Here is a 57,671-nt window from a genome sequence, read left to right on the forward strand (position 1 = left end):
GACAGAGGACTTAAAAAATATCTTCTTAGGAAATATTACAAATTGGCGTGAAGTTGGCGGAAATGATCTGCCCATCGTTTTGTTGAATCGGGCGACTGGAAGCGGCACGAGAAGTACGTTTGAAAAATGGATCATGGATGGCGAAACAGCGATTCCTTCCCAAGAGCAAGATTCTAGTGGGATGGTCCGTTCGATCGTTTCAGATACACCAGGCGCCATCAGTTATGTTGCATTTTCTTATGTGACAGATGAAGTCAACGTCCTTTCGATCGATGGGGTTCAACCAACGATTGAAAATGTAACGACCAATGATTGGAAAGTTTGGGCTTACGAGCATATGTATACAAAAGGAGAACCAACGGGATTGACCGCTGAATTTCTCGAATATATGCTTTCTGATGAAGTACAAGAGCATATCGTCGGGGATCTGGGTTATATTCCAATATCCATCATGCAGGTGGAAAGAGATTGGGAAGGCAACATCGTCGAGTAATCTTTACACAAAATTTACACAAGCTTTAACAGAAATTGATGTTGAACCGATAAACTAATGGTTATGAGTTTAGTTTGATTTTTGAGGAGGAACCCTCGTGGAAAATGTAAAAGAAGTGTTAACAAAAAAATCCAAGCGCGCAAGAATGGAACAAAGAGGAAAGCTGGTTAGCTTTCTATGTATTGCGTTGATTGTATTGGTTGTGATCTCCATTTTTTATTTCGTTGCTAGCCGTGGATTAGCGACATTCTTTGTAGACAAAGTCAATGTTTTCGACTTTTTGTTTGGTACGCAATGGAATCCAAGTGCTGTTGGTCCTGATGGCCAACCATTAGTAGGTGCTTTACCGATGATCCTTGGTTCGTTCTTCGTAACCTTCCTATCAGCGATCGTCGCAACACCATTTGCGATCGGTGCAGCAGTCTTTATGGTGGAGATCTCCCCTCGTAACGGAGAGAAGATTTTGCAGCCTGTCATCGAACTATTAGTCGGTATTCCTTCTGTAGTTTATGGTTTTATCGGTTTGTCTGTCATTGTACCAGCAGTCCGTTCTGTTTTTGGCGGTACAGGGTTTGGGATCTTGGCGGGGACCTTTGTCCTATTTATCATGATTTTGCCGACAGTGACTACGATGACTGTCGATGCGTTACGGGCAGTCCCTCGGCACTACCGTGAGGCATCCTTAGCTTTAGGTGCAACACGCTGGCAAACGATCTATAAAGTTGTTTTACGAGCAGCTGTCCCTGGGATTTTAACGGCAGTTGTTTTCGGAATGGCTCGCGCATTTGGGGAAGCATTGGCGATCCAAATGGTTATCGGTAATGCGGCATTGATGCCGACGAGCTTAGTGACACCTGCATCAACATTGACATCGATCTTAACCATGGGTATTGGGAATACGATCATGGGAACAGTCCAAAACAACGTTCTATGGTCATTAGCATTGATTCTCTTATTGATGTCCTTACTATTTAACATTGTCATTCGCTTTATTGGGAAGAAAGGAGCATTGAAATAATGAATGCAAAACGTTCAGATAAAATTGCTACCGGCGTCTTGTATGCTGTTGCTGGAGTCATTGTTTTGATTTTGACTTCCTTACTATTGTACATTTTGGTACGTGGTATTCCCCATATCAATTGGGAGTTTCTGACTTCTTCTTCAAAAGCGTATCAAGAAGGTGGCGGGATCGGCATCCAATTGTTCAATTCCCTATACTTGCTTTTAGTGACAATGATCATTAGTTTTCCGATTTCTTTAGGAGCGGGGATCTACTTATCAGAATATGCGAAGAAAAACTGGTTGACGGATATCATTCGGACATCGATCGAAATCTTGAGTTCACTGCCTTCTGTGGTTGTCGGTCTTTTTGGTTTCTTGGTCTTTGTTATCCAGTTTGGTTATGGCTTTTCGATCATTTCAGGTGCCTTGGCATTGACTTTCTTCAATTTGCCACTATTGACTAGAAATGTGGAAGAATCTCTACAAGCGATTCATTATACGCAGCGTGAAGCGGGCTTGTCTTTAGGCTTATCCCGTTGGGAAACTGTCACACGCATCATTGTTCCAGAAGCAACACCAGGGATTTTGACTGGGGTCATTCTAAGTTCTGGTCGGATTTTTGGTGAAGCGGCAGCGCTGATCTACACTGCAGGACAAAGTGCACCGGCCCTTGATTTTACAAACTGGAATCCATTGAGTGTTTCCAGCCCGATCGGTCTTTTCCGACAAGCGGAGACGCTGGCAGTCCATATTTGGAAAATCAATACAGAAGGTACGATGCCTGATGGCGCTCAAGTTTCAGCCGGGGCTTCCGCGGTATTGATCATTGCCGTCTTGCTATTTAACTTTGGCGCCCGTGCAGCTGGCAAACGGTTGTACAAGAAAATGACGTCAGCATAAGGAGAATGACAGTATGAACGATTACAATTGGGACGATCGAAATATCATTACCTTCGATAAACCAGAAGATGTGGCGCTTTATACCACTGACTTGCATGTATGGTATGGATCAAATGAAGCCATCAAAGGCATTGATCTACAATTTGAAAAAAATAAAATCACCGCATTGATCGGACCTTCCGGTTGCGGTAAATCAACGTATCTGCGTTCTTTGAATCGAATGAATGATGGGATCGCAAACACGAGAGTTACAGGAAACATCATGTATAAAGGAGTCGACGTCAATACAAAAGAAGTCGATGTCTTCGAAATGCGCAAGCGTATCGGCATGGTTTTCCAACGACCAAACCCTTTCAGTAAATCGATCTATGACAACATCGCCTTTGCTTTGCGACGTCATGGAGAAAGAAACAAAAAGAAATTGGATGAAGCAGTCGAAACCAGCTTGAAACAAGCCGCACTTTGGGATCAAGTAAAGGACAGCTTAGACAAAAGTGCTTTGGCATTGTCCGGTGGACAGCAGCAACGTCTGTGTATCGCTCGAGCAATTGCGATGAAACCAGATATCTTACTTTTAGATGAACCAGCTAGTGCCCTTGATCCAATCTCAACAGGGACAGTGGAAGAAACTCTTATCAACTTGAAAAACGACTATTCAATCATCATCGTGACCCATAATATGCAGCAAGCTGCTCGGATCAGCGATTATACTGCCTTTTTCTACTTAGGAAATGCGATCGAGTACGATGAGACCCGTAAGATATTTACTCGTCCAAAAATTAAAGCAACAGAAGATTACGTATCCGGTCATTTTGGCTGAGCCGATTCGATCAGTAAACGGAGGCAAAACAATGGCAGAAGAAATTATTACATCGAAAGATCTGCATTTATACTACGGAAAAAAAGAAGCATTAAAAGGAATCGACCTTTCCATCAAAAAAGGCGAGATCACTGCAATGATCGGACCTTCAGGTTGTGGGAAATCGACCTACTTGCGTTCTCTTAATCGAATGAATGATTTGATCCCTGGTGTGACAATTACAGGAAGTGTTGTCTATAAAGGGAAAGACATTTATAGTCCAAAGCAAGACATCGTTGATTTGCGCAAAGAAATCGGGATGGTTTTTCAACAACCGAATCCTTTTCCCTTTTCAATTTACGAAAATGTGATTTATGGGTTAAAATTAAAAGGAGTCACGGACAAGGCGATTCTTGATAAGACGGTAGAAGAAAGCCTGAAAGCAGCTTCTGTCTGGGAAGATGTCAAAGACAAACTTCACCAAAGTGCGCTTTCTTTATCAGGTGGACAACAGCAGCGGGTTTGTATCGCTCGGGTATTGGCTGTCGATCCAGAAATCATTTTGCTGGATGAACCAACCAGTGCGTTAGACCCCATTTCATCAGGGAAAATCGAGAATACCCTTCTAGCACTGAAAGAACGCTACACCATGATCATCGTGACTCACAACATGTCACAAGCTTCAAGAATCTCAGATAAAACCGCGTTCTTTTTGGACGGCAACTTGATCGAGTTCAATGACACGAAAAAAGTGTTCCTAAGTCCAAGCAAAAAAGAAACAGAAGATTATATCTCAGGAAGATTTGGTTAGGAGGAAAAGGGATGTTGCGTACACAATTTGAAGAAGAATTATTAAATTTACACAATCAATTTTATGAAATGGGGATGCTAGTCAGCAGTGCCATTCATAAATCTGTGCGAGCATATGTCAGACATGACAAAGAAATTGCGCAGGAAGTAATTGAAAATGATTTGGCGATCAACAATATGGAAGTTCGTTTAGAAAAAAAGAGCTTTGAGATGATTGCTTTGCAACAACCAGTAACGACCGATCTACGAATGATCATTACTGTAATGAAAGCCAGCTCTGACTTGGAGCGGATGGGGGACCATGCGGTATCCATTGCGAAGTCAACGATTCGGGTCAAAGGCGAAACGCGGATCGCCGAAATCGAAAAAGAAATCTCAGATATGTCGGATTACGTCAAAAAAATGGTTGATAATGTCTTAGTGGCGTATGTAAAAACCGATCAAGATGATGCCCGCATGATCGCTCAAATGGACGATCGGGTCAATGAATATTACAAAGACATTTATTACAAAACGATCGAGAGTATGAAAGAAAATCCAGAAACAGTTGTCAGTGGGACCGATTATTTATCCGTTGCTCAATACTTGGAACGAATCGGTGACTACGTAACGAATATTTGTGAATGGATCGTGTATCTTGCTACTGGGAAAATCAGTGAATTGAATACAAACCGTACGGAAATGATTTAAGAAACCAGCTTGGGTTCTTGATCATGTATCTCTTTTAAAAGAGATGGGACGGACCGTCGAAAGCAGTTGTCCTTTAAGGAGTAACTTCTCTCGGCGGTCTTTTTGATTTGGAAGAATCGCTTCAATCGATGACGTGAACAGGATAGGCAGAATAGAAAATGGCTCCTCCATAAAGATGGCCAATGGAAATCGATTCTATCGTCCCTGAAATTTACTAGTTGAGCCGTCTATTCTTTTCGTCGCCGACCTGCAGTGAAAGGAGCAATCGCTCATTTACTCTAGCAGACCTATTCCTCAAGAGTTCTACTAGCTGAAACTTTTGTTTCTATTGGTTTTTCGTGGTACTGTTAATAATAGGAAGATCGTTTTGAGCCTAGTGTAATGAAGAAAAAGTGTCGGTTTTGCTTGCCAATCTGCAGATTGAGAAAAACTTGGTACTTAAGACCTATGACGCTTTTGCAAAAACAAGGCATAATAGGTTCGTAAGCTAAACTTGCAATCACACATTTGCTGAAGGAGGCAATTTCCATGAACGAAAGAGAACGTATATTGGATCTAGTAAAAAAAGGTGTGCTTTCTACAGAAGAAGCCTTGGATTTACTAGAAGGTATGGCAAAAGCCAAAGACGAAAAACAAATTAACAAAGCTGCTGCTGAGGTAACCGCGGATAAGAATGCGACAAGCCCATTTGATGATACTGAAAACGACGATGAGATGTTCACGTTTGACAGCGAAGAAAAACTTCGTCAAAACGAAGCGCAAGACAAAGAAAATCTTGAAAAGATTCTCGATGGTTTAGCAACGGAAGCCAACCAAGCATCTGCTGAGTTGGACGAAATCAATGCTGAAATTCTTGGCGTCAAAGAAGAATTAAAAGAAGCACAAGAAACACTGATGCAATTGAACACCAAAGAAGAGTTGGATCAATTGTCAGAAGATGAATTGGCTACGCGTCATGAAACAGAAGCGACCATTACTGCCTTGGAAGAAACCTTAGATGGTTTATCTGAGGAAAAAGCAGAATTGGAAGCAAAATTAAAAAATATTCGCAAAGACCAATGGTCTCAAACAAAAGAAAAAATTTCTCAAAAATTAGATATTCCAGAGGATTGGAAAGAGCAAGCGACTGACACCTTTAACCAAGTAAGTGAAAAAATGGTCGATGCCAGCACACACTTCGGACACTTCTTGAAGAAAACAGTTCGGGCAGTGACAGAGTCAGTCAATGACAACATGGAATGGAAAGACATCAACTTGAAAGTTCCTGGTGTTGCAGCGACAAAATTTGAGCACACATTCAGCTATGATGAAACGGCAGCGACATTGATCGATGTGAAATTGGCAAACGGCAATGTTTCCTTCCAATTATGGGATGAACCAGGTGTCAAAGTAGATGCCAAAATCAAACTATATGGTAAAATGGATGCGGCGGAGCCTTTCGAGGCTTTTGAAGCAAGAAGCCAAATCAATGTCGATGATGAACGCATCTCTTTCCAAATTCCCAACAAACGCATTCGTGCCGATCTCGTTTTCTACTTGCCAAAACGTACCTATGATCATGTGGCAGTGAAATTGCTGAACGGCAATGTTACATTCAATGAATTGGATGCGAAAGATGTCTATACAAAATCAACAAACGGCAATATCGATTTCCGCAAAGTAAACGCATCGATGTTAGAGATTGAAGGCGTGAATGGAACGATCACTGTTCAAGAGGGTGAGATTTTAGATGCCATTATCGAAACGGTGAACGGCGACGTTACGTTGACAGCAACGCCACAAAATACCGGTATTTCTTTAGTTAACGGCAACATCCGTGTGACCTACAAAGAAGAAACGGTCCAAAAATTAAACGCCAGCTCTGTAAATGGGAATGTCAAAGTAGCATTACCGACAGGAATCGGTTTTGAAGGGATCGCAAAAACAAGTTTAGGTAGCATCAACAATCGTTTAAGCGAGATGGAAGTTGTGCGTGAGAAAAAAGAACGCCTAAACCAACTATTGCAATTCCGTCGGGTTGCCGATAAAGTCGCTCAAATCGATCTATCCACAACAACAGGAAATGTCTTTATCAAAGATACAGACAAATAAGAATCGCTGGGTTTACACTCATTAAAGAAAAGAAGGAAGGTGTAGATAAATGAACAAAAAATTAACAAAATCAGCCAATAACGTTGTCATTACAGGTACTCTAGGGGGTCTGGCAGAATACTTGCGAATCGATCCAACCATCGTTCGCGTGATCTATGTCTTTCTATCTTTAGTGACTGCTGCGTTTCCTGGAATCACTTTATATATCATCATGGCGGTCTTGATTCCTTCTGGTCGCAAGAGTACCTCAGGATATGGCCACGACAATCACTACTACAAACAAAACAAATACAATGAAGCAAATCGTCCCCGTAAAGAAGCGGAAAAGGTGGAGGATGAGGACTGGAGTGACTTCTAGTGTCTTATTTTCAACGGCTTATCATGAATACATTGACGTTTGTCACATTGGCGGTTCTATTACCAAATATGATCCATGTTCAAAGCATTATGACTGCAGTGATCGCCAGTTTCGTACTGTCGATCCTGAATGCTTTGATTAAACCAATTCTGATCGTCATTTCATTTCCATTGACTTTACTGACGCTTGGTTTCTTCACTTTTGTGATCAATGCGCTCATGCTGAATTTGACTTCATATTTTGTTGGGTCAGCCAACTTCGGCTTCTCCTCGTTTGGGGCAGCGCTATTAGTGGCACTGATCATGTCAGTGATCAATATGATCGTGACTGAACACCATATCGAAAAATATTCACGTTAAAAAGACGTTTCACGTTTTCTCCCACTAGCTATGAAGCTAGTGGAGAAACGGAAACGTCTTTTTTTAGTTTAACTGTTCTTCTTTGATAGCAGCAAGGTACGTATCTACTGCCTGTAACGTCTCATCAAGCGCCCCTTTTTCAAAAGGTGAACGTAAATGAGCAAGAGACAGGATCTCAAGGAATGTTTTCGTGCCGCCGACTTCGCAGATGGCCAAATAATCTTGCCAAGCGGTTTCGTCTTTTGCCACGATGAATCGATACCAAAATTGGAACGCACACACTTGCGCCAATGTATAATCGATATAATAGAAAGGTGATTCAAAAATATGCCCTTGTCTAAACCAATACAAGCCACGATCAAGGTCAGGATATTCTGAATAATCCCGTTCTGGGCAATACTGGCGCTCTAATTCCCGCCAACGGGCTTTGCGCTGTGCTGGTGACCACTCAGGATGCTCATAAACGTCTTGTTGGAAGTGATCCACTAAAACGCCATAAGGCAAAAATTGCAGGCTGCTAGCAAGATGCGCAAATTTGTATTTTTCTGTTTCTTCTTCAAAAAAAGCATCCATCCATGGCCAGGCGATAAACTCCATCGACATTGAATGGATCTCGCAAGACTCATAATTGGGAAAGAGAATTTCCGGTTCTTTGATCCAACGAGAGCGAAAGGCTTGAAACGCGTGGCCAGCTTCGTGGGTCAAAACATCGACATCGCCAGAAGTGCCGTTAAAGTTGGCAAAGATAAATGGCGATTGATAGTCTTGGATAAACGTACAATAGCCGCCAGATTGTTTGCCTTTTTTGCTTAGTAGATCAAGTAGGTCATGCTCGACCATAAAATCAAAAAATTCGCCAGTTTCAGGGGATAGTTCCTGATACATCACACGGGCTTTTTCTACTAGTTCTTCAGGAGTTCCTTTAGGCTCTGCGTTACCACTAGGATAAACAAGCGGCAGGTCGGTAAAGGTTGCCTGAGTCAATTGATTACGCTGCGCCTGTCTTTGGTACAGTTTTTGGGTAATTGGGACGACTTTTTCTAAAATTTCCCGACGATAGGTCTCGATCATTGAACGATCATAGTCCCAACGATTCATTTGGGTATCCGCAAAGGCAACGTAATTTTCAAAGCCGAGCTTGTGGGCGATCTCGGTACGAACCTTGACCATCTCGTCATAAATTTGATCAAAACGGTCTTCATTTTCCGTGAAGAAAGCCGTTTGTTTTTCAAACGCTTCTTTTCGAACACCGCGATCTTTGTTTTCGGTAAATGGTCGCAGTTGTGCGAGGGTATAGGTTTCTCCTTGGAAGTCGATTTGGGCAGAAGCGACCAATTTGCTGTAATCAGAAGCCAATTGGTTTTCTTTTTGAAATAATTCGATCAAGGCCTCATCAAAAAGCTTCACACGGCTTTCGGCAAATAAAAAAAGTGTTTCTGGATATTCGGCTTTTAATTCATCTAAGACAGGTGAAGCCAGGAGTGCTTGATAGAATTGAAAATCCAGAGCTTCAAAATGAGGCTGGTATTCATTCCAAAAAGTGTCTTCTGCTTCATAAAAGGCATCGTTGGTATCGATCGAATAGCGGATCGAAGCCAAGTTCATTGCGGTATCGATCGTTCCTCTTAGTTCGTTCAAAGCATCAAGGGCTTGCTTCGCCTCCGAGAAGGTATCGGCTGACTGAAGGTTTGCTAATGCTTTTTTGAATGTTTCTTGATAAACTGGAAAATCAGGGCGTTGATACTTGTATGCTGAAAATTTCATTAAAAATCCCTCCTTAGTAAAATAATAACACAAACGAAAAAGAATGAGGACTTCTATTGGCGAAGGTAGTAACTTTACTGATAGAATGATAAAATAGAACCAGAGTGTCGTTTACAAGAAACAGCGGCAAGAATCATTGAGAAAAGAGGGAAAACCTATGGCAGAAACCGTCAAAGTCAGCGAGCTGGCGGAGGCTTTAAATTTAGAGATAGTTGAAGGAACTGAAAACAGTTTAGAAAGAGAAATCATTACCGGCGATATTTCCCGACCTGGTTTGGAATTGACGGGTTATTTTAATTACTATTCCCATGATCGTCTGCAATTATTCGGCAGCAAAGAGATCACCTTTGCGGAACGGATGATGCCAGAAGAACGCTTGATGGTGATGCGCAAAATGTGTGCCGAGGATACCCCAGGGTTTATCGTTTCTCGCGGCTTGGAAGTACCAGCAGAAATGATTCAAGCCTGCAAAGAACATGAGATCACAATTTTGCGTTCGCCCATCTCAACCTCACGTCTGCAAGGAGAGCTTTCTAGTTTTCTCGATGGACGCTTAGCCACAAGAACCAGTGTCCATGGGGTATTAGTGGATGTCTATGGGCTAGGTGTTTTGATTCAAGGCGATAGCGGAATTGGGAAAAGCGAAACAGCCTTAGAGTTAATCAAACGTGGGCATCGGTTGATCGCTGACGATCGGGTGGATGTGTATAAGCAAGATGAATTGACTTTGGTAGGGGAACCGCCGAAAATCTTGCAGCACTTGATCGAGATCCGCGGAATCGGAATCATCGATGTCATGAATCTTTTTGGTGCCAGTGCCGTACGAGGGTATATGCAGGTTCAAGTAGCGGTGTATTTAGAAGCTTGGGCGAAAGACAAAAAGTATGATCGACTAGGAACCGATGATACGACGGTTGAAATTGGTGGCGTCGATGTACCACAAATCAAGATCCCGGTAAAAACTGGTCGAAATGTTGCAATCATTATCGAAGTCGCTGCCATGAATTTCCGAGCGAAAACGATGGGCTACGATGCAACGAAGACCTTTGAAAATCGATTGACGCAATTGATCGAAGAAAATTCTGGAAACTAGAGAGGATAAGATAGATGTTAGGTTTAGTAAATCGAGTCGCATTTGAACTATTTGGTTTGCCGATTTATTGGTATGCGATCATTATCGTATCAGGCGTGATCATTGCTATGTGGTTAAGCACGAGAGAGGCGGTTCGTGTCGGGCTCAAGCCAGATGATGTGACTGATTTTATGTTGATTGGATTGCCAGTAGCGATCATTGGTGCGCGGCTTTATTATATTCTGTTTGACTTGCAATACTACATTGATGACCCAAGTCAAATTTTCAATATTCGCTCTGGTGGGATCGCGATCTACGGCGCACTGATCGCCGGGGGGATCTGGCTATACTTTTTCTGCCAACGAAATTTTATTTCTCCCTGGACCTTCTTAGACATCGCCGCACCAAGTGTCTTATTGGCACAAGGCATCGGGCGTTGGGGCAACTTTATGAACCATGAAGCATTTGGCGCTGAAGTCAGCCGCTCCTTCTTAGAAAGTTTGTATATACCGAAATTCATTATCGATAATATGTATATCGATGAAGCGTATCGGCAGCCGACCTTTCTTTATGAATCGGTTTGGAACGTGATTGGATTTATCGTTTTGATCTTCTTGCGTAAGAAAACTGGGTTATTAAAAGAAGGCGAAGTCTTCTTGAGCTACTTGATTTGGTATGGATTCGGGCGCTTCTTTATTGAAGGAATGCGTACCGATAGTTTATACTTATTTGGTGGAATCCGTGTGTCACAGGCACTTTCCGCTTTATTGTTCTTCGGAGCGATCGCTTTAATGATCTGGCGCAGGAAAAAACAAGCGTTAAAGGATTACAACCGCAGCTTTGGTAAGAACCAAGCGATTATCTAAACAGTTATTTTATCGAAATTATGGTAAAATGATGAAGTGCATGAATTTGCGAAAAGGATAGAGGAGGTTTCCATAGTGAAACAGAAAATCGCCGTCTTAGGTCCCGGATCATGGGGGACTGCTTTGGCACAAGTCTTGTCTGAAAATGGACATGAAGTGACTATTTGGGGGAACAATCCCGCCCAAATCGATGAAATCAATACGTATCATACGAATCGGCATTATTTGCCAGATCTGAAGCTTCCTGAAAATATTCTAGGCTGTAAAGATTTAGAAGAGGCGATCCAAGGGGCAGATGCCGTCTTGTTTGTCGTACCAACTAAAGCGATTCGTGCCGTGGCACAAGAATTCACTAAGAAAACAACTGGCAAGCCAGTCATTATCCATGCCTCAAAAGGGTTAGAACAAGGCAGTCATAAACGAATCTCAGAAGTACTTGCCGAAGAGATCCCAGCTGATAAACGGCAAGAAATCGTTGTCTTGTCAGGACCATCTCATGCGGAAGAAGTCGCTGTCCATGATATCACCACGATCACGGCAGCTTCAGAAAATGAAGCGGCTGCTAAGTATGTACAAGAGCTATTTATGAATGATTACTTTAGAATCTACACGAATAACGATGTGATCGGTGTCGAAACTGGCGCCGCTTTGAAAAACATCATCGCCATTGGTGCCGGTGCTATCGCAGGACTTGGCTTTGGGGATGATGCGAAGGCAGCGATCATGACCCGTGGGTTAGCAGAAATCAGTCGTCTTGGTGTGGCAATGGGTGCCAATCCTTTAACCTTTATCGGATTGAGTGGGGTTGGCGATTTGATCGTCACTTGTACCAGTGTCCATTCACGGAATTGGCGTGCAGGAAACCTATTAGGAAAAGGCCATAGCTTAGATGAAGTATTAGACAATATGGGGATGATCGTTGAAGGAGTTTCAACCACAAAAGCTGCCCGCGAATTAGCAGAAGCTTTGTCGGTGGAAATGCCAATCACAGAAACGATTTATTCGGTCTTGTATGAAGGCAAAGACATCAAGCAAGCAGCGAAAGATATTATGCTGCGAGACGGCAAAGAAGAAAACGAATTTTCGGTAGATCAATCATTATGATTAAAGGAGCGAGTCACATGAATGTCAAAAAAGCAGTTATCCCAGCAGCCGGTCTGGGTACCCGATTTTTACCAGCTACAAAGGCAATGGCAAAGGAAATGTTGCCGATCGTTGACAAACCAACGATTCAGTTTATCGTGGAAGAAGCTTTACAATCGGGGATCGAAGATATTTTGATCGTAACAGGGAAAGCAAAGCGTCCAATTGAAGACCATTTCGATGCCAATTTAGAATTAGAGATGAATCTAAAAGAAAAAGGCAAGACGGAGCTTTTGAAATTAGTGGAAGAAACAACTGACGTAAATCTTCACTTCATTCGCCAATCTCATCCGAAAGGATTAGGCCATGCCGTATTACAGGCTCGGGCATTTGTCGGAAACGAACCGTTTGTAGTTATGCTAGGTGATGACTTGATGGAAGATCAAGTACCATTGACGAAACAGTTGATCGATAATTATGAAAAAACGCATGCATCAACGATCGCTGTCATGGATGTTCCTCATGAAGATACATCAAAATACGGGATCATTGATCCTGGTATGGAAGTTGAAAAAGGCTTGTTCAATGTCAAAAACTTTGTTGAAAAACCAGCGCCAGAAAATGCGCCAAGTGATTTAGCAATTATTGGTCGCTACTTGCTGACCCCTGAAATTTTTGATATTTTAGCCAATCAAGAACCAGGTGCTGGTGGCGAGATCCAATTGACGGATGCCATCGACACATTAAATAAAACCCAACGCGTATTTGCTCATCAATTTAATGGCAAGCGTTACGATGTTGGAGATAAATTCGGTTTCTTAAAAACAAGTATCGAGTATGGTCTAGTGCATCCTGAAGTCAAAGACAGCTTGAAAGAGTATTTGATCGAGTTAGGAAAAGAACTAGCTCCGGTTCAAAAAGAAGTCAAAGAAGCACCGAAAGCGTCAAAAAAATAACAAAAACTCCTAAACAAGGCGATTTCTGATGAAATTGCTTTGTTTTTTTATTATTTCCTGTTGAAAGCGGATAATTTTCTTAAAAATGCAGTCTTTTATTTGTAGAAAGTGCAGTGAAATGCTATTCTTAATATAAGTAAATGGGGAAAGGAGCCATTCTATGTCAGGAGGAGAACTAGCTGCATTGATTGCTGCGATCGCATTTGTCGTATTGGTCATTTTCGTCGTTCGTTTGTTGATGCAAGTCAGCAAGACAATGACCAAAGTAGACAAAACGGTCGAAGAGGCAAACACAACCATCCGTGTCATTACCAAAGACGTTGATATTCTTTCAAAAGAGGTTGAAGGTCTTTTGGTAAAAACGAATGAGCTTTTACAAGATGTGAACGGAAAAGTCGCAACCATCGATCCTTTGTTCACAGCAGTTGCAGATCTAAGTACCAGTGTTTCAGAACTAAATGTTTCTGGAAAAAATTTAATTACGCGCGTGGGTAGTCTTGGCCGGACCACTGCCAAAGCAACGGTAGCTGGAAAAGTCGGTCAAACAGCCATGAAATTTTTCAAAGACAAAAATAACCAAAAATAAAAGGAGGACTTTCAATGAGTAAAAAAGGCGGATTTTTATTAGGAGCAATCATCGGAGGAACAGCGGCAGCAGCAGCAGCACTTTTGTTGGCGCCAGAATCTGGTAAAACATTAAGAAATAAATTAGCAAAACAAGCAGACGATTTATTAGATAAAGCATCTGATTATGGTGATTTAGCCAAAGAAAGAAGTACGGATCTTGTCGATATCGCTAAAGACAAAGCGGCAAAACTAAGCGAGCAAGCATCTGACTTCACCGGTTCTTTAACAGCGAAAGTCGATGACTTAAAAGAAACAGCAGCTGGTTCATCAGAAGAAACCGTTGAAGAGTTAAAGAAACAAGCAGGTGATCTATCAGAACGCTTCAAAAAATCAGCGAACGAGGTCAAAGAATCAGCGAAAGATACCAAAGTAGACGCTGATGACACGGTGCAAGATATCATCATTGATGCAAAATCTTCTGCAGCGGATATGAAACAAACCGTCAAAGAAGGGGCACAAGAAGCAAAACCTGTCGTTGAAGAAGCCAAAAAAGACGGTCAAGCAGCCGCAGCTGATTTGAAAAAAGAAGCTGGAAAAGCAGCAGATGATGCCAAAAAAACAGCGAAAGCAGAAACAAAAGATGCCAAAGCTGACTTAGAAGATGCGAAAGAAGAATTAAAAGACACATTAGAAAAAAACAACCCAGAAGCATAAATAAGGATAAAACTTGATTGCTTTAAAAGATAAAAACGTTCGCCAGTTAAATCGGCGAACGTTTTTTGTGATTTTGGTAGTTATTCGTTTGATGCTTGGGTGATTTCCCAATCGCAAAGTTGATAGAGCCAATCCTGCAGGTGACTGAATGGAAAGCCAATTTCCTCAGCGAGACCAACATTGATCGAATAAGCAGGTGTACCATTGTAAGGGCCTTGATCGCCTGTTTCTGAAAAGAGCGGGGAAAGACCAGTTTTTTTCGTTACGTATTGCAGCACTTCTTCTAAGGAAACTGTACCTTTTGACGCACCATTGATGGGTCCTGTGAACGAGCTAGTACCTAGAAACGCTAAAAATTTACCAGCTTCTTGGGCATCCACAAAGCCCATTTGATGCGTTAGATTATCGACAGCCATTGGCTTTTGCTTTATCAGATGGTCAATGTAAAAGGTAAAACGTTTTGTATAATCATCTGCACCGATCACATAAGGAAAGCGGACAAAAACGGACGGGATTTGACTGTATTTTTGGGTCAGGATCTCTTCCACGGTTCGCTTGCCTTGTGCATAATCGACCTCCTCAGAGCCAACCAGTCTGAAGGGTTCTTTAGCAGGGTCAAAATCCGCTTCAATCAAATCGAAGTGTAATTCATGGTACGCAGACATTGAGCTAGTAACGATGTAGCGCTTCGGTGTGACATGACGCAGTAGAATCTCAATGTCGTTGGAAGTATAAGCAATATTGTCGTAAATGACCTCATAGGTTTCTTTTGTTAATGCCGTTTTGATACTTTCTTCGTCGGTGCGATCGAAGATGATTCTGTTGACTTGATCGCCAAAGGAATCTTTCGTGTTCCCTCGGGTAGCGATCGTCACGTCCAATCCTTGATCAATTAGTGATTGGACCAAATATTTACCGAAAAAACGCGTGCCGCCTAAAACCAACACTTTTTTACTCATAAGAACACTCCTTTTCATGTAATGCTAACATGTTGCGCCGTTTCATTAGGAAAATCAAGATAAGATCAATAATTCTTTTGCTGTCTTGGTAAAAGGTACACAGCCATCTGCAGTGACATACACACAGTCTTCAATGCGGACACCGACCTGATCTGGTAAATAAATGCCCGGTTCGATAGAGAAGCACATCCCTTCTTCGATCACTAAATCATTGCCAGTGATCAAAGAGGGGAACTCATGAACCGTGGTCCCGATGCCGTGACCTAGACGATGGTTGAAGTAGTCGCCGTAGCCATAGCCAGTAATCACATCACGAGCAATCTTGTCTAATTCTCCAGCGGTAATCCCAGGTTTGACCGCTGCTTGCGCTGCTAGTTCAGCTTCAAGAACGATGTCATAAATTTTTCTTTGTAATGCAGTCGGTTCTTTATAGGCAACCGTTCTGGTTGCATCACTGCAATATCCTTTCCAAACGACCCCTAGGTCAAACAAGACGAGTTCATTGGCAGTCACTTTGCGGTCACCAGGTACGCCATGAGGACTTGCTGCATTGGCACCAGCTAACACCGTCGTATCGAAGGACATATGGGAAACCCCACGCTTTTTCAACTCGTACTCAATTTCCGCAACGATTGCCATTTCGCTGACGCCTTCTTTGATGGCAGCAAATCCAATCTCAAAAGCAACGTCTGCCCAGTTGCCAGCTTCTAGCAAGGTGTCAATTTCAGCAGCCGTTTTGGTTAACTGCATTTTTTGAATGACCGGAGTCACATCTAAAGAAAAATCGGTCTGTGGCAAAAACCGTTTCAATGCTTCATAGCGCTCGACGGAAAGGTCATTTTTTTCTAGTGCCAAGGAAGAAACTTGGTAACGAGAGGTCAATTCCTGACAGATTTTCGCCCAAGGGTCTTCGCTATCGAGATAACCGATAATGTCAAAGGGCCAGCCACTATTTTTTGCTTCTTCTACTTCCAGAGCTGGTGTGAAAAGAAAGGGATCTTTTCCAGGTGCGACAAACAAAGCAAGGACCCGTTCATGAGGTTCACTTTTAAAACCTGAAAAATAAGCGATCGTTGCTGGATTAGAAATATAGGCAACATCTGCGCCATTGGTTTTCAACCAGCCATTTAACTCATTGATTTTTTTATCATTCATTTGAAAAAACCTTCTTTCAAGTATTCTTTTTCTATTTTATCATGCTTTAGAAGAGAATAGGGGCGGGGAAAGTAGGAAATTGCTAAGTTTTCATGAAAACAAAATTAAAACGGTTGCAAATACGGAAAAAATTTGCTATCCTAACAAAGAAATGTAAATAAGATTTTCTGAAAATAGAATAAGGGAGATATATCATGGAAAAACAAACAATTACGATTTATGATGTTGCACGGGAAGCGAATGTATCGATGGCAACTGTTTCACGGGTAGTCAACGGAAATCCAAATGTAAAACCAGCAACTCGTAAGAAAGTGCTGGAAGTGATCGACCGCTTGGATTATCGTCCAAACGCAGTTGCTCGAGGGTTAGCAAGTAAAAAGACCACGACTGTTGGTGTCATCATTCCTGATGTCAGCAATATGTTCTTCTCATCACTTGCTCGTGGGATCGATGATGTAGCGACCATGTATAAATACAATATCATCTTAGCCAACTCTGATGGCGATACAATGAAAGAAGTCAACGTTTTGAACAACTTGTTAGCAAAACAAGTGGACGGCGTTATCTTCATGGGTCATCGCATCACGGATGAAATTCGCGGAGAATTCTCTCGCTCAAAAACACCAGTCGTTTTAGCTGGTTCGATCGATCCTGATGAACAAGTAGGAAGTGTCAATATCGATTACACAGCAGCTGCCAAAGATGCTGTTTCATTATTGGCGAAAAACAATCAAAAAATCGCTTTTGTCAGCGGTGCTTTGATCGATCCAATCAATGGCCAAAACCGCTTGAAAGGCTATAAAGAAGCCTTGAAAGAAAACAACCTTGAATATTCTGAAGGGTTGATCTTTGAATCACCATACAGCTTTAAAGAAGGCTTAGCCTTAGTTGATCGCATCATCAACAGTGGTGCAACAGCAGCTTATGTCACAGACGATGAGTTAGCCATCGGTGTCTTAGATGGTTTGTTAGACAAAGGTGTTAAAGTTCCTGAAGATTTCGAGATCATCACCAGCAACAATTCATTATTGGCTGAAGCAGCTCGTCCACGCTTATCAAGTGTGACGCAACCATTGTATGATATGGGTGCCGTTGCGATGCGTCTATTGACAAAAATGATGAACAAAGAAGATGTAGAACAAAAAACGATCGTCTTGCCTTACGGTATTTCAGAAAAAAGCTCTACGAAATAAGCAGCGATTTGATCAAACGATCAGTGGAACAACGCCTTGTTGTTCCACTTTTTGCTTCAACGATCGTTCGTGTGAGGAGAAAATCTATGGATTTTCTCCTCACACTTTTTTTGCATAAAAAAACTGATCAGCACAAGGCTGATCAGTCATCATTATTGTTGGTATTTTGTTGATTATTGTCTTGCTGTTCCTCATCGTCATCCTCATCATTTGCCGTAGGTGTAACATTGTTGGATGCGTTATTCGATGATGTATTCGACGAACGGTTTGTTGAACGGCTAGAAGATGCTTTTCTCCAATAGTCAGCGTAGTTTGCATCTGAACCACCGAGTCCAAATTTGAAATCGACCGTATCTGGTCCGCCAGTGGCCCAATACGAAGTAACGGTACTGCTTGGATTAGTATAGGTTCGATTATCGACTCGCACGGTTCCTCCTGGTTGGGTACCAGTAAACTTGGAAACTTGAGCTTTTTTGACATCACTAGAAAGTTCAAACTTCTGATTCACACCAAAGACTTCTTGGTTTGTTTGATAAATACGATTGATCAAGTAAGCCATATAGTTGGCTGTCCGAGTTCCTGCAGCGCTATCGGTCCCTTTATTGTCATCTCGACCTGACCAGCTGCTGATGGTGATCGATGGGGTGGAGACGACTAGCCAAGAGTCCGACCAGTTGTTGGTGGAACCAGTTTTTCCGACCCAATCAGCATTTCCGAGGTTCCAATCCAATCCGCTGATAACCGATTTAAAGGAACTGGTTTTTTGCTCATCGATGACACTACGCATCATGTCGGTCATGATGGAAGCCGTCGCTTCTGAAAAGACTTGGACAGGTTTGGCTTCATGCTGGTAAAGCACTTCGCCTTCATTGTCTTTGATTGATTCGATGATATAGCCTTGCTGATAAACACCATTATTGGCAAATGTTTGGAAGCCATTCGTTTGATTCAAGACTGTGACATCTGTAACCCCTAATGGCGCTGATTCATACGCCCAGCTATTATCTTCGGGATAGCCCATTTTGCTTAAATAATTTGTGTAGGCATAAAAATGATCGCCTTCTTTTTCCCAAAGATCTTGGAAAATATTTGTCGCTGCGATATTACTGGAAACCTCCAATGATTCACGAATCGACATAAAAGTATTGGTTCCACGGTTTGTGGCATTGACGATCGGCTCACCGGCGTTTTCTCCTGTCCGCCATTTTGCGGCATAGTCAGAAACCATCGATTCAGAGCCCATTAAGCCACTTTCGATCGCCGGTCCGTAAACCAGCATGGGTTTGATACTTGAACCTGCTTGGCGTTTGGCATCAAAGGCATGGTTGAATTGATTGTCAGCATAGTTACGACCGCCAATAAAGCCTAGTACTTTCCCAGTGGCGTTGTCCATCATGACATTGCCGACTTCGATGGTGGAGTCACCCCAGTTGTCTAGCATATAGCCGTATTTGTCGACGGCATCTTGCATCGCATTATAAATATCTTTATCGATCGTTGATGTGACGGTATAGCCGCCATTAACAAGTTTTTGCTGCGCCAATTCGAAGTATTTTTGATAGGTTTCCTCTTTGGCGTATTCTTCGTCACTGACATCATCTTCATCTGCCAGCTGTTTGGCAATAATGTCTTTTGCTTCATTTAACACAGTGTAATAAAGGAAGCTTTGATCCGTTTGTTCAATGGCTTCTTGTTTTTTGAAGTCTTGCTTCAAGTCATAATTAAGCGCCTCTTCGTATTCTTCTTTCGTGATATCGTGGTTACGATACATACTGAAGAGCACGAAGTCTTTTCGTTCTAAGCCAGCGGTCAAGTTTTCCTTGATCTCACCCGTATTTGTATAAGGGCTGTAGACGATCGGGCTTTGTGGCAGACCCGCAATAAAGGCTGCTTGCGGTAAAGACAGGTCAGCTGCGTTGACGCCAAAAATTCCTTGCGCCGCTTCTTGCACACCTGCGATATTTTGCCCTTTATTATTTCGACCAAAAGGGGAGATGTTTAAATACATGGTGACGATCTCATCTTTATCGAAAAATTTCTCCACTTCCATGGCTAATAAAATCTCATTGGCTTTGCGTTTAAAGGTCGTTTCACTGGAAAGGATTTGTTGTTTTACCAGCTGCTGGGTCAAAGTGGAACCCCCGCTGCCGCCAAAGCCTGTCGCTTCTGATAATAATGCCCGCACGACTGCTTTTGGTACTACCCCATTATGAATATTAAAATATTCATCCTCTGTTGCGATGATCGCTTTTTTCAAATAATCTGAAATTTGATCGGAATTAACCGACGTTCGCATTAGATCCGAGCGAATCGTTGCGATTTTGCTGCCATCAGCGTATGCGAGTTGAGAAGTCTCTGTGATGTCGGTCAATTCTTTTTGTAACTCATCTTTAGAAGGAGCTGCGGTATCTTCCACAAGAAAAGCAAAGTAGCCGGCACCGATCCCTAAGGCTAAAGAACCGCCTAGAACCAGCAAAGAAATAGCAACTAAGAACAAGGCATGTAAAACCCTAAGACTGATGTTGAAATAGAACCAGCCTCTATTTTTGTTTTCTGTATTCTTTTGATTTTTCGTTTTCTGGGACAAAAAGAGTCACCTCAATAAATTAGAATAGATTCCGTGTAATTATAGCAAAAAACAAGGCGCTTGGGTAGCACCCTATCTGTTATCGAAAGAAGTGTGCGAGAAAATGCCAGTTGGTGTTTGTATTGAACCAGCGATAATAAAGGAAAATGAACGGATTTGCCTAAAAGTTTCTTTTTTGGTAAAGGACTTTGAGAGAAAGACTTTTCATTGACCTCTTTTTCAGTTAAGATGAACAATGAAGCAATTATTAGGAGGAGAAAGAATGAGTACAGACTTTTTTGAAGAGCTAAAGCAACGCGGATTAGTTCATCAGACCACAGACGAAGCAGCCTTGACCAAACAATTAAATGAAGAGTCTGTGAAACTATATATCGGCTTTGATCCTACCGCAGATAGCCTGCATATTGGTCATTTATTGCCTATTTTGATGTTGCGCCGTTTCCAACAAAACGGACATGTGCCGATCGCATTAGTAGGCGGTGGTACAGGAATGATCGGTGACCCATCCTTTAAAGATCAAGAACGTCAATTAAACACACTAGATACCGTTTTAGAATGGTCACAAAGTATCAAGAGCCAATTATCTCGCTTCATTGATTTTGATGACCAAGAAAATCCTGCCATCATTGCCAATAACTATGAGTGGCTAGGGGAATTGAAACTGATTGATTTCTTGCGCGACACTGGGAAAAACTTTACCATCAATTACATGATGAGCAAAGAAAGTGTCAAACGTCGGATCGAAACTGGGATCTCCTACACGGAATTTGCATACCAGCTATTACAAGCCTATGACTTTTTGAATCTTTACGACAACCACGGTTGCTTGTTGCAATTAGGCGGTAGCGATCAATGGGGGAATATCACCTCTGGGATCGAATTATTACGTCGTGAGCGTGAAGTCCAAGGGTTCGGTTTGACTATGCCATTGATCACAAAAGCAGATGGAACGAAATTTGGGAAAACAGAAGGCAATGCGGTTTGGCTAGATGCCAAGAAAACGACGCCTTACGAGTTCTACCAATTCTGGATCAATACGGATGATCGTGATGCAGTCAAATTCTTGAAATATTTCACCTTCTTATCATTAGAAGAAATCGCTGCGATCGAAGCAGAGTTTAACGCTGCACCAGAATCTCGAGCAGCACAAAAAGCTTTGGCAAAAGAAGTCACTACTTTGGTTCATGGGGCAGAGGCTTATGAACAAGCCTTACGCATCTCAGCAAGTTTATTCAGTGGCAATATCAAAGAATTGAACGCTGAAGAGATCGAACAAGGCTTCAAAGGGGTGCCAAGCCATCAGGTATCAGCAGATGATTCTTTGAACATCGTTGAAGTGTTGACGACTGCTAAAATCGAACCATCAAAACGTCAAGCAAGAGAAGACGTTCAAAATGGTGCCATCTACATCAATGGGGAACGCGTCCAAGACCTAACGTACGAGCTCCAAGCAAGTGATCGGATCGGTGGAAAATACGTCGTGATTCGTCGTGGCAAGAAAAAATATTTCTTATTAACATTTTAATCGCAAAAAGCGAACCGCCTTGTTGGTTCGCTTTTTTCAAATTTTTGTAGAGGAAGGGTTTTTGTTGGAATGGGAAATATAGTGTTGAATGCCGCCGGTTTATTTGCCATGATCTTCTTAGGGTATTTTCTTAAGCGGCTAAATGTCCTTTCAAAAGCGGATGGCTCGATCTTATCCAAAATTATTTTGAATGTGACGTTACCGGCAGCAATCATTTTGAATTTAGCTTCAATGCAAGTACAAGTCAGTGCGCTTAGTTTGATTGTGATCGCGTTGATCATTACGATCGTCCAGATCCTCTTCGCATTTTTCTTGACCAAAAAAGAATCGAACACGCTGCAGCAGTTTGCGATGTACTGCGGTTCAGGCTTTAATATCGGCAATTTTGCGATTCCTTTTGCCCAAAGCTTTTATCCTTTAGGGATTCCGCTGATTTCGCTGTTTGATATGGGGAACAGTATCATGTTGGCAGGGGGAACGACGATTTTCATCGAATTCTTGATTGGAAAGCGGACGACGTTTGAACCAGGGAAAATCTTTTTGAATCTCCTGCGTTCGCCAACGTTTACTATTTATCTAGTGATGCTGATTATCCGCAGTGCGGATTGGAGGATTCCCGAAGCGGCATTGGCGCTTGTCCAACCAATCGGGATCGCAAATACGTTTTTGTCCATGTTTATGATTGGCTTATTTTTGGATTTCCGCTTACCGAAGCACACCACCCAAACAGTGATCAAAATTTTAAGCTTGCGGTACGGACTGGCATTCGTGCTGTTCGCAGCTTTCTATGTTTTACCAATCCCAGTTTTATTAAAGCCAGTTCTTTGTTTGTTAGTGTTTGCTCCAATTCCTTTATTCGGTGTCATTAATTCCGTGATTGCTGGAATGGAGGAAGAAGCGGTGGGGTTCGTTTCTTCCATTAGCTTTTTGATAAGTATGCCGCTAATGACGGGTGTTCTGATGTTATTTGGACTCGCTTGATAAAAAAATACGGCAATGAGCAAAATAATCGCTTTACAAGGCGCTTTTATCGATAATAGAGAAGACTAGATTTAGGAGGAAAAGAAAAATGTTGATTGGTTCACACGTTTCAATGAGCGGCAAAAAAATGCTTTTAGGAGCAGCAGAAGAGGCAGCTAGCTATCAAGCTACTACGTTTATGATCTATACCGGAGCTCCGCAAAACACGCGGCGCAAACCGATCGAAGAAATGCAGATCGCAGCTGGACAAGATTTTATGACGGAAAAAGGAATTTCGAATATCGTCGTCCATGCCCCTTACATCATTAATTTAGGCAATACCATCAAACCAGAAAACTTTGGCTTTGCTGTTTCGTTCTTACAAGAAGAAATCCAACGAGCCCAAGCTTTAGGTGCAACTCAAATCACATTGCACCCTGGTGCCCATGTCGGTGCAGGACCAGAAGCTGGGATCAAGCAGATCATTAAAGGCTTGAATGAGGTCCTTGAAAAAAATCAAACTGCCCAGATCGCATTAGAAACAATGGCAGGTAAAGGCACCGAGATTGGTCGCAGCTTTGAAGAATTGGCAGCAATTATCGATGGTGTCACCTTAAATGAAAAATTATCCGTTACACTAGATACTTGTCACACGAACGATGCTGGCTACAATGTCAAAGAAGACTTTGACGGCGTGTTAAACGAGTTTGACAAAATCATCGGGTTGGATCGCTTGAAGGTCATCCATGTCAATGATTCAAAAAATCCACAGGGCAGCCACAAAGACCGACATGCGAATATTGGTTTTGGCACGATCGGCTTTGAAGCCTTGAATAAGATCGTTCATCATGAGCAATTATCAGCGTTACCGAAAATTTTGGAAACACCCTATGTTGGCGAAGACAAAAAGAATAAAAAAGCCCCTTATGGCTATGAAATCGCGATGCTGCGGGAAAAGACCTTTGATCCTGAGCTATTGACGAAAATCATGGCGGGTGCTTAAACGGTTCATTTAACCATGAGCAGCTTATTATTGGAGGAAGAAAAATGGACTTTCAGTTGCTGATCGATGCCGCGAAGCAAAAACTGGGATTCAGACAGCTCTCTCAATTTGCAGAAGCAGGGAGTGTTGCGGCAGCTCTGGCTACTGCAGATGGACAGATTTATACAGGGATCTGTATCGATACCAGCTGTTCTATGGGTTTTTGCGCCGAACAGGCTGCGGCTGCGCAAATGATCACTGATGGTCAGCAGCGGGTGTTACAGATGGTTGCAATCAATTCGGTAGGTGAGCCGATCCCACCTTGTGGTCGTTGCCGTGAATTCATCAGCCAGCTGGATCCTGCCAACCATAACACGCAGGTCATGATCGCAGCAGGAAAAATCATGACGCTAGAAGAGCTGTTGCCTTTTGATTGGAAAGCATCAAAATAAAAAGAGTCCCCTTAGACCGCTGTGTTCTAAGGGGCTTCTTTATTTTATCGATCCATGGACGAGCTACGTTTTTGGATAAAAAAACTCCTCAACAAGCAATAGCGCTTTGTTAAGGAGTTGATCAATAGCAATGATTAGAATTTTTTCGCAGCAGCTGCTACGCGTTCTAAACCTTCAGCAATGATTTCTGCTGTTTTAGAAGGATCTGCATTGTGGCCTTCAATGATTACTTCTTCTGTGATGTTCATGCCGAACATACCACCGAAAACTTTTTCCATAAAGGTTACAGCGTTTTCCATTGCGCTCATTTCGCCTGAGTAAACACCACCACGGGCATTCAATAGAACGATTTCTTTGTCTTTCAATAATTGGTTCATTGAACCATCTTCGTTATAAGAGAAAGTAAAGCCAGCTTGGAAGATGTAGTCGATGAATGTGTGCAAGGCAGCAGGAATCGTTAAGTTCCACATTGGGAAAGCGAAAACGATGGTATCCGCTGCTGCGAATTTGTTCATCACGTCTTGACGGACAGTCATCAATTCTTGTTCTTCTTGGTTTAATTCTTGTTCTTGTGAAAGTTTGCCAAATGCTTCAAATAACGTTTGACCGATATAAGGCATTGGTTGTGCGTACACATCAAAGGTTACAACGTCCACATTGTTGGTATCAAGATTTTCAACGAACGTATCAAACATTTTTGCAGATACTCCATCAGGACGGTTATTGGCTTTAACAACTAAAATATTTTTCATTTTTTTCCACCTTTACTTTAAGTAAGTTTTAATCACAAAACGTAGTATACTATAAAATAATTTTGCTTACAATAAATAAGTACACTTTTTTTAAAAAAGCTGGAATTTTGCAGTTTTTTTCATGCAGTTTTGGTAAACTTTAGAGAAAACAGGAGGGTTCCTATGAAAATATTCGTGGTCGAAGATGACAAATCGTTAGTCAAAATGATGGAAAATCAATTATCCCGCTATGCGTATCAAACCTTTGTTCCAGAAAATTTCGCTGCGGTTTTAGATGAATTCTTGATGATCCAACCTGATTTGGTTTTGTTGGATGTCAATCTACCTTATTATGATGGGTTTTATTGGTGCCAAAAAATCAGGGAACGTTCGTTGGTTCCAATTCTCTTCATCTCCGCCCGTGACGGCAATATGGATCAAGTGATGGCTCTAGAATATGGTGCTGATGATTATCTAGTCAAACCTTTTTCTTATGACTTGCTGCTGGCAAAAGTAAAAAGCCACATTCGCAGAGTTTACGGGGATTATTCACAGTCTGATCGGGCGAGAAGTTTGAAAGCCGGCGAATTGATCTACTATCCCGAAGCATTGAAGATGGTCTATCGTGAAGCCAGTGAATGGCTGACTGTTCGAGAAGGAGAATTATTGACCCTGTTAATGTCAGCACACCCAGAGATGGTCAAACGGGAACGGATCTTAAATCTATTATGGGATGATGAGCGCTTCGTTGATGACAATACGCTTTCTGTCAATGTCGGCCGTTTGCGAAAAAAACTGGCGGCAATGGGCATCAATGATCCGATCCAAACGATTCGCGGAAAGGGTTACGCTTTATCAGTGATAGGTACGGAAGAATGAAAGCATATGCAAGTGTTCATTTACCTAAACTACTCGTTACGTTCCTAGCCATTTCATTGTTCGTTTTAGTGATTTGGTTGGATGGCTATCGAAATTACCTCGTAATTGGTTATGGTCTGCTTCTATTCGGGCTGTTCATTGTTCTTGTTTATTTGGTAGATTACCTTTCCAATACTGCGTTTTATCAGTATATCAAGCATGGAAGAGCGACACACCGAAGCAATGGCTACCTTTCCAAGCAATGGCGCAAGCAGTTCGATGCCCATGAACAGCAAGAGCAAGAGCGGCTGACAGAATTAGATCAGCACCATCAAAATCATATTCGTTTCATGAATATCTGGGTTCATCAAATGAAAACACCTGTCTCAGTTTTGGCGTTAATGGCTGAAAGTGAAGAAGTCGATAGCTATGATCTTTTGGCTGAAACAGATCGCTTAAAAAGTGGCTTGGCGACTGCGCTGAATTTTGTGCGCTTGGAAGATTTCACGGAGGACTTCGTTATCGAATCAGCCTCATTGTTGGAATTGTTAAAACACAGTATCGGTGACCAGAAGCGAAATTTTATTCGCAGTGAAGTCTATCCGAAGCTGATGAGTGAAGCAGATATCACGGTGACAACAGACAAAAAATGGCTAGGTATTTTGCTCTTTCAACTCATCAGCAACGCCATCAAGTACTCAAAGCCAGACAGTAAAGTCTATTTTGAGATCGATCCTTTTTCTAGAAGCTTAACGATCGCAGATGAAGGCTGCGGGATTGCAGCAGCGGATCTCCCGCGGGTTTTCCGCCCCTTTTATACAGGTCAGAATGGGCGGCAAACAGGAGAGGCAACTGGGATCGGTCTTTATTTAGTTGAAACGATCAGTACGCAATTAGATATCGATGTGTCGCTTGCCTCTCTGGAGAATCAAGGCACGACGGTTACCCTAACATTTCGGAGGTGAAGGCTTTCTTACAATTTTGTAAGCTTTCTATCATGAAATCGATAACTGATTGCGGTGCCGCCTGCTAAACTGGTAGCAAAGGAGTGAAGATGATGGCTTTACTAGAATTGAAAAATGTATCGAAAACCTATACAGGGGAAGTGTCTGTTGAGGTTTTACAACAAATCGATCTCAAAGTGCCAGAAGGAGAATTTATCAGCATTATGGGTCCATCTGGCAGTGGCAAGACCACCATGCTGAATTTGGTGGCAACATTGGATAAACCGACTTCAGGTTCGGTGATCCTCAAGGGAGAGCAGCCACTAGAATTATCTAAGCAAAAACTCGCAGAGTTTCGTCGTCGACAATTAGGCTTTGTTTTTCAAAACTACAATTTGCTTTCGCCATTGAGCGTGCTTGAGAATGTGATTTTACCACTGACATTGGATCGGGTGGCAGTTCCTGAGATGAAAGAACGTTCGGAGCAGCTATTACGTGAACTTGGGATCTATGAGAAAAAAGACAAACGCATCTATCAGCTTTCCGGTGGAGAGCAGCAGCGAGTTGCGATTGCTAGAGCTTTGATCCATCAACCAGAATTGCTTTTAGCAGACGAACCGACGGGTAATCTTGATTCCAAGGCAGCACGAGATGTCATGGAAATACTAAGTCAGATGAACAAACAGCGAAAAGTCACCACTATGATGGTCACCCATGATCCGTATTCCGCCAGCTTTTCTGATCGGGTCGTTTTCATCAAAGACGGAAAGCTGTATAACGAAGTCTATCGTGGTGCTGATCAACAGCAATTTTATCAAAAAATTCTTGAAGTCCTAGCACATTTAGGAGGTCGCCGTCATGAATTTCAGACAGTTGATCATTCGTAATCTGCGGGGAAATTTTCGAACCTATGCAGCATACTTCGTCAGCAGCGCTTTTGCAGCGATGGTGTTTTATATCTTTAGTCTTTTGCTCTTTCATCCGCAATTGGAAGAAAACTTATCTAATAGCGATACACTTTCAAGCTTAGCTAAGGTTGGTCTATCCGTCGCACTCGTGGTGATCGCCTTACTGTCGCTGTTGTTTTTATGGTATACATTTGTGGTCTTTTTGAAACGACGCAAACGTGATCTGGCGATCTACTTGATTTTGGGGATCGAAGAAAAAGATCTGCGAAAGATTTTGTTTGTCGAAAATGCCCTTTTAGGAACCGGCGCCACAGTGACCGGTATTGGGTTGGGGATTTTAGTGACGAAATTGTTGCTGCTGATTTCGCAAAATGTCATGTACTTAACAGAAGGACTGAAATTTATGGTTCCTCTGGAAGCTTTAGGATTGACCTTTGGGATCTATGTCTTCATTTTTCTTTTGATCTCCTTTTTCAGTACTCGCGCCTTGCAAGGAGAACAGATCATCTCATTGATCAAGGAAAATGAAAAACCACGTCCTGAGCCAAAAAGTCATTGGGCATTGGCATTTTCAGGAATTGTGCTGTTACTAGTTGGCTATGGATCGGTCTTTTATTTTAGCTACCAAACCTACTCAATGCTACCACTTATGCTAGGAGTCTTGTTGACTGTTGCAGGCACGATCTTGTCATTCCATCAGTTCAGCGTATTTCTATTGAAACGATTAAAGAAACGCCCAACCTTCTTACGGGGGACTCGGATGCTGACTATCAGCGAATGGATCTTTCGCATGCGAGACAATGCGGCGATGTATAGTCTGATCGCTATTAGTACCTCCGTGGCATTCGTTGGGATTTCCGTGATGCTGGCAATCGGCAGTTCTTCTTTTTCTTCGATCCAAGGAATCAGTGTAGCCTATGTGTTTCCGTGGTACGATTCGGAAATAGGCAGTGAAAATAAGATCATCGAAGAACTAAAAACAGAATTGGAAAATCAAGGCTATCACCCGCGCGTGGAAAACGTTTCAGTACTTTGGGTGAGTGTAGATTTAGATGATTCGGAAATGATAGATGACCCTTACTTCACAACCAACAGTTATCCAGTCATGCGAGAAAGTGACTATCAAAAATTAATGACTCAAATTGGAGAAGAAGCTGATACAGTTGCGGATGAAGAAGTCATGATACTCAGCAGTAATTATTCTCGTCGAAAAGTTTTGCAGGCACTTCCAAAGAGTGAGCGGGAAAAAAATTATTCGATTTCGCTAAATGCGGAGATCGGTACAAAAAAAGAGGTTACCTTTGTATATAGTCCATCGATGCTTTCGCTTGATTATTATGGATTAGGCGTAGTGACAGATGCATCTTATGATGAATGGATTGCTGAATTAAATGAATGGAGAGACGGATATGAATCTGGATTTACATGGTTAGATTACGCTGAATGGGCAGAAACACCTGAATTAGTCTATGAATTTAATAGAAAATTAGATAAAGAAAATGCCTTGATCGATCAGCAATATGAAGAAATTAGTCAGGAGCTGGAGGCCAAAGGTGAGTATACAGATGAAGAGTGGACCGAAGCAACAAAAGACATACCCGTCCGCACATTTTATACCTCAAAATACCAAGTTTTCCAAGAAAATCGTCAAGGAAATGGCATCATTTTAATGATCACGGTATTACTAGGTTCGGTTTTCTTTATTTTCTCCGCTTCGATTATCTATTTCCGTTTATTTGCAGATTTAGATAAAGATGGTGCGTATCATCGTTCCTTGCATATTTTAGGTGTGTCGCCCAAGGAGCGTCACAACGTTCTGAGACGCCAGCTGCAAGTGATGTACTTCTTGCCAACAGTCGTGGCAATGATCCATTTTGCGGTGGCAATGACCGCTTTGCGTATTTTAGTAGAATTGCCTGTTTGGCAATACTATGGTGTGATCGTTAGTCTCTTTTTGATTTTCCAAATCGTTTTTTACTTTGTTTGTCAGTACCGGTACTTCCAGCAAATTGATCGAATCGCTGATCCGACAGAGTGATTTATTTTTTAGCCAAATCCCTTTCAATCCACACGGATTGGGATTTGGTTTTTTTGTTTGCTGCATTGTTATTTTCTTTCACCAATGAAGCGTTTTAATTGTGTAAATCACCGAAAAGCAGATAAAATTAGTTAACACTGATTCTATTAGGCAGTCGCGGATACCCTGCAAGAATGTGGCAACTGGAAGTCTATTTTTCTCACCGTGAAACGAAAAGACAACTGTTAATGAAAATATTCATGTCGAGTACAGTAATTGCTGTGACCGATGGGGTTAGCTAAGCGATCACTTAAGGGAGGAAACCAATGATCAAACGTTTAGGAAAAGCATTTGCTGTCTTGCTGCTGTTGATTCCTGTTTTTGCTGGTATGCGGGTTGTTTATGGGGAAACCGATGTGGGTGCCAAGCTGATCACAAATGTATCGATCGTTAATAGCCACAACGAGGTCATCACAAGTATTGAAAAGGATGATTCCTTCAAAATAGATATGACCTGGAGTTTGGAGGACTTAGGTGATTTAAAAGCAGGTGACAAAGCGACCGTCACTTTGCCAGCTGAGATTGAAGGCGTCAATAATACGTATGCTTTATACGATGAAAATAACAACTTAGTGGTCAATGTTACCCAAGTTGGCAATCAGCTGACCTTTGTTTTCACGGAATTTGTCGAACAAAATACCAATGTACATGGGGACTTTTATTTTTGGACAAAGTTCAGTGATGACGTGATAGAAAATCAGATCAACAACATCAACTTTGAAACGGCAAATGGGACGCAATCGGTGCCTATTTTTATTCAAGCAGTGGATGATTCAGGGGAGGGTGCCTTACTCACCAAACAAGGACTGTATTTAGGTACGCAACAACCCAAACGGATCATTGATTGGCGAGTGTATATCAACTCGTTTGACACGGACCAAGTGACGATCAAAGATGGAACGTTTATTGACTTTTTAGGTCCTCATCAGACACTAGTCAGTACGAGTGCTCGAGTGGTCTATGGACCCAGCGTTTCCAACCCAACGTATGTCGAGCAAGTACCGATCGTTTTAAATAGTGACGGCTCCTTTGAAATTCCTTTGCGGGATACAGAGGAACGGATCTACATTACCTACAAAACAGAAACGGATGGTTCATTGGAACAATATACCAATCGGGGCATCCTTGATGCTTTGGTCAATGATGTGCCAAGAACAAGCAGTATTACTGGCTATACGCCACGCTATGGTGGCGGTGGTGGCGGAACCGGTGAACCAGGAGAGTCCAGCAGCACGGAACCAAGTAGTGAAAGCAGTACGAGTAGTAGTACGGAACCAAGTAGTGAGAGCAGTACGAGTAGTAGTACGGAACCAAGTAGCGAAAGCAGCACTAGTAGTACTACGGAACCAAGTAGTGCAAGCAGCACTAGTAGCAGCACGGTACCAAGTAGTGAAAGTAGCACCAGCAGTAGTACGGAACCAAGTAGCGAAAGCAGCACAAGTAGCAGCACGGAACCAAGTAGTGAAAGCAGCACAAGTAGTAGCACGGAACCAAGTAGCGAAAGCAGTACAAGTAGTAGCACGGAACCAAGTAGTGAAAGTAGCACCAGCAGTAGCACTGAACCAAGTAGCGAAAGCAGTATGATTAGTAGTTCAGAATCAAATAATGGGAGTAGTTCTAGTAATAATGGAGCGATTACACATCAAAGTTCAACCCCTGGGAACATGCAGGTATCCCAATCAAATAATTTGCATAATCAATCAGAAAAACAGCAGTTCCCTCAAACGAATGAATCGTCTAATCATTTATGGATTGCAATAGGAATGGTTTTAGCAGGATGCGCATTGAAGTTAAGTTGGAGTAAATTTATCAGGTAGATAGAAACTGAAATTTTGGAGGCAGTTTTTTTACTTGGAAGAATAATTAATAAAGACTTATTTAAAGGGAAGATGCCATTTTATAGCCACTTTCCTTTTTTTTTCGGCGCATGTTTTCTCTGAGAATTTATTATAATTTCCTTATCAAGTTATCTTGAAATATTCATTTAGGAAGTGAGGAAATGAGAAAACTGGTTGGAATTGTGTTGATTTTGCTGTTAGCGGGATTATTGCTACTGGTGTTTGGTTTCGATCATACTTCAGCAAAAGAACGAGCCGGAGGGAATTTATCGTTTTCTGTTCAAACGAACCGAGTGATCTATGATGAAGCCTTGAAAGTCATTACGATCCCGGTACGGCCGAACAAAACGCTGACTTCACAAAACGTTTGTGTCCGTTTAACTTATGGTTGGGATGGCAATGGACACAGTGAAAAGGTGATTGGTGAAACGTATCTAACAAATGTCGATTGGTTTTCAGGTGTTGAAAACTACTTAAGGATCTATGCTGAGATGGCCATCGATGAGATCAAAAGTGTGGATAAAGTAGATTTAGTTGTGATTTATGACGGTGAAACAACGATTACTGAAAACTTGAAGCCTAGTCAATGGCAGGTAATAACACCCCCGAGCTCTAGTGAGACCACGAACTCTGAGATAAGCGCAAGCTCTAAGGTGTCTGAAGAAAAAAGCTCTTCCTTTAGTAGTATCGAACCGAAATTTAGCGACTCTCAATCGACGGATCCAAGGACTTCTACTACGGAAAACACAAGTCAGGATTCTCAAAGTATCGAAAGTAGTCACAATGCAAGTGAGTCAGAAAACTTCAACACCCAACCAGTTAGTGAGAGTGAATCGACTCAGATAACTAGGAGTCGAGAAACCACCGCAACAACAGGAACAACGACCGTTAGTGAAGCGGCATCTGAGAATCTTTCAGATTCAGAAACGAAACCAAACAAATTACCGCCGAACCAAAGTCAGTCAAGCAAGCGGAGTGTTTCCTCCGATGATCCCGCAGGCAAACAACTCGCTAAAGCATCGTCTTCAGTGAAAATGGAACAGGAACAACGTACGGAGACAAGCAGTGCTAAGGAGGTCAATGGAGCCTTACTACCGAAAACCGGCAGCAAAAATACGAGTATTCGCTATTTACTCTTTGGTCTAGGCGTGGTTATCCTTACTGTCTTCCTTTACTGGCTGAATCGAAAGTTATTTTCTGATGAGAGACAGTAAAGAAAAAAGCCGAGGATAATGAGAGAATTGATAACCCACGATTGGAATTTTCTTCCCCAGAAAGCACAATCACGTTTTGTTTTACCGTTTTTAACAAAAAGTCTGACGATCGTTTTGAGGCGTCAGACTTTTTTTATGAAAATATACAGATAACGAAAGGAAAATTTGTTAAAAGTGATTTGACAGAAAAGAGCGCACGGTGGTACGATCACCAAACACTGCCAGCTTACAATTTTGTAAGATGACAAATTTAGGATAAAAACAGCGTTTGCTGATTATACGAGCGAGGGAAATTTCATGTTACAGGCACTTTTGGATACGACAGAAAAACAAATTTATGCGTTTCTAAGTTATTGTTACGAAACGAACAAGAAAGACTATACAATTAAAGAGCTCTCAGGTGTTTTCGATAGGAAAACCAACAAAATGCAGTCGATCGTTCAGCAAGTAGAGGTGTTTCGTGCACGCTATCCTCAGTTTACTTTGACCTATGATCGGCTGGAAAAAGAAGTGTCGATTGCTTTTTCTCCACGATTTCTATTGAGCCAAGCCTATAGTGTATTGTTGCAGGGAACCGTTGGGTTTATCTTGCTGGATGCACTCTTTCAGGGGGATTATCATTCCCTTGAACAACTCAGCCACAAAACCTTTAGCAGTCCCCGCACGATTCAACGAAAATTGCAGGAGTTAAATCATGTTTTGGCGAACTATCATTTGTCCTATAGTTTAAAAAAAGGTGATCCTTTAGCAGGTGATGAATATGCGATCCGCTATTTTTATCATCTTACCTATTGGCAAATTTTTGATGAGAAGGACTCACAAGTCTTGGCATCGATCAAGGAGAAAGCGCAGGCTGAAGCGTTGTTTGAAACCCATGCTTCTTATATGAGAAAAATCGATATCGATAAATTTCTTCATCTATTCGCTATCTCCGTGCAAAGAACCCATCAAAAGCATCCGCTTTCGTTTTTACCAAACGAAGTACTGACGTTTGAGCACCCATTAATTGAAAAAAATCAGTTTGATCAGGTCTTTTTGAACCCATTGTTTCACAGGAGTCATCTGCCGTTTTCTGAAATTTCGGAGGTTGAACGCAACTTCTTGTATTATATGTTTGGGGTAATGAACACCTATCTTGAGGAGGATCTCGATGCTGCTAACATCTCGTGGCTGACTCAGCCAAAGTACCAGCAAGAAGCGCAGCTCGTTGAAAAACTAGCCGTGTATTTTCGGTTGACGTTTACAGAAGCCGAAAAAAACTATTTACTGGTTAATCTGGTCATGATCCATTCCGCCTCTGGCTGTTTTGGTACGCGACAAAAAAGCGATAGTTTTGGCAAAACAACCGACGAGCAAGAGCTGCAAGCCGCTTTTCCAGTGCTTTATCCAACCATGAAACGGTTTTTTTTGGAAGCGACTGTTTCTTTACCAGCGTTGCGTAGATTACTGCAAATGAATGATCGTTTGATTTTCCAATACTGTATGTTACTGAGAGTTATTTTTATCAAATATGAACAGCCGGTCACGTTCTCGATCCATTCGAAATACGGAAAAACGCAAGAGCTTTGGATCAAGAACCGCTTGATGAATGCCACGCATCGAGCGATGGCCCATTATTCGCTGTCTCAAAAACCAGATTTGGTGATCAGCGATTATCCGATCCATCAGGAATTTTCCGAGGAAGAACAGCCTTACCTCTTTTATTGGAATGGTCACCCAAGCGCAAAGGAGTGGAAACAGCTCAAGCAAGTGATCAAACAGATCAGAAGTGCCAAGAACAAGGCAGCGTTCGCCCAACTGGCATTCACCCAAACGGAGTGAGCCAGCTATAAGATCAAGCAAATAGAACTTATAATTTTGCCAAGCTTTTGACTAGCAGCAATAGGGCAAACGTGAAAAGCATCAGTGATAAACGAAGTTGTCAAGAAGCAAAAACAGGAGCATCGATGTTCCTTTTTCGCTTCTTGACTTTTTTTTACAGAGATGGCATGGTATACATATTATCATAACGTTTTTTATTTAAAATCGTTGCAGAAATGGTGTTAGGAAGAAGGGGTAACTTTGACAGAAGTATTAGCACTGCAAAATGTTTCCAAATTGATTGGAACCAAACGAATCATTGATGATGTTTCCTTTGTGGTGGACCAAGGACAAGTCGTTGGTTTATTAGGGCCTAATGGGGCTGGGAAGACGACGATCATCCGGATGATCGTTGGCTTGATGAAGCACAACACAGGATCGATTGCCATTATGGGAAATTTATTGGATTCTTCGTTTAAAACAGCGATTGCCTCAGTCGGAGCGATCGTTGAGAATCCTGAGTTTTATAATTATATGACCGGTTATGAGAATTTGATGCAGTATCAACGTATGGCGAAGAAAAAAGGCACAGCCTCTGAGCTAGAAGCCCTGATCCGTCAGGTGCATTTAGAAGGACATATCCATCAAAAAGTCAAAACCTATTCATTAGGGATGCGTCAGCGTTTAGGTGTTGCCCAGGCATTGGTCCATCAACCAGACTTATTAGTTTTAGATGAACCGATGAATGGCCTGGATCCTAAAGGCATGCGGGAGTTTCGAGAAATGATTCTTTCTTTGAGAGATAAAGGAGTTTCTGTCTTAGTTTCCAGTCATCAATTAAGCGATATCGAACAAATTGCCGATCATTTGATCGTGGTGCAAAAAGGAAAAGTCACTCATCAAGTAGCAATGGCAGAGTTGAAAGCAGAGAAAAATGTACTGATTATTAAAACAGATGATAATGCGCAAACAGAAGCACTGTTAAAAGCTTCCTTTGAGGTCGAGGTCTTGCAGGTTGCAGATGAATTGCAAGTCACTCTAGCAACAGATCAGCGTTCTGAAATCGCTGCAGCGATCGTGACGGCGGGTATCGGCTTAAAAGAACTACGGACAAAGCAATCTTCTTTAGAAGATACATTCTTGGCTTGGACCGAAGAAGGAGGTTTGTAAGCATGCTGACATTGATTAAAAATGAATGGATCAAATTAACCAAAAAGCGTTCTACTTGGATCATGCTGCTTTTATTGGTTTTAATGACGTTTGGCTTGACCTATGTTGTACGCTTAGGTAGTCCAGAAATTGGGGCCAATGATTTATTTGCTTCTTTAAGCGATATGACGTCGTTCTTAAATTTATTTGTAGTGATTGTGGCGGCTTCTTCAGTAGCTGAAGAGTTCAGTCGAGGAACGATCAAGTTCTTATTGATTCGGCCTTTTTCCAGAAGTCAAATCTTGGCAGCAAAAGCGATCAACACGTTTTTATTTGCGCTTTTAGGGACCGCTGTTTTACTAATCAGTAGTTTAGCAGCTGCCAATTTATTTTTAGCAGCTGAATCACCTTTTGCTGCTACTGGCTACAACGGGCTAGCGGCGATTCTCGTTGCCCTTGTTTTTGCGGGAACCAACTTGCTATTGATTGTCTTTTATATTGCATTGACCCTCTTTATCTCAGCCGTGATTCGCTCCCAAAGCTTGGCTGTAGGCTTAGGCTTGGGTATGTTGTTTGGAAGCAGCATCATCAACTCGATCATGCTTTTTGCGCAAGAAAAATACCCATGGCTGAAGTGGAATCCATTTAATTTTATGAATATTAAAGAGCAAATATCGAGTGTATTAAATAGTCCTGACATGCAGATGACTGCCTTTGATCCGGGATTGGGCTATTGGGAAATGGCGATCGGGATCCTTGTTTACAGTGTTTTAATCTACCTTTTAACAAATTGGTTATTCAACAAAAGAGATGTCGCATTAAGTTGAGGAAACGAGTGAAAGTTTTTGGATAAATCCAGCTTTCACTCTTTCTTTTTGTGTTTTTTTCTAGTAAAATGATTCATTGAGAGTACAAGAGAAAGGAGAGTTTTCGAATGGTTAGTGTAGGAATCGTAATCGTGATCGCTGTTGTTGCAGCATTACTAGGCGCTGTCGGCGGCTTCTTTTTGGCGCGTAAATATATGCAAGATTATCTAAAGAAAAATCCTCCCGTTAATGAGGATATGCTTCGCTCGATGATGATGTCAATGGGTCAAAAACCTTCTGAGAAAAAAATTCGTCAGATGATGCAGCAAATGAAAAACCAAAAGTAGGTTTTTTTCTAAGAAGCGGGCTGATTTTATCAGCTCGCTTTTTCTTGCGGCAAAACGCAGCAACGAATAAAAAATGTCCCCAGGCTGCTTTTTCTGTTTACGTTCTGTAAATAGCGGGGTAGCAATCGAATCTGAATCCAGTGAATATTCGGAAAAATCGCAAAATTTAGGCAACAGGTCATAAAGAAATGGAGAGTGTTATGTCAATATTTAGGAAGTTAGGTTGGTTTTTTAAACAAGAAAAGAAACATTATTTGTTAGGCGTAGGCTCTTTAGTCTTAGTCGCCTTGGTACAGTTGGCACCTCCCAAAGTTATCGGGATCATCATCGATGAGATTGCGGAAAAAGAGATCTCGATGCAGACGATCTTTTTTTGGGTCATGATCTTGATTGCTTCAGCCATCGCTCAATACGTGTTTCGTTTTGTCTGGCGAACGCATATCTGGGGCAGTGCCGCTCGGCTAGAAAAAACGTTACGCAGACAGCTATTTGCACATTTTACAAGGATGGATCAGTTGTTTTATCAAAAGCATCGGACAGGTGATTTGATGGCCCATGCCACCAATGACTTGAATGCCATCCAAAATGTGGCAGGGGCGGGGATCTTGACCTTTGCCGATTCTTTCATCTCGGGAGGGGCAACCATCATTGCGATGGTTCTCTTTATCGACTGGCGGTTAACGATCATTGCTCTATTGCCGCTGCCTTTCTTAGCAGTCATGGCAAGGGTTCTTGGCAGCAAATTGCATGATGCGTTTCGTGACTCGCAAGAAGCATTTTCTTCCATCAACGACAAAGCCCAAGAAAGTATTACTGGGATGAAAGTCATCAAAACTTTTGGACAGGAAAAAGAGGACATCGCTGATTTTCAAACCAAAATCGACCATGCCATCATCAAAAACCGCAAAGTCAATTTTCTGGATGCCTTGTTTGATCCGTTTATTACGATCATCATCGGAATCTCCTATGTGTTGACAATCATCGTCGGCGGCAATTATGTTATGGACGGTACCATCTCGATCGGTCAATTGGTATCCTTCATCAGTTATATCGGTATGTTAGTTTGGCCGATGTTTGCCATCGGACGTCTGTTTAATGTGCTGGAACGAGGCAATGCTAGTTATGATCGGGTTGCCGAATTGTTGGCGGCAAAGACCCATATCATTGAAGCCAAAGATGCGGTCGATGCCCCAGCCCAAGGAACGGTTAACGTTCAAATCAATGATTTTCACTATCAAGGAGATGATTTTGCCCTGCAAGACATCCACTTTACTTTGCCAGCGGGTCAGACACTAGGTGTCGTCGGGAAAACCGGTGCTGGAAAAACCTCTTTGATGAAGCTCTTGTTGCGAGAGTATGATTCATTTGACGGGGCGATCACCTTCGGGGGCATCGATAGCAAGCAATACTCCTTGAATGCTCTTTTGGGGTCGATCGGTTATGTTCCGCAAGATCATTTCTTATTTTCCATGACGATTCGAGACAATATCCGCTTTGCGCAACCACGGGCTTCTCAAGCAGAAGTGGAAGCAGCTGCTGGATTGGCAGTGATCCACGAGGATATCAGTCAGTTTCCTGAAGGGTACGAAACGATGGTGGGGGAACGTGGTGTTTCTCTTTCTGGTGGACAAAAACAGCGGTTATCCATTGCCCGTGCTTTGATCACCGATCCAGAATTATTGATTTTAGATGACGCTCTTTCAGCAGTAGATGCCAAAACGGAAGAAGCTATTTTACAACAGTTGCGGACGTTCCGTCAGAATAAAACAACGATCATTGCTGCCCACCGCCTAAGCAGTGTCAAGCACGCAGAAGAAATTCTCGTGATCGACAATGGGAAAATCAGTGAACGCGGGACCCATGAACAATTATTGGCTGCAAATGGCTGGTATAAAAAAATGTGGGACAAACAGCAACTAGAAGCCAAAATCGAAGGGAGTGAAGCCTAATGCAAGAATCAGAATGGAGTAAATCGATTCCCTTTAAAGAGCAAAAAAACATCATCAAACGAATGTTTCTTTTTGCCAAGCCATTTCGAAAAACCTTCTATGCAGCGATCTTTTTTGCTTTTGTGCTATCGATCGTCAATATCCTGTTGCCTTTGATCATTCAAACCTTTATGGATAATTATTTGACCAATCAAACGGCGACCCAGCAAGTCATTTATTTCTTTGCTGCATTGTATTTCTTTGGGGTGTTGGTAAAAGCTGTGATTTGGTTTTTCCAATGGTTCCTTTATTCGATGGGTTCTTTAAAAACCTATCAGTATATTCGAGCAAAATTATTTGAAAAATTGCATAGTCTTGGGATGCGCTATTTCGATCAGACGCCAGCGGGTTCGATCGTTTCACGGGTCAGCAACGACACAGAAACGTTGTATGAATTTTGGTATGTCTTCTTGATGGTATTGACAGGAATTTTTGCGGTGGTTTCTTCTTTTGCCGCCATGTTCCGCATCAACGTCAAAATTGCCTTACTGAACTTGATTTTTCTGCCGATCCTAATGGTAGTCATCTGGTATTATCAAAAATTCAGCTCTCGTATCTATCGTCAAATGCGGGAAAAACTGAGTCAGCTGAATACGAAATTGAATGAATCGATTTCTGGTATGCAAATCATTCAGCAATTCCGTCAAGAGGCGCGGCTGAATGAAGAATTCGAAGCGACCAACGATGATTATTTGAAAACTAGATACGCTATGATCCGCACGAATGCGCTGCTATTATCACCAATCATTAGTTTGTTGTATGCCTTAGCGATCGCCTTGTCGTTGACGGTCTTTGGGTTTGATGCCTTAGAATCGCCCATTGAAGTCGGGTTGATTTTCGCCTTTACGACCTATATTCAAGGATTTTTTAATCCCATGACACAGATGATGGATTTTCTCAGCGTCTTTACTGATGGGATGGTCGCCGGCAGCCGTATTCTAAAGATTATGGATAACGAAGAATACACGCCGCAGCAAAACCCCGATGCTAGTCAAACCATCACCAAAGGAAAAATCGAATTTCGCGATGTCAGTTTTTCCTATGATGGAAAAAACAACGTATTGAATCATATTTCTTTCATCGCCTATCCAGGTGAGACCGTGGCTTTAGTCGGTCACACAGGAAGTGGCAAGAGCTCGATCATCAATGTGTTGATGCGTTTTTACGAATTCGGGGAAGGGCAAATTTTGATCGATGATCAAGATATCCGCGACTTCACGATGGAAGAGCTTCGGAAAAAAGTCGGACTCGTATTGCAAGACGCCTTCATGTTTTATGGGGACATCGCTGACAATATCCGCTTATTGAATCAGGACATTCGTGAGGAACAGATCGAAGCAGCAGCAAAATTTGTTCAAGCAGATGCCTTTATTCAAAAACTACCTGGTAAATACCACGCCAAAGTGATTGAACGGGGCTCCAGCTATTCAAGTGGGCAGCGACAATTGATTTCCTTTGCCCGCACCATGGTGACCGATCCGAAAGTGCTGGTCTTGGATGAGGCGACTGCCAATATCGATACTGAAACAGAAGGACTGATCCAAGAAGGGTTGGCAAATATGCGTCAAGGGCGAACCACGATCGCGATCGCCCATCGATTGTCTACCATCCGCGATGCCGAGTTGATTTTGGTGCTTGATAAAGGCTCGATCGTCGAACGAGGCACCCATGATGAACTTTTGGCTCAAAAAGGGTTGTATGCCGATATGTACCGTTTGCAGGCAAGTGAAGTTTAATAGTTTTAATAGTAACGCTAACCTTAAAGACTTTCGTTTTTAAGGTTTTTTTGTACGAAAAAAGAAAGAAGGGATGAATATAAAAATAACGAACAACGATTGACAGCGCTTTCTACCTTTGCTATGATAAAGATAATAAAACTGGTTCTAATGGATAGTGATTGTTGATTTTTAACAAGCTAAACCTGATGAAGCTGCGGTATTTGCGCTGCTTTCATGAGGTTTTTTCTGTGTTGACTGTTGGCTCAGCAATAAAGACAAGCAATGAACCATATCCGCAATGATAAAGTAAGTGGGGGTAGGACATGAAAATCAGTAAAGTGTTAAACAATAATGTTGTGATCACTACCGATCAAAGTCAAAACGAGATTATTGTTATGGGGCGGGGGATTGCATTTAAGAAAAAAGTGGGAGATGAAATTTCTTCAGAAACGGTCGATAAAGTGTATCGCTTAGAAAATCAGACGATCTTATCTCAATTTCAAGAGCTGCTTGCTGACTTACCACTGGAATATCTTGAATTATCCAATGAGATCATTGAGTATGCTCGGCGAGAATTGTCATCCCCAATCAATGATTCCATTTACATCTCGTTGACGGATCACATGCACTGTGCCATTGAACGATCGAAAAAAGGAATGACGGTCAAAAATGTCTTATTGTGGGATATCAAGCGTTTTTTCCCCGATGAGTACCAAATAGGCTGCAAAACAGTAGAGAAAATCAAAGAACATTACGGGATTCAGCTGCCAGATGACGAAGCCGGCTTTATTGCTCTGCATCTCGTCAATGCGCAAACTGAGAATGGTGACCAAGGCAATATTGCTGAACTAACCCAAACGATGCAAGACATTATTAACATTGTTAAATATTTTTTCAAAACAACCTTTGATGAAGAGTCCGTTTATTTTTATCGCTTCACTACGCATTTGAAATTTTTTGTCTCAAGAATGCAAAACCATACTACTCATGTGGATGAAACCGATGAAGATCTTTTGGCTATGGTCAAAGTGAAGTATCGAAATGCGTATCAATGCGTACAAAAAATCGCTGAGCTATTAGAAAATCAGTATCAGTATCAAATGTCCAGTGACGAAAGTTTGTATTTAACGATTCATATTGCCAGACTTGTGCAAAAGAATCGTTGATTGAAAAAAACAAGAAAGGAGAAGGATTTCTTGATTCATGAGAAGGTGTCGAAAAAGAAGAATTTCTTCGCAATGATTCTTATCAAACTTCAGCTTCAAGGCATCTGACCATGTAGCAAGAAATCAAAAAAAGAAAACATTTTGGATAGTGACATTCAGTTGGCTAAACCTTCAATACAAAAAAATTGGAGGAATCAAAAATGGGAAAATATCGTGAATTAGCAGAAAAAATCGTAGCAAATGTCGGTGGGAAAGAGAACATCAATAGCTTGACGCATTGTATCACACGCCTGCGTTTTAAATTAAAGGATGAAGGCGTCGCAAATGATGAAGTCTTAAAGAACATGGATGGGGTCGTGACGGTCATGAAGAGTGGCGGTCAATACCAGGTGGTTATCGGAAACCATGTGCCAGATGTCTATGCAGAAGTGATCGATGTTGCAGGAATCAGTGGTGATGCTGAAGAAACAGCTTCAGGTGGCAACTTGTTTGATCGTTTGATCGATATTTTAAGCGGCTGCTTCCAACCCTTCTTAGGGGCTTTGTGTGCGGCGGGGATGATCAAAGGACTAAATGCACTGTTGCTTTTTATTGGTACAACAGGCTTGATCGATTTTACAACGACGACAGGTACCTACGTTATGTTCAATGCGATCGGCGATTCGATCTTCATGTTTATGCCAGTGATTTTAGGGTATACGTCAGCGAAAAAGTTTCGCTTAAATCCAATGGTGGGAATCGTGATCGGATCAGCGCTTTGTTACCCAACGATTCAAGGATCTGCTTTGCAAGCCGCATTTCTTGCAGGGGCTGGCGAGGGAGCTGCTGCACCGTATAGCTTGTTAGGCTTGCCAGCGTACGAAACGTTCTTAGGGATTCCGTGGGTTGGCGCAACGTATACTAGCAGTGTGGTGCCGGTCATCTTTATCATTGCCTTTGCTGCACAAGTTCAAAAATTTGCAAAAAAAATCATTCCTTCTGTTGTCCAAACGTTCTTAGTACCGTTCTTAGTTCTCTTGATTGCATTGCCAATTGGTTTTTTGGTGATTGGACCTGTGATCAGTATGTTGACGGATCTTTTGAGCTCAGGATTTGAAGCGCTGATGGACTTCTCACCAGCTGCCTATGGCTTGTTGCTAGGTTTCTTCTGGCAAGTATTGGTTATTTTCGGTCTTCACTGGTCAGTTGTTCCGCTACACATTATGCAAGTGACACAACTAGGCTACAGTCAGATTTTGGTAGCTACGTTTGGTGCCAGCTTTGCTCAAACAGCCGTAGTGATGGCGATGTACTTTAAACTGAAAGATAAAAAACTGAAAGCACTATGTCCACCAGCTATTATCTCAGGGCTTTTCGGTGTAACGGAGCCAGCGATTTATGGAATCACGTTACCGAAAAAAATGCCGTTCTTCTACTCAATGATTGGTGGTGCGGTCGCAGGTGCCTTCTTGATGATCAATGGAACAACGAGCTACACCTCTGGTGGGTTAGGGGTCTTTGGCATTTTCAACTACATCACTCCAGAAGGCGACGCTAGTGGCATGTGGTTCTCTGTCTTTGGAATCTTGATCGCTGCAGCGATTGGCTTTGGTTTGACCATGGCTTTCTGGAAAGATGATGCAGTGGAAGAAGAAATCGCAGAAGGACAACCAGCGATGACTGTTCGAAAAGAAGTGATCACTTCTCCAGTGGAAGGAACGATCGCGCCACTAAGCAGTGCCAAAGATGAAGCCTTTGCTCAAGGAGTGCTAGGAAAAGGTATCCTGATCCATCCTTCAAAAGGCGAAGTCGTGGCTCCTTTTGATGGTACTGTGATGACATTGTTCCCAACCAAACATGCCATCGGGTTGATTTCTGAGAATGGTTTAGAACTTTTGATCCATATTGGTTTGGATACTGTTCAATTGAATGGTGAGTTCTTTGAAGCGCATGTGAAGCAAGGCGATAAAGTCACTCGTGGACAAAAATTGATCAGCTTTGATAAAGATGCATTGATCAAAGCAGGATTCAATATTGAGACCCCAGTGTTAGTGACCAACTCAGCGGATTATTTGGATATCATCGAGTCTGACAAACGAGAAGTTGGTTGTTCCGATGACTTGATCACGGCTTTAGTTTAGGAAATGTTTACTTGCAAAACAGCTATATAAGGATAAAAGCGATCGGTCGTGAAGGCTCGATCGCTTTTTGACAGTCATTTAATTGGGAAATAGTGAGTCTTTATAATGAAGGTTTTTATCATAGGTTGGTTCAGCGATTATCGTTGATGAAGTGGGGCGCTTATCATACGCCATCCCGATATCGATCAAATGCTGCAGATTTTTCTCATAATGTTCCGAAAAGACGACTGCATACAACAAATCTAGCAAGTAGCAAACCGAGGTATTGATCGTAAAATTCGCAATCTTTGAATAAAGCCTTTCTCTTGTTGTGATATTTAAGACACAATCGCTTAATTTCGCTAACGCATTCTCGCCAATACTAGTCATCCCAATGATGGAGACTTGCCGTTCGGCAAGGATCTTACCGATTTCTTTAACCATTTTGTTTTCACCTGTGTAAGAAATCAAGATTGCGGTCGTATCGGAGGTACAGTTGGATGCCTCATAGGCACTTTCGCCGAAGGTATCGCAGACGTGGATACTTTTTCCTAAACGCCGCATCTTCAAAACAAAGTCTTGAGAAATCAAGGTGTTGGCATTGCTGGCGAAAATCCTGATATGGTTGGCATTGAGCAACGATTGTTTCGCTTTTTGTAATTCATCATGATGGATCAAGGAAAGCGTATCTTCGATCGTTGTTTGTTCAAGCTTTGCCAACTTTTTGGCGATGGTCATAATCCCGTCATGGGAAGAGAAGGGAAAGTTCGCATCCACATCGGTAAAATGGCTGCTCATATATGTTTGCTCTTCCACAAAGGCCGTTTTTAAGTCGAGCCAACCATTGAAGCCTAATTTTTTTGCGATCCGAATAAAAGTAGAAGGATGAACATAGGTTTTTTTAGATAATTCCTTGATGGTTTGATCCGCCATCGCGGTCGGATTGGCTAATAAATAATCAATCAACGATCGTTCGGCGGGTGCTAGTTTGATTTGGCGCATTTTTTCTTGTAACAACATGGTATATATGCTCCTTTTTACATTTTTTTATGATTATTTGTAAATGGTTTTTACAGAAATTCGTTTTTATTCAGTACCTAGCGAATCGTTTACATCCTAATTATTCCTTATTTGATGATCTTTGTAAATCTTTTTTACAAAACACCTGCAAGAAGAAGCGAGATTTGCAAACGCTTTTTCTAAATATGCTATTTACATTGAATCAAATGTTTTTATGAATGATAATAAGAATGTAAATAAAATAGCAAAGGAGCAATACAATGACAAAAGGAATTAAAATTGCAACCATTGGTGGCGGCAGCAGCTATACCCCGGAGTTAATGGAAGGCTTTATCAAACGCTATGAAGAATTGCCGATTCGTGAGATTTGGCTAGTAGATATCGAAGCAGGAAAAGAAAAATTAGCAATCGTTGGTGCGATGGCACAACGGATGTGGGATGCGTCACCCTACGATGTAAAAATCCACATGACATTGGATCGAGAAGAAGCGTTAAAAGATGCTGATTTCGTTACGACTCAATTCCGAGTAGGATTGCTGAATGCCCGTATCAAAGATGAACGAATTCCTGCCTATTACGGCATGATTGGTCAAGAAACCAACGGCCCTGGTGGTATGTTCAAAGCGTTTCGTACGGTTCCAATCATTCTTGAAATCGTTGAAGACATGAAACGCTTGTGTCCCGATGCCTGGTTGATCAACTTTGCGAATCCAAGCGGTATGGTGACTGAAGCAATCGTGCGTTACGGAAAATGGGACAAAGTCATCGGGTTGTGTAACGTGCCTGTCATGGCAACGATGGTTGAACCTGCGTTGCTTGGCAAAGAACCTGACGAATTGATTTACAAATTTGCAGGATTGAACCACTTCCACTGGCACAAAGTTACCGACTCACACGGCAATGACGTTACGATGGACATTATTGATAAAATGTATGAAGAAGACAATGGCTTACCGAAGAATATCTTTGATGTACCATTTTACAAAGAACAGCTGGAACAAATGAAGATGATTCCTTGCGGGTATCACCGTTATTACTATCGTCAAGAAGAAATGTTGAATCATGCGATCGAAGAGTACAAGACTGTCGGTACACGCGCACAGCAAGTGAAACAAACCGAAGCCGAATTGTTTGAGTTGTACAAAGATCCTGAATTAGATCATAAACCAGAACAGCTGCAAAAGCGTGGTGGTGCTTACTACTCAGATGCAGCGTGTGAAACGATTGCTTCCATTTATGCTAATAAAAATACCCAAATCGTCGTTTCAACCAAAAATGAAGGCGCCGTTCCAGATCTTCCTGCCGATTGCGTAGTCGAAGTAACAGCTTACGTTGGCGGACAAGGGGCTAGAAATGTTGCCTTTGGTGAGTTACCGACAGCTGAAAAAGGTTGGTTACAGGTAATGAAAGCAATGGAATTATTAACGATCGAAGCAGCTGTGACGGGGGATTACAATATCGCATTACAAGCCTTCACCATCAACCCATTGGTTCCATCAGGTGATACGGCAAAACGTGTCATGGACGAACTGTTTATTGCCCACAAAGATCACTTGCCTAAATTTAAGGAAACGATCGCACGTCTTGAAAAAGAAGGCGTAGAAGTACAAGATGAAGTAGCCCGCGAACTTGATCGCGAACTAGTTAAATAAAGAGAAAGTAGGAAAGAAACATGGCATTTAGAAAAGACTTTTTATGGGGCGGCGCAACAGCTGCCAATCAATGTGAAGGAGGCTACCAAGAAGGCGGACGCGGCTTGGCAAACGTTGACGTGGTACCGATCGGCAAAGATCGTTTTCCAGTCATTACTGGTCAAATGAAAATGTTCGATTTTGATGACGAACATTTCTACCCAGCAAAAGAAGCGATCGATATGTATCATCGCTACAAAGAAGACATCGCGCTATTTGGCGAAATGGGTTTTAAAACCTACCGTTTGTCGATCGCTTGGAGTCGGATTTTCCCTAAAGGGGATGAAACAGAACCAAATGAAGACGGCTTGAAGTTCTATGAAGATCTTTTCAAAGAATGCCACAAATATGGGATCGAACCATTAGTAACGATCACTCACTTTGATTGCCCAATGCATTTAGTTGAAAAATACGGGGCATGGCGTTCTCGTGAATTAGTCGGATTCTATGAAAACTTGTGTAACGTGATTTTCAACCGTTACAAAGGATTAGTAAAATACTGGTTGACCTTCAACGAAATCAACATGATTCTCCATGCGCCATTTATGGGAGCAGGTCTTTACTTTGAAGAAGGCGATAACGTTGAGCAAGTGAAATACCAAGCGGCTCACCATGAGCTATTGGCCTCTGCGATCGCAACGAAAATCGCTCATGAAGTCGATCCTGAGAACAAAGTAGGCTGTATGTTAGCTGCTGGCGCATACTATCCATATACAAGCAAACCAGAAGATGTCTGGGAATCACGCAAAGCAGATCGCGAAAACTATTTCTTTATTGATGTTCAATCACGTGGGGAATATCCACAATATGCGCTGAAAGAAATGGAACGTAATGGGATCGAAATCAAAATGGAAGAAGGCGATCTTGAGCTGTTGAAAGCTCACACCGTAGACTTTATTTCCTTCTCTTACTATTCTTCCCGCGTATCAACCACGGACGCTGAATTATTAGAACAAACGGCTGGCAATATTTTTGCCTCTGTGAAAAACCCATACTTGGAAGCAAGTGAGTGGGGGTGGCAGATTGATCCACTTGGTTTGCGCATCACAATGAATGACATTTATGATCGCTACCAAAAACCATTGTTTATCGTTGAAAACGGCTTAGGAGCTGTGGATACACCAGATGCAGATGGCTATGTGGAAGATGACTACCGGATCCAATACTTGGCAGAGCATATTCAAGCAATGAAAGATGCGGTTGAACAAGATGGTGTCGACTTATTGGGCTACACCACATGGGGTTGTATCGATTTAGTTTCAGCTGGAACAGGTGAAATGAAAAAACGCTATGGTTTCATTTATGTGGACCGTGACAATGAAGGAAACGGCACCTTGAAACGAACAAAGAAAAAATCATTTGATTGGTACAAACAAGTGATTGCTTCAAACGGTGAAGATTTATCGAATAACTAATTATAAGAAGCTGCAGTTGATCCCTTAGAGAAATCTAAGTAGATCGACTGCAGTTTTTTTTAAAGTCTTTTTAAAAACTATTGAAACGAATGATTTGTATAAGTAGAAATGGCTGTTCAGAGATTATTGATAACCGACAATGAGAGTGCTGTAAAAGGCTTGCGTTGCAGCAATTACAAAAAAAGGCGACCTTAAGCATGACATGTTTTGTCCTTAAGGTCGCCTTTATTCATTTTTTAAAGAACTTTTTCAATCTCTGGAATCATTTTTTGAGGATTGGTTTGTGGAGCAAAACGCTCCACGACTTTACCTTGGCGGTCCACCAAGAATTTCGTGAAATTCCATTTAATGGCTTTGCCTAATGTACCCGGTGCTTCTGCTTCCAAATAGCGAAACAAGGGATCTGCGTCTTTGCCATTGATCACCGTTAACTTGTGCATCGGAAAATCAACACCATAGGTGGTTCGGCAAGCGGCTGCGGCTTCTTCGGCTGAGCCGACTTCTTGTTTGAACTGGTCAGAAGGAAACCCTAGAACGACCAACCCTTGGTCTTTATAGGTTTCATAAAGACTTTGTAATTCTTTGAACTGCGGGCTCAACCCGCACTTTGTAGCTGTATTGACGATCACCAGCGGTTGACCTTCGTAGTTTGCTAGCGAATAAGTTTCGCCGTTTTCTAATGTTGCTTGGTAGTCATAGATTGACATAGCAAACGCTCCTTTTAATGTAAATCATAGTCGATAGTTTCTGAGATAAGTATAGAGCAAAGTCTTCAAAAAAACCAAGCAAACTTCTTGGCGCATTTTATTTCTTATAAAAAACAAAAAATCCAGCGGCCGTTGGGACCACTGGACTCTTATTATGCTTCTGGTAAGACTTCTGGTTCTGCTTCTTGTGGATGAACGACAGATTTAGTTTTCCATACCCCAGAATGCCAGCGATAGATCATTAAGACGCTGCGCAATGCTTCGTCAATGGCATAAGCGATCCAAACGCCGATCAAGCCAAACTTAAAGACGATGGCCAGTGAGTAGGAAAACGGTAAGCTGATGACCCATAGAACAATTAGGCTGCAGATCAATGGGAACTTCACGTCACCACTTGCATTTAATGAACCAACTAGGATCATATTGACTGCACGCGCTGTTTCTAAGACGATCTCTACTAAAAAGACACCTTTAGCAATCTCGATTACTTCGGTATTGGAAGTAAAGATTCCCATGATCGGTTCAATAAATAGATAGGTCAATAAGCAGATCGTTACCGAGGCGATGATCCCGATCACCATCGTGCGCATGCCTCGCTGATGCGCACGATCGAATTCACCCGCACCGACATTGCGGCCAATCATGATTTGGTTTCCTTGACTTAATGCGGAGGCGATCAAATAAACAAATTGGGTGATAGCTGTTACGTAAGATTTTGCAATCAAGACACTTGCGCCAAGTTGAGCCACGATCATCGTCACCACGACTTGCGCTCCTTGATAGGAAAGAGACTCGCCAGAAGAAGGCAATCCGTAAGTCAAAATGTTTTTCATCACGCCCCAAGAGACATTCGAGAAACGGGCAGATAAAACAGAAAAATTCACATGTTTCTTCAGCAACATGGCGGCAATTAGTAAACCTATCGAATTACCAAAGACGCTAGAAAATGCCAATCCAGTCACACCGAAATTCGGTAAACCAAAGGGGCTGTATAAGACAAAGTAATTGCCAATGACGGCTAGGATGCTAGCAAACATCGGTACCAATAACGCTGGTTTTGTGAAACTGTGGCTACGCATGACAGCAATTATGACCGCCGTGATCGATGAAAGGAACAGACTTCCGCCATACACTTGTAAGTATCCATGACCTAAAGCAACTAATTCAGCATCTAAGCCCATGAATCGCAAAAGGTAGGTTGAGCCGAAAAGAAACATCAAGCTGATCAAAATCCCGATGAACAATGACCCAAAAAGAGCGGTATTGATGACTTTCGGTATCTGGTCGCGTTTTTTCGCACCAATCAATTGTGCGATAATGATCTGAGTACCCACGGTGATGAAACCGTAAATAAAGACCGTTAAATTCAATAGTTGATTGGCAGCACTGACGGCCGCTACTGCTGGCTCGGAATAATGAGAAATCATCCAAACGTTGACATTCCCAATAACGACCCGCAAAAATAGCTCAACAAAAATCGGCCAGCTGAGAAAAATCAGTTCACGGTCTGATTTTCCTAAAAGTTTTTTCTTATTCAATTGTAAGGACTCCTTATTTTCTATATAATAGACGTATCGTGAAAATTTTACAAAAATTGAAAAGAAAGTCAATGTAATTTTCAAAAGTAAAAGCAGGAATATCTTATTATTTTTTGTAAGCAGATGAGTTGAAAGAATTTGCTTTTGAAAGTAAAGTATGGGTAGTCCAAATTGGAGGGAAATATATGTATGATGTAATTATCATCGGCGCAGGCCCTGCGGGGATGACAGCAGCGCTTTATGCGTCAAGATCGAATTTATCAGTACTAATGATTGAACGAGGAGCACCTGGCGGACAAATGAACAATACGGCTGAGGTTGAAAACTATCCTGGCTTCGAATCAATCTTAGGCCCTGAATTAGCATTTAAAATGTATGAAGGTGCCATTAAATTTGGTGTTGAAAATGCCTATGGGATCGTTCAAAGCATCACGGATCAAGGTGAGTTCAAAGAAGTTGCCACCGAAGACAAAACCTATCAAGGGAAAACAGTCATCATTGCCACAGGATGTGTACATAGAAAGTTAGGCGTCAAAGGCGAAGAAGAATTCGCAGGACGCGGAGTTTCATACTGTGCGGTTTGTGACGGTGCCTTTTTCCGTAACAAACGCTTGATCGTTGTTGGTGGAGGCGACTCAGCAGTCGAAGAAGCGATCTACTTAACGCAATTTGCTTCTGAAGTAACGATCGTTCACCGTCGTGATGAATTACGAGCACAAAAAATCATCCAAGACCGCGCATTTGCCAACGAGAAAATCTCTTTTATTTGGGATTCTGTTGTGGAAGAAATCAAAGGCAATGAGATGGTCGTAACTGGCGTGCAAATCAGAAACGTAAAAACGGATGAAGTGACAGAAGAAGCTGCTGGCGGTGTCTTTATCTATGTTGGTTTAGATCCGTTGACAGAACCATTCAAAGCTAGCGGTATCACGAATGATGCTGGCTGGATCTTAACAAATGATCAGATGGAAACTTCAATTCCTGGTGTTTACGCGATTGGCGATGTTCGTGAAAAAGGCTTGCGTCAAATCACAACGGCAGTCGGCGATGGCAGTATTGCTGGTCAACAAGTGTTTGATTTTATTGAAACACAAAAGGATGCTCAATTAACAAAATAATCTAATGGAATTAGCTGTTATTTTTAAAGTGTCAATCGCTTTTGATAGCAGCTTTTTTTATTTTTCGTTTGGTTATTCTTTGAGAAATCTGTAAGTAGTGTTATACTAATTTTAGAGCATTTTAATGGAAAAAGGAGAGGTTATTTTATGGCATGGGAACAAACATTTAATCAATGGAAAAACAGTGAACACTTAGATCCACAATTAAAAGAACAATTGACCGCATTAGAAGCAGATCCTGCGATGTTAGAAGACGCTTTTTATATGCCTTTGGAATTTGGGACTGCTGGCATGCGAGGGATTTTAGGACCTGGTATCAATCGGATGAACATTTATACGATTCGTCAAGCAACGGAAGGCTTGGCTCGCTTTATGGATACACAAGATCCCGAAACAAGACGTCGTGGCGTAGCGATTGCCTATGATTCCCGTCATTTTTCACCTGAGTTCGCGATGGAAGCAGCAAAAACATTGGCAAAACATGATATTCCAGCCTTTGTCTTTGAAAGCTTACGTCCGACGCCAGAATTATCTTTTGCTGTGCGTTACTTAAAAACCTTTACTGGAATCATGATCACTGCTTCTCACAATCCAGCCGAATACAATGGCTACAAAGTATATGGGGAAGATGGTGGGCAAATGCCACCAGCAGATGCGGATGCATTGACAAAATTTGTTCGGGAAATTGAAAATCCGTTGGAGATCCCTGTATTAAGTGAAGAAGAAGCCAAAAACAGCGGCTTGATCTCTATTATTGGCGAAGAAATCGATACTGCCTATCTGAAAGAAATCAAAGAAGTCACGATCGATCAAGAATTGATCGATACGGTGGGCAAAGATTTGAAACTTGTCTATACACCACTTCACGGAACAGGGCGGATGCTTGGCGAGAAAGCGTTGAAACAAGCTGGTTTCCAACAATTCATTATTGAACCCTCACAAGCGGTTGCTGATCCAAACTTCAGTACAGTAAAATCACCGAATCCAGAAGAGCACTCTGCCTTTGAATATGCGATTGCTTTAGGAGAAAAAGAAGGTGCTGATCTATTGATCGCAACAGATCCAGATGCCGATCGCTTAGGGGCTGCAGTAAGAATGCCAGATGGCAACTACCAAGTCTTGACAGGTAACCAGTTAGGTGCATTGATGATCCGTTACATTCTAGAAGCCCATAAAACAGCTGGAACATTGCCAGAAAATGCAGCAGTCTTAAAATCGATCGTTTCTAGTGAATTGCCAACAGCGATCGCTAAATCCTACGATGTTGATATGATCAATGTTTTAACTGGCTTTAAATTTATTGCCGAAAAAATCCAACAATTTGAAACAGACCATTCTCAAACTTTCATGTTTGGCTTTGAAGAAAGCTATGGCTACTTAGTTAAACCATTCGTACGGGATAAGGACGCGATCCAAGCGCTCGTTTTATTAGCAGAAGTGGCTGCTTTTTACAAACAATCAGACAAAACATTGTATGATGGTCTGCAAGATATTTTTGAAGAGTACGGCTACTATGCAGAAAAAACGATTTCTGTAACGATGAGCGGCATGGAAGGGGCAACTAAGATTGCTGCCTTGATGAAGACTTTCCGTGAAAAAGCACCTTCCGTCTTCGCAGGAACCCCTGTCGTGCAAACAGAAGACTTTAAATTGTTGACTCGTGTGGGCTTAGATGGTCACCAACAAAAAATGACCACACCGCCTTCTGATGTTTTGAAATACACCTTGGAAGATGAAAGCTGGATTGCTGTTCGTCCTTCTGGGACCGAACCTAAAATCAAGTTTTATATTGGTGTAAAAGGCGATACGGCAGAAGCAGCAGAACAAAAAATTGCTGATCTGCAAGCAGCGATCGAAGAAATCACAGGTGAATAAAGTCATCTGATGTCTTCATAATCAAAAAAATTGCAATTGACTGAATGATCCGAGTGGTAGAAAAAGAAGCGTTCGCTTCCCTCAGCAAACAGGTGTTGAGGGACCGAAGCTTCTAAAGGGAATTTTCTGACGCTTGGATCTATTCTTGTCTTTTAGCTCGTTTCTTCTCCTTGATCGTCGAGCATTGATTGACAAGCTGTCTATCAAGGGCTAAAATGCAAAAGGAAATAAGAGAGGATGTGGCGCGATGACTACGCCGAAACTAGAAGAAATTCAGCAAGTAACACAGATTTTTAAAATGCTTAGTGATCCCACTAGACTAAAAATTTTGTTGTCTCTTCAAGAAGGAGAGCGCAATGTCACTTCGATTGCAGAACAAGTACATATGGAACAATCAGCAGTTTCTCATCAGCTGAAACTTTTGAAAGATAATCGGATCGTAAAGTCGGAAAGACAAGGAAAAACCATCCTTTATAGTCTTGATGACAAACATGTTGTGGATATTTTGCAAAAAACATTCGAACATATCCATCACCGTTAAAACTAGGGCGAGAATTTCTCAAAAGTCCTAGTTTTTTCTTATTGTTTTTGGTATGCTAGTGGAAATATTAAAATTAGATGAACGGTTTTTAATAACGTTTTCAGTTAGGGGGCATTATGGGTAAGCAATTGAACATTGGATTATTAGGAATGGGTGTTGTCGGCAGCGGGGTATGCCAAGTGTTGGCAGAGCAAAAAGAAGCCATTCTGGCACGCACAGGAGTCAGTGTGCAAATCACGAAAGCATTAGCTTCGCCTTACGAGGATAAGTCTGCGTTAGCGGCTAAGTACGGGTTTGCGTTGACGAATGAGGCAAATGAGTTGTTTGAAGATGAGACCATCGACGTAATTGTGGAATTGATCGGGAAGATCGATCCGGCAAAAGCGTTTATTTCAGCTGCTTTAGAAAATAAGAAGCACGTTGTGACGGCAAATAAAGACTTGATTGCCACCCATGGACCTGAACTGCTGGCAATCGCTGAAAAAGCCGGGGTGTCTCTTTATTATGAAGCCAGCGTGGGTGGTGGCATTCCGATCTTGCGTACATTGAGCACCCACTATCTGCCTGATACCATCACAGGGATTTTTGGTATCGTCAATGGGACGACCAATTATATGCTGACAAAAATGACGGAAGATGGCATGACCTATGAAGATGCTTTGTCACAAGCCCAAGCAAAAGGTTTTGCCGAATCAGATCCTACTAATGATGTTGACGGTATCGATGCGGCCTATAAAATGGTGATCCTGACCAAATTTGCTTTTGGGAAAACGATCCATGTTGCTGATGTGGCAACAAAAGGCATCCGCGGCTTAGCTGTGGCAGATATTAAGCAGGCACAAGCCTTTGGTTATGAAGTGAAGTTGATCGGTGCAGCACAAAAGACAGTTGACGGTTCCCTTACTGTGTCAGTTGGACCTGTATTAGTGCCGAAAAACCATGCGTTAGCGACGATCCAAAACGAGTTTAATGGCATTTTTATCGAGAGTGAAGGCATCGATCAATCAATGGTTTATGGACCAGGAGCAGGATCGCGACCGACGGCCACCAGCGTGGTAGCGGATTTGACCGTTTTAGCAAAAAATAAAAGCTTTGGGATCGTTGAACCTTTTCTAACTTTTGAAAAAGAAACAGCATTAGCATCTGTAGAAGAAGTCCCTAGCCAGCATTATGTGTCTTTTTCAAGTCAAGAGATCAAAGGGAACGCTCTTCCAGAATGGTTTGCGTTTGAGCAAACGGTGTTCAACGAAGCAGACCAACGAATAGCTGGAATCACCAATCCAATGAGCGAAAAAGAGTTAACAGAAAAACTCGCAACTTATACCGATGCACAAGACATACAAATAATGAAAGTGATGGAGGAATAAACATGTATCAAGGATTATTGCATCAATACAAGGAATATCTGCCAGTCAACGAAAATACACCAGCATTGTCGCTGGCTGAAGGCAACACGCCGTTGATTCCCTTACCAAGCCTTTCCAAGGAATTAGGGATTCAATTGTATGGAAAATACGAAGGGCTGAATCCGACAGGCTCTTTTAAAGACCGAGGGATGGTCATGGCGGTGGCAAAAGCGGTGGAAGAAGGTGCCAAAGCAATCGTCTGTGCATCGACAGGAAATACCAGTGCGGCAGCAGCAGCTTATGCGACCAGAGCGGGGATCAAAGCCTATGTTGTTATTCCAGATGGCAAGATCGCTATGGGAAAATTGGCGCAAGCAATCGTTTATGGAGCCGACATCATTTCGATCCCAGGAAACTTTGATGAAGCGTTAAAAGCAGTACGAGATATTGCAGAAACCGAAGCCGTGGCGCTAGTAAACTCAGTCAATCCTTATCGTTTAGAAGGACAAAAAACAGCGGCCTTTGAAGTATGCGAACAATTAGGACAAGCACCGGATGTTCTTGCGATTCCTGTCGGTAATGCAGGGAATATCTCGGCATATTGGAAAGGGTTCAAAGAATGGCATGAGAAAAAAGGCACCGCGTTGCCAAGAATGCATGGGTTTGAAGCTGAAGGTGCTGCTGCGATCGTCCGTGGGGAAGTCATCGAACAACCAGAAACGATCGCTACAGCGATTCGGATCGGCAATCCAGCCAGCTGGCAGTTGGCAGAAGCTGCTCGTGATGAATCAAATGGACACATCGATGCAGTAACCGATGAGGAAATTTTGAATGCTTACCGTAAAATTGCTGCGCAAGATGGTGTGTTTATTGAACCAGGCTCAGCTGCCTCGCTGGCTGGTGTCATCCAGCACGTGAAAGCAGGGAAAATCAAACCAGGTGAGACTGTCGTTGCCGTCTTTACTGGAAATGGTCTGAAGGATCCTGATACAGCTATCAAAGCGACAGAAGTAACCATCAATAAGATGAGTGATTTAGAAGAAATGCGTCAGCATCTTCGTGAAGGAGTTGCCAATCTATGAAGATCCGCGTTCCTGCAACCAGTGCGAACTTAGGGCCTGGTTTTGATTCCTGCGGGATTGCCCTGTCAAAGTATTTGTTCATTGAAGTTTTAAAAGAAAACGATACGTGGGAAATCATCCATGAGCTAGGTTCAGAGATCCCAACGGATGAAACCAACTTGCTTTTGCGTGTGGCATTGAAATTAGCACCAAACATGAAGCCTTTGAAAATCCGAATGAGTTCGGACATTCCTTTGGCAAGAGGCTTAGGCAGCAGTTCCTCGGTGATCGTCGCCGGGATTGAACTAGCCAACCGCATGGCCCACATGAATCTGAGTGCAGCACAAAAGCTTGAGATCGCAACTGCCATCGAAGGGCATCCTGACAACGTTGGACCAGCGATTTATGGAGATTTTGCGGTTGCTGCTTACGACCATCAGCACAAGCATACGTATTTAGTCAAGCATCATTTTCCAGAGTGCGAGATCATTGCCTATATTCCTCATGAAGAACTGTTGACTGAAGCAAGTCGTCAAGTCTTGCCGCAGACCCTTTCGCACGAGCAAGCTGTCGAAGCCAGTGCGATCGCCAACGTGATGATCGCAGCGGTCATCAATGGCAATCTGCCTCTTGCAGGAAAATTGATGCAACAGGATCGTTTTCATGAAGCCTATCGGGAAAAGCTTGTGCCGCACTTGTCGACCATTCGCCAAATCTGCGAAGAAGAAGGCGGCTATGGCTGTTTCTTAAGCGGCGCAGGTCCTACGGTCTTAGCGATCGTCCCAGAGGAACGGGCAGAACGAATCTCAAAACTTTTGCATGCCTTGGAGAGCAATGCGTATATCGAACAATTACAAATCGATCGTGAAGGGCTGCAAGTGTTCTAAAAGAGAATAATAATAAATGAGCCACAGACCAAAAACGGTGAGCAGAAGATTTTCTGCTCACCATTTTTCATTGCTTCATCGATGTTAGTCTTTCGTTTCTGACGTGTAATAGCTATGATCTTCTAAGTTTAATGCATTTAAAATCATAGAGGCGGTTTCTTCGATGGAAAGAGAAGCGACATTGATCACGACACAGCCTAGTTTTTCATACAGATCATTAGCAAACGTCAGCTCCGCTTTGATTTTTTCTATATCGGAATACGCAGAATCTGGGTTCAAGCCGTAGGAGCGCATCCGTTCTTTGCGAATACTGTTTAACACATTCGGATCGTTTGTTAGCCCGACGATTTTTTTCGGATCGATTTCCCAGAGCTGTTTTGGGATGTGGGCTTGCGGTACTAAAGGCAGGTTAGCAACTTTTAAATTTTTGTTTGCTAGAAATAGACTCAAAGGCGTTTTTGACGTCCGAGAAACCCCTAGTAACACGACATC

Annotated in this window: 51 protein-coding genes (2 of these 51 running past the window's edge); 42 read left to right on the top strand and 9 right to left on the bottom strand. The window is 42.2% G+C overall.

All coding sequences use genetic code 11. The annotated features are described in order from the left end of the window. From IGI73_RS06190 to IGI73_RS06230, 9 genes are all read left to right on the top strand, one after another. Positions 1-493, top strand: partial view of a phosphate ABC transporter substrate-binding protein PstS gene (locus IGI73_RS06190; protein WP_010748000.1) — the 3' portion only. 362 nt of this gene lie to the left of the window's left edge; the window shows 493 of its 855 coding nt (coding positions 363-855); its start codon lies off the left edge, out of view; the stop codon is at positions 491-493. A gap of 97 nt (positions 494-590) precedes the next feature. After that, complete coding sequence (gene pstC, locus IGI73_RS06195; RefSeq protein ID WP_005225781.1) at positions 591-1,511, top strand: phosphate ABC transporter permease subunit PstC; 921 nt, start codon at positions 591-593, stop codon at positions 1,509-1,511. Next, a complete protein-coding gene (gene pstA, locus IGI73_RS06200) occupies positions 1,511-2,395 on the top strand; it encodes a phosphate ABC transporter permease PstA (RefSeq protein WP_428206348.1) in 885 nt (294 codons plus the stop codon). The genes pstC and pstA overlap by 1 nt, the downstream gene beginning before the upstream one ends. A gap of 13 nt (positions 2,396-2,408) precedes the next feature. Continuing rightward, positions 2,409-3,215 carry a phosphate ABC transporter ATP-binding protein PstB gene (gene pstB / locus IGI73_RS06205; RefSeq protein ID WP_005225783.1) on the top strand — a complete coding sequence of 269 codons (807 nt, stop codon included), beginning with the start codon at positions 2,409-2,411 and terminating at the stop codon, positions 3,213-3,215. Positions 3,216-3,246: 31 nt separating this feature from the next. Beyond that, positions 3,247-4,005: a phosphate ABC transporter ATP-binding protein PstB gene (pstB, locus tag IGI73_RS06210; protein WP_005235379.1), complete on the top strand. Its 759-nt coding sequence runs from the start codon at positions 3,247-3,249 to the stop codon at positions 4,003-4,005. A gap of 11 nt (positions 4,006-4,016) precedes the next feature. After that, positions 4,017-4,694 (top strand): phosphate signaling complex protein PhoU, encoded by a 678-nt coding sequence (phoU, locus tag IGI73_RS06215; RefSeq protein WP_005225785.1) that lies wholly within the window; start codon positions 4,017-4,019, stop codon positions 4,692-4,694. Between the two features lie 528 nt (positions 4,695-5,222). Then, positions 5,223-6,785, top strand: a complete 1,563-nt coding sequence (gene liaX / locus IGI73_RS06220) for a daptomycin-sensing surface protein LiaX (RefSeq protein WP_438759148.1) — start codon at positions 5,223-5,225, stop codon at positions 6,783-6,785. 49 nt (positions 6,786-6,834) lie between these two features. Continuing rightward, positions 6,835-7,143 (top strand): PspC domain-containing protein, encoded by a 309-nt coding sequence (locus IGI73_RS06225; RefSeq protein ID WP_010748006.1) that lies wholly within the window; start codon positions 6,835-6,837, stop codon positions 7,141-7,143. Then, positions 7,143-7,502 (top strand): phage holin family protein, encoded by a 360-nt coding sequence (locus tag IGI73_RS06230; protein WP_005225788.1) that lies wholly within the window; start codon positions 7,143-7,145, stop codon positions 7,500-7,502. The genes IGI73_RS06225 and IGI73_RS06230 overlap by 1 nt, the downstream gene beginning before the upstream one ends. Before the next feature lie 63 nt (positions 7,503-7,565). On the opposite strand, the gene IGI73_RS06235 is transcribed toward IGI73_RS06230, so the two are convergent. Further along, the gene (locus IGI73_RS06235) at positions 7,566-9,266 is read right to left on the bottom strand and encodes a M3 family oligoendopeptidase (RefSeq protein WP_016610290.1); all 1,701 of its coding nucleotides are present in this window, start codon (positions 9,264-9,266) and stop codon (positions 7,566-7,568) included. A 157-nt stretch (positions 9,267-9,423) separates the two neighbouring features. Between IGI73_RS06235 and hprK the strand changes: the two genes are divergently transcribed. From hprK to IGI73_RS06265, 6 genes are all read left to right on the top strand, one after another. Continuing rightward, a complete protein-coding gene (hprK, locus tag IGI73_RS06240) occupies positions 9,424-10,359 on the top strand; it encodes an HPr(Ser) kinase/phosphatase (RefSeq protein WP_005225790.1) in 936 nt (311 codons plus the stop codon). A 14-nt stretch (positions 10,360-10,373) separates the two neighbouring features. Beyond that, a complete protein-coding gene (gene lgt / locus IGI73_RS06245; RefSeq protein WP_010748008.1) occupies positions 10,374-11,204 on the top strand; it encodes a prolipoprotein diacylglyceryl transferase in 831 nt (276 codons plus the stop codon). Between the two features lie 75 nt (positions 11,205-11,279). Next, positions 11,280-12,308 carry an NAD(P)H-dependent glycerol-3-phosphate dehydrogenase gene (locus IGI73_RS06250; protein WP_005225792.1) on the top strand — a complete coding sequence of 343 codons (1,029 nt, stop codon included), beginning with the start codon at positions 11,280-11,282 and terminating at the stop codon, positions 12,306-12,308. Between the two features lie 17 nt (positions 12,309-12,325). Then, the gene (gene galU, locus IGI73_RS06255) at positions 12,326-13,243 is read left to right on the top strand and encodes a UTP--glucose-1-phosphate uridylyltransferase GalU (protein WP_428206345.1); all 918 of its coding nucleotides are present in this window, start codon (positions 12,326-12,328) and stop codon (positions 13,241-13,243) included. A 160-nt stretch (positions 13,244-13,403) separates the two neighbouring features. After that, a complete protein-coding gene (locus IGI73_RS06260; protein ID WP_005235398.1) occupies positions 13,404-13,829 on the top strand; it encodes a DUF948 domain-containing protein in 426 nt (141 codons plus the stop codon). 14 nt (positions 13,830-13,843) lie between these two features. Next, positions 13,844-14,524 carry a YtxH domain-containing protein gene (locus IGI73_RS06265; protein ID WP_428206344.1) on the top strand — a complete coding sequence of 227 codons (681 nt, stop codon included), beginning with the start codon at positions 13,844-13,846 and terminating at the stop codon, positions 14,522-14,524. An 80-nt stretch (positions 14,525-14,604) separates the two neighbouring features. Here IGI73_RS06265 and IGI73_RS06270 read toward each other — a convergent pair whose 3' ends face one another. Both IGI73_RS06270 and IGI73_RS06275 read right to left on the bottom strand, forming a co-directional pair. Continuing rightward, positions 14,605-15,483, bottom strand: a complete 879-nt coding sequence (locus IGI73_RS06270; protein ID WP_005225796.1) for an NAD-dependent epimerase/dehydratase family protein — start codon at positions 15,481-15,483, stop codon at positions 14,605-14,607. A gap of 54 nt (positions 15,484-15,537) precedes the next feature. After that, positions 15,538-16,638, bottom strand: a complete 1,101-nt coding sequence (locus tag IGI73_RS06275; RefSeq protein ID WP_005225797.1) for a M24 family metallopeptidase — start codon at positions 16,636-16,638, stop codon at positions 15,538-15,540. A 194-nt stretch (positions 16,639-16,832) separates the two neighbouring features. Here IGI73_RS06275 and ccpA point away from each other — a divergent pair, with 194 nt between their 5' ends. After that, positions 16,833-17,831, top strand: a complete 999-nt coding sequence (gene ccpA, locus IGI73_RS06280; protein WP_005225798.1) for a catabolite control protein A — start codon at positions 16,833-16,835, stop codon at positions 17,829-17,831. A 142-nt stretch (positions 17,832-17,973) separates the two neighbouring features. On the opposite strand, the gene IGI73_RS06285 is transcribed toward ccpA, so the two are convergent. Continuing rightward, complete coding sequence (locus tag IGI73_RS06285) at positions 17,974-20,418, bottom strand: transglycosylase domain-containing protein (RefSeq protein ID WP_034868505.1); 2,445 nt, start codon at positions 20,416-20,418, stop codon at positions 17,974-17,976. 262 nt (positions 20,419-20,680) lie between these two features. On the opposite strand from IGI73_RS06285, the gene tyrS reads away from it, so the two are divergent. From tyrS to IGI73_RS06305, 4 genes are all read left to right on the top strand, one after another. Next, positions 20,681-21,943: a tyrosine--tRNA ligase gene (tyrS, locus tag IGI73_RS06290; RefSeq protein ID WP_428206343.1), complete on the top strand. Its 1,263-nt coding sequence runs from the start codon at positions 20,681-20,683 to the stop codon at positions 21,941-21,943. A 69-nt stretch (positions 21,944-22,012) separates the two neighbouring features. After that, a complete protein-coding gene (locus IGI73_RS06295) occupies positions 22,013-22,924 on the top strand; it encodes an AEC family transporter (protein WP_005225801.1) in 912 nt (303 codons plus the stop codon). Positions 22,925-23,012: 88 nt separating this feature from the next. Further along, the gene (locus tag IGI73_RS06300; protein ID WP_005225802.1) at positions 23,013-23,906 is read left to right on the top strand and encodes a deoxyribonuclease IV; all 894 of its coding nucleotides are present in this window, start codon (positions 23,013-23,015) and stop codon (positions 23,904-23,906) included. A gap of 44 nt (positions 23,907-23,950) precedes the next feature. Continuing rightward, entirely contained in the window at positions 23,951-24,337 is a 387-nt protein-coding gene (locus IGI73_RS06305; RefSeq protein WP_284591247.1) for a cytidine deaminase family protein, read from the top strand. A 134-nt stretch (positions 24,338-24,471) separates the two neighbouring features. On the opposite strand, the gene IGI73_RS06310 is transcribed toward IGI73_RS06305, so the two are convergent. Beyond that, entirely contained in the window at positions 24,472-25,089 is a 618-nt protein-coding gene (locus IGI73_RS06310) for an FMN-dependent NADH-azoreductase (protein WP_005225804.1), read from the bottom strand. Positions 25,090-25,251: 162 nt separating this feature from the next. Here IGI73_RS06310 and IGI73_RS06315 point away from each other — a divergent pair, with 162 nt between their 5' ends. From IGI73_RS06315 to IGI73_RS06380, 14 genes are all read left to right on the top strand, one after another. After that, positions 25,252-25,947 (top strand): response regulator transcription factor, encoded by a 696-nt coding sequence (locus IGI73_RS06315; protein WP_060792809.1) that lies wholly within the window; start codon positions 25,252-25,254, stop codon positions 25,945-25,947. Beyond that, a complete protein-coding gene (locus IGI73_RS06320) occupies positions 25,944-26,891 on the top strand; it encodes a sensor histidine kinase (RefSeq protein WP_428206342.1) in 948 nt (315 codons plus the stop codon). Before IGI73_RS06315 ends, IGI73_RS06320 begins: the two co-directional genes overlap by 4 nt. A gap of 89 nt (positions 26,892-26,980) precedes the next feature. Then, a complete protein-coding gene (locus IGI73_RS06325) occupies positions 26,981-27,757 on the top strand; it encodes an ABC transporter ATP-binding protein (RefSeq protein WP_016610278.1) in 777 nt (258 codons plus the stop codon). Further along, positions 27,729-29,816 carry an ABC transporter permease gene (locus IGI73_RS06330; RefSeq protein WP_428206341.1) on the top strand — a complete coding sequence of 696 codons (2,088 nt, stop codon included), beginning with the start codon at positions 27,729-27,731 and terminating at the stop codon, positions 29,814-29,816. Before IGI73_RS06325 ends, IGI73_RS06330 begins: the two co-directional genes overlap by 29 nt. 305 nt (positions 29,817-30,121) lie before the next feature. Next, on the top strand, positions 30,122-31,672 hold the full coding sequence (locus IGI73_RS06335; RefSeq protein ID WP_428206340.1) for an Ig-like domain-containing protein: 1,551 nt from the start codon (positions 30,122-30,124) through the stop codon (positions 31,670-31,672). A 182-nt stretch (positions 31,673-31,854) separates the two neighbouring features. After that, a complete protein-coding gene (locus tag IGI73_RS06340; protein ID WP_428206339.1) occupies positions 31,855-32,907 on the top strand; it encodes an LPXTG cell wall anchor domain-containing protein in 1,053 nt (350 codons plus the stop codon). Between the two features lie 297 nt (positions 32,908-33,204). Then, positions 33,205-34,728, top strand: a complete 1,524-nt coding sequence (locus IGI73_RS06345; protein ID WP_438759151.1) for a helix-turn-helix domain-containing protein — start codon at positions 33,205-33,207, stop codon at positions 34,726-34,728. Between the two features lie 240 nt (positions 34,729-34,968). After that, positions 34,969-35,877, top strand: a complete 909-nt coding sequence (locus IGI73_RS06350) for an ABC transporter ATP-binding protein (protein ID WP_413128866.1) — start codon at positions 34,969-34,971, stop codon at positions 35,875-35,877. A gap of 2 nt (positions 35,878-35,879) precedes the next feature. Beyond that, positions 35,880-36,683 carry an ABC transporter permease gene (locus tag IGI73_RS06355; RefSeq protein ID WP_438759153.1) on the top strand — a complete coding sequence of 268 codons (804 nt, stop codon included), beginning with the start codon at positions 35,880-35,882 and terminating at the stop codon, positions 36,681-36,683. A gap of 107 nt (positions 36,684-36,790) precedes the next feature. Next, positions 36,791-37,009, top strand: a complete 219-nt coding sequence (locus IGI73_RS06360; protein WP_005235432.1) for a YneF family protein — start codon at positions 36,791-36,793, stop codon at positions 37,007-37,009. Between the two features lie 200 nt (positions 37,010-37,209). Then, the gene (locus IGI73_RS06365; RefSeq protein ID WP_042890950.1) at positions 37,210-38,958 is read left to right on the top strand and encodes an ABC transporter ATP-binding protein; all 1,749 of its coding nucleotides are present in this window, start codon (positions 37,210-37,212) and stop codon (positions 38,956-38,958) included. Next, the gene (locus IGI73_RS06370; RefSeq protein WP_428206337.1) at positions 38,958-40,733 is read left to right on the top strand and encodes an ABC transporter ATP-binding protein; all 1,776 of its coding nucleotides are present in this window, start codon (positions 38,958-38,960) and stop codon (positions 40,731-40,733) included. Before IGI73_RS06365 ends, IGI73_RS06370 begins: the two co-directional genes overlap by 1 nt. A 305-nt stretch (positions 40,734-41,038) precedes the next feature. Next, positions 41,039-41,881, top strand: a complete 843-nt coding sequence (licT, locus tag IGI73_RS06375; RefSeq protein WP_005225819.1) for a BglG family transcription antiterminator LicT — start codon at positions 41,039-41,041, stop codon at positions 41,879-41,881. 200 nt (positions 41,882-42,081) lie between these two features. Further along, positions 42,082-44,001: a beta-glucoside-specific PTS transporter subunit IIABC gene (locus tag IGI73_RS06380; protein WP_081116556.1), complete on the top strand. Its 1,920-nt coding sequence runs from the start codon at positions 42,082-42,084 to the stop codon at positions 43,999-44,001. A gap of 78 nt (positions 44,002-44,079) precedes the next feature. On the opposite strand, the gene IGI73_RS06385 is transcribed toward IGI73_RS06380, so the two are convergent. Beyond that, positions 44,080-45,000: a MurR/RpiR family transcriptional regulator gene (locus tag IGI73_RS06385; RefSeq protein ID WP_428206335.1), complete on the bottom strand. Its 921-nt coding sequence runs from the start codon at positions 44,998-45,000 to the stop codon at positions 44,080-44,082. Between the two features lie 260 nt (positions 45,001-45,260). On the opposite strand from IGI73_RS06385, the gene IGI73_RS06390 reads away from it, so the two are divergent. Together IGI73_RS06390 and IGI73_RS06395 are read left to right on the top strand one after the other, a co-directional pair. Further along, positions 45,261-46,652: a 6-phospho-beta-glucosidase gene (locus tag IGI73_RS06390; RefSeq protein WP_005225822.1), complete on the top strand. Its 1,392-nt coding sequence runs from the start codon at positions 45,261-45,263 to the stop codon at positions 46,650-46,652. A 20-nt stretch (positions 46,653-46,672) separates the two neighbouring features. Then, positions 46,673-48,106, top strand: coding sequence for a 6-phospho-beta-glucosidase (locus tag IGI73_RS06395; protein ID WP_008378424.1), 1,434 nt, complete (start codon positions 46,673-46,675; stop codon positions 48,104-48,106). Positions 48,107-48,342: 236 nt separating this feature from the next. Here IGI73_RS06395 and IGI73_RS06400 read toward each other — a convergent pair whose 3' ends face one another. Together IGI73_RS06400 and IGI73_RS06405 are read right to left on the bottom strand one after the other, a co-directional pair. After that, positions 48,343-48,813 (bottom strand): glutathione peroxidase, encoded by a 471-nt coding sequence (locus tag IGI73_RS06400; protein WP_005225824.1) that lies wholly within the window; start codon positions 48,811-48,813, stop codon positions 48,343-48,345. A gap of 152 nt (positions 48,814-48,965) precedes the next feature. After that, complete coding sequence (locus IGI73_RS06405) at positions 48,966-50,351, bottom strand: MATE family efflux transporter (protein WP_010748039.1); 1,386 nt, start codon at positions 50,349-50,351, stop codon at positions 48,966-48,968. A gap of 185 nt (positions 50,352-50,536) precedes the next feature. Between IGI73_RS06405 and trxB the strand changes: the two genes are divergently transcribed. From trxB to thrB, 6 genes are all read left to right on the top strand, one after another. Continuing rightward, the gene (trxB, locus tag IGI73_RS06410) at positions 50,537-51,469 is read left to right on the top strand and encodes a thioredoxin-disulfide reductase (RefSeq protein WP_015509534.1); all 933 of its coding nucleotides are present in this window, start codon (positions 50,537-50,539) and stop codon (positions 51,467-51,469) included. 147 nt (positions 51,470-51,616) lie between these two features. Beyond that, the gene (locus IGI73_RS06415; protein ID WP_087627355.1) at positions 51,617-53,344 is read left to right on the top strand and encodes a phospho-sugar mutase; all 1,728 of its coding nucleotides are present in this window, start codon (positions 51,617-51,619) and stop codon (positions 53,342-53,344) included. Positions 53,345-53,591: 247 nt separating this feature from the next. After that, entirely contained in the window at positions 53,592-53,885 is a 294-nt protein-coding gene (locus IGI73_RS06420) for an ArsR/SmtB family transcription factor (protein WP_005225828.1), read from the top strand. Between the two features lie 116 nt (positions 53,886-54,001). After that, complete coding sequence (locus tag IGI73_RS06425; protein ID WP_081116560.1) at positions 54,002-55,252, top strand: homoserine dehydrogenase; 1,251 nt, start codon at positions 54,002-54,004, stop codon at positions 55,250-55,252. Positions 55,253-55,254: 2 nt separating this feature from the next. Beyond that, positions 55,255-56,313, top strand: coding sequence for a threonine synthase (thrC, locus tag IGI73_RS06430; protein ID WP_005225830.1), 1,059 nt, complete (start codon positions 55,255-55,257; stop codon positions 56,311-56,313). Beyond that, on the top strand, positions 56,310-57,179 hold the full coding sequence (gene thrB / locus IGI73_RS06435) for a homoserine kinase (RefSeq protein WP_005225831.1): 870 nt from the start codon (positions 56,310-56,312) through the stop codon (positions 57,177-57,179). The genes thrC and thrB overlap by 4 nt, the downstream gene beginning before the upstream one ends. 84 nt (positions 57,180-57,263) lie before the next feature. Here thrB and IGI73_RS06440 read toward each other — a convergent pair whose 3' ends face one another. Continuing rightward, positions 57,264-57,671: the end of a pyruvate, water dikinase regulatory protein gene (locus IGI73_RS06440; protein WP_010748043.1), read on the bottom strand. The gene runs 480 nt beyond the window's last position; 408 of the gene's 888 nt are visible here — the last part of the coding sequence; the start codon falls outside the window, past its right edge; its stop codon occupies positions 57,264-57,266.

The sequence above is a fragment of the Enterococcus sp. DIV0755f genome (genome assembly GCF_051713725.1).
GTDB lineage: Bacteria > Bacillota > Bacilli > Lactobacillales > Enterococcaceae > Enterococcus_D > Enterococcus_D casseliflavus.

What these genes read in the sequence shown, in the direction of transcription:
- IGI73_RS06305 (WP_284591247.1), top strand. Translation starts at nt 23,951, where the DNA reads ATGGACTTTCAGTTGCTGATCGATGCCGCGAAGCAAAAACTGGGATTC.
- IGI73_RS06325 (WP_016610278.1), top strand. Translation starts at nt 26,981, where the DNA reads ATGATGGCTTTACTAGAATTGAAAAATGTATCGAAAACCTATACAGGG.
- IGI73_RS06275 (WP_005225797.1), bottom strand. Translation starts at nt 16,638, where the DNA reads ATGAATGATAAAAAAATCAATGAGTTAAATGGCTGGTTGAAAACCAAT.
- IGI73_RS06385 (WP_428206335.1), bottom strand. Translation starts at nt 45,000, where the DNA reads ATGTTGTTACAAGAAAAAATGCGCCAAATCAAACTAGCACCCGCCGAA.
- IGI73_RS06415 (WP_087627355.1), top strand. Translation starts at nt 51,617, where the DNA reads ATGGCATGGGAACAAACATTTAATCAATGGAAAAACAGTGAACACTTA.
- tyrS (WP_428206343.1), top strand. Translation starts at nt 20,681, where the DNA reads ATGAGTACAGACTTTTTTGAAGAGCTAAAGCAACGCGGATTAGTTCAT.
- IGI73_RS06265 (WP_428206344.1), top strand. Translation starts at nt 13,844, where the DNA reads ATGAGTAAAAAAGGCGGATTTTTATTAGGAGCAATCATCGGAGGAACA.
- hprK (WP_005225790.1), top strand. Translation starts at nt 9,424, where the DNA reads ATGGCAGAAACCGTCAAAGTCAGCGAGCTGGCGGAGGCTTTAAATTTA.
- IGI73_RS06335 (WP_428206340.1), top strand. Translation starts at nt 30,122, where the DNA reads ATGATCAAACGTTTAGGAAAAGCATTTGCTGTCTTGCTGCTGTTGATT.
- IGI73_RS06235 (WP_016610290.1), bottom strand. Translation starts at nt 9,266, where the DNA reads ATGAAATTTTCAGCATACAAGTATCAACGCCCTGATTTTCCAGTTTAT.
- IGI73_RS06270 (WP_005225796.1), bottom strand. Translation starts at nt 15,483, where the DNA reads ATGAGTAAAAAAGTGTTGGTTTTAGGCGGCACGCGTTTTTTCGGTAAA.
- galU (WP_428206345.1), top strand. Translation starts at nt 12,326, where the DNA reads ATGAATGTCAAAAAAGCAGTTATCCCAGCAGCCGGTCTGGGTACCCGA.
- IGI73_RS06425 (WP_081116560.1), top strand. Translation starts at nt 54,002, where the DNA reads ATGGGTAAGCAATTGAACATTGGATTATTAGGAATGGGTGTTGTCGGC.
- IGI73_RS06260 (WP_005235398.1), top strand. Translation starts at nt 13,404, where the DNA reads ATGTCAGGAGGAGAACTAGCTGCATTGATTGCTGCGATCGCATTTGTC.
- IGI73_RS06345 (WP_438759151.1), top strand. Translation starts at nt 33,205, where the DNA reads ATGTTACAGGCACTTTTGGATACGACAGAAAAACAAATTTATGCGTTT.
- pstB (WP_005235379.1), top strand. Translation starts at nt 3,247, where the DNA reads ATGGCAGAAGAAATTATTACATCGAAAGATCTGCATTTATACTACGGA.
- IGI73_RS06360 (WP_005235432.1), top strand. Translation starts at nt 36,791, where the DNA reads ATGGTTAGTGTAGGAATCGTAATCGTGATCGCTGTTGTTGCAGCATTA.
- IGI73_RS06370 (WP_428206337.1), top strand. Translation starts at nt 38,958, where the DNA reads ATGCAAGAATCAGAATGGAGTAAATCGATTCCCTTTAAAGAGCAAAAA.
- IGI73_RS06315 (WP_060792809.1), top strand. Translation starts at nt 25,252, where the DNA reads ATGAAAATATTCGTGGTCGAAGATGACAAATCGTTAGTCAAAATGATG.
- IGI73_RS06380 (WP_081116556.1), top strand. Translation starts at nt 42,082, where the DNA reads ATGGGAAAATATCGTGAATTAGCAGAAAAAATCGTAGCAAATGTCGGT.
- pstB (WP_005225783.1), top strand. Translation starts at nt 2,409, where the DNA reads ATGAACGATTACAATTGGGACGATCGAAATATCATTACCTTCGATAAA.
- IGI73_RS06225 (WP_010748006.1), top strand. Translation starts at nt 6,835, where the DNA reads ATGAACAAAAAATTAACAAAATCAGCCAATAACGTTGTCATTACAGGT.
- IGI73_RS06295 (WP_005225801.1), top strand. Translation starts at nt 22,013, where the DNA reads ATGGGAAATATAGTGTTGAATGCCGCCGGTTTATTTGCCATGATCTTC.
- IGI73_RS06420 (WP_005225828.1), top strand. Translation starts at nt 53,592, where the DNA reads ATGACTACGCCGAAACTAGAAGAAATTCAGCAAGTAACACAGATTTTT.
- licT (WP_005225819.1), top strand. Translation starts at nt 41,039, where the DNA reads ATGAAAATCAGTAAAGTGTTAAACAATAATGTTGTGATCACTACCGAT.
- IGI73_RS06300 (WP_005225802.1), top strand. Translation starts at nt 23,013, where the DNA reads ATGTTGATTGGTTCACACGTTTCAATGAGCGGCAAAAAAATGCTTTTA.
- IGI73_RS06310 (WP_005225804.1), bottom strand. Translation starts at nt 25,089, where the DNA reads ATGAAAAATATTTTAGTTGTTAAAGCCAATAACCGTCCTGATGGAGTA.
- IGI73_RS06340 (WP_428206339.1), top strand. Translation starts at nt 31,855, where the DNA reads ATGAGAAAACTGGTTGGAATTGTGTTGATTTTGCTGTTAGCGGGATTA.
- IGI73_RS06320 (WP_428206342.1), top strand. Translation starts at nt 25,944, where the DNA reads ATGAAAGCATATGCAAGTGTTCATTTACCTAAACTACTCGTTACGTTC.
- thrB (WP_005225831.1), top strand. Translation starts at nt 56,310, where the DNA reads ATGAAGATCCGCGTTCCTGCAACCAGTGCGAACTTAGGGCCTGGTTTT.
- thrC (WP_005225830.1), top strand. Translation starts at nt 55,255, where the DNA reads ATGTATCAAGGATTATTGCATCAATACAAGGAATATCTGCCAGTCAAC.
- IGI73_RS06365 (WP_042890950.1), top strand. Translation starts at nt 37,210, where the DNA reads ATGTCAATATTTAGGAAGTTAGGTTGGTTTTTTAAACAAGAAAAGAAA.
- lgt (WP_010748008.1), top strand. Translation starts at nt 10,374, where the DNA reads ATGTTAGGTTTAGTAAATCGAGTCGCATTTGAACTATTTGGTTTGCCG.
- trxB (WP_015509534.1), top strand. Translation starts at nt 50,537, where the DNA reads ATGTATGATGTAATTATCATCGGCGCAGGCCCTGCGGGGATGACAGCA.
- liaX (WP_438759148.1), top strand. Translation starts at nt 5,223, where the DNA reads ATGAACGAAAGAGAACGTATATTGGATCTAGTAAAAAAAGGTGTGCTT.
- IGI73_RS06330 (WP_428206341.1), top strand. Translation starts at nt 27,729, where the DNA reads ATGAATTTCAGACAGTTGATCATTCGTAATCTGCGGGGAAATTTTCGA.
- IGI73_RS06395 (WP_008378424.1), top strand. Translation starts at nt 46,673, where the DNA reads ATGGCATTTAGAAAAGACTTTTTATGGGGCGGCGCAACAGCTGCCAAT.
- IGI73_RS06400 (WP_005225824.1), bottom strand. Translation starts at nt 48,813, where the DNA reads ATGTCAATCTATGACTACCAAGCAACATTAGAAAACGGCGAAACTTAT.
- IGI73_RS06390 (WP_005225822.1), top strand. Translation starts at nt 45,261, where the DNA reads ATGACAAAAGGAATTAAAATTGCAACCATTGGTGGCGGCAGCAGCTAT.
- pstA (WP_428206348.1), top strand. Translation starts at nt 1,511, where the DNA reads ATGAATGCAAAACGTTCAGATAAAATTGCTACCGGCGTCTTGTATGCT.
- IGI73_RS06355 (WP_438759153.1), top strand. Translation starts at nt 35,880, where the DNA reads ATGCTGACATTGATTAAAAATGAATGGATCAAATTAACCAAAAAGCGT.
- phoU (WP_005225785.1), top strand. Translation starts at nt 4,017, where the DNA reads ATGTTGCGTACACAATTTGAAGAAGAATTATTAAATTTACACAATCAA.
- ccpA (WP_005225798.1), top strand. Translation starts at nt 16,833, where the DNA reads ATGGAAAAACAAACAATTACGATTTATGATGTTGCACGGGAAGCGAAT.